Here is a 57,671-nt window from a genome sequence, read left to right as displayed (position 1 = left end):
TGGTTTTTCGATTATTATCAAAACTTCGTTTGGAAAAGGGAATATTGTCGCCACTTACCATTTTAGTCATTTTTCCGGAAGCTCCATCAATAGCATACAACTCAATTAAATCCGTTATAGGACGGGCTGTTTCCAAATAATAGTCCAAAACCAAATTTGTAGGGTTCTCCAGTTCCGTTTTTGACCAAAAATTATTCTGTGTAAAGCCTAAATCATCACTCTCGGTTTTAAGCTTTTTAGGATTCAATAAATCAAAATTTTCGCTTATAAATTTTATATCCAAATTTCTTTGACCAACATCTGCAATTGTGGTAAACTGATATAGGGAAATTTCGTTAGGAATCGCATCGCTTCTAAAAACATATTGCGAATAGGTATTTGTAAAAAACAACAGGAGAAACAATAATTTCAAAGTACTAGAAAGTTGAACGTATTTTTTCTGACCCATGTTTAATAAATTACAATTAGACAAAAACACTTACGTAAAAAAGAGCACTTTAGTTTTTCTAATTACTCTTTTTAAATTCTGCTTTTCTATTTCGTGAAATAAAACAATTCATTTCAAATAATAGCATTTAAAGCACAAAATCTTTAATATTCTTAGTAAATTAGTCGCTGAAATAACTTTCACTATGAGACAAAAATTTTTCGTTTTAGGAATCACTGCACTTATTATTACTTTCATTATCTATTTCTATTTTAATACAGGCCTGTTCTTTATAATCCTTATAACAATACTTTTAATTATAGGTTTAGCCAATAGCATGCAACATAAACATACTATTTTAAGAAATTTCCCTGTTTTAGGTTATTTTAGATATTTATTTGAAATGATAGCGCCCGAAATTCAGCAATATTTTATCGAGCGTTCCACAGACGGGAAACCATTTTCAAGAAACCAGAGAACTCTTGCTTACCAAAGAGCGAAAAACATTGATTCTACAACGCCTTTTGGAACACAATTAAATTTAAATCAATCGAGTTATGAGGGGATTAAACATTCTATTTTCCCCGCAACTGTCAATGAGGAGCTTCCTCGCGTTTTAGTTGGCGGATCGGATTGTACGCAACCCTATTCGGCTTCTTTATTAAACATTTCAGCAATGAGCTTTGGTTCTCTGAGCGAAAATGCCATCATGGCTCTAAACAAAGGAGCGCTAAAAGGGAAATTTTATCACAATACAGGAGAAGGTGGTTTAACCGAATTTCATCAACAAGGTGGCGATATTACTTGGCAAATAGGAACAGGATATTTTGGCTGTCGCGATGACAGAGGTGGTTTTGACGGAGGGAGATTTGCAGAAAAAGCAAATTTACCAGAAGTAAAAATGATCGAAATTAAATTATCGCAAGGAGCAAAACCTGGACATGGTGGCGTTTTACCTGCTGCAAAAAACACGGAACAAATTGCCAAAATTAGGGGCGTTCAACCACATACTACCATTCTTTCCCCACCAAGTCATTCTGCATTTTCAGATGCGAAAGGTTTAGTAGAATTTATTGCAAAATTACGGTTGCTGTCCAATGGGAAACCAATTGGTTTTAAATTGTGCATTGGCGAAACCAGCGAATTCGAAATGATTTGCCAAGAAATGATTACTCAAAATTGTTTTCCTGATTTTATCACCGTTGATGGAGCCGAAGGTGGGACTGGTGCTGCACCACTTGAATTTGCGGATGGCGTAGGAATGCCATTTGAACCCTCACTTATTTTTGTAAATAAAACATTAGTGCGTTTTGGCATCCGAGACAAAATACGAGTTATTTGTAGTGGTAAAATCATATCAGGCTATTCCATTCTTAAAGCTGTAGCGCTTGGTGCTGATATGTGCAATAGTGCACGTGGATTCATGTTTTCGTTGGGGTGCATTCAAGCCTTGCGATGCAACAATAACACATGTCCTACCGGAGTTGCTACACAAGACAAAATGTTAATCAAAGGATTGGTTGTGACTGATAAATCGGAACGGGTTTTTTATTTTCATAAAAACACCTTACACGCCGCTAATGAACTTCTGGCTGCAGCTGGTAAAAAAAGTTTTGTTGATGTTGATATCAACATTTTTATGCGTGGAGATGAATTTGCTCATTTATCGGATTTGTATTTCCCCGATAATTTAAAAAGTGTTACGAAACACTAAAAGTTTACAACAAAAAAAGGAGGACCTTTAGAGTCCTCCAGTTATTGATTCTGATTTACCATTATCTAACTTATACTTTAACTTGTATAGCTGACTATTGAATTATCATATCTTATTGCAAGATTGATACATTCAAGTAATTAATCAAAACCACACTCAAAGATACAATTTACTCTCACCATAATAGATGCAAATCAGCACTTTAACTAATCGTTAACGTGTCATTTTATAAAGCTAAAACCACAGTTATTAAAAAATTACTATTCCTTAAAATTAGTTTAGGAAATTTTAAGGAATAAAAGTTGTTTCTAATAAAATACATTAGAAAAACAGATAAACTAAAAAACTACTATTTTTGGCATATAGCCATAAAAAAGAGGCCTTTTTACAGGCCTCCAATTTAGACCTTGGTTTGTTATTATCAGCTCATACCTTTCGGTACAACTAACTATCAAATACACTACTCTTTGCAGATGGCCATACTCAAGAACAAAGCAAAATCATACTCAAAGATAAGGCAAATTTAGTTTCAATCCATTCTACTAAAACATTTTAACTCTTAATTAACTCCGTCATTTAAGAATTTTAAAAACCATTATTTAAACTAGAATTTCCACCCGTCAAAAACCGATCTTGGTAAATAACCACAAAAAAAGAGGCCTTTTTAAAGGGCCTCTAATTCAGACTTTGATTTGTTATTATCAACTTATATCTTTCGGTACAACTAACTATCAAATACGCTACTCTTTGCAGATGGCCATATTCAAGAACAAATCAAAACCATACTCAAAGATAAGGCAAATTTAGTTTCAAACCATTCTAATAAAACATTTTAACTCTTAATTAACGCCGTCATTTTAGAATATTAAAAACCATTATTTAAAATAGAATTTCCACCCGTCAAAAACCGATCTTGGTAAATAACCACAAAAAAAAGAGGCCTTTTAAAGGGCCTCTAATTCAGACTTTGATTTGTTATTATCAACTTATATCTTTCGGTACAACTAACTATCAAATACGCTACTCTTTGCAGATGGCCATATTCAAGAACAAATCAAAACCATACCCAAAGATAAGACAAATTTCGATTCAAAATATTCTAATAACCCATTTTAACTAATCATTAACTGTCTAAATTTTAACACATTATACAAAATAAAACTCCTATAAAAACCGATCGATCCTTTATAAATTTAATCACAATACTTTACAAAAAAAGGAGGCCTTTTAAAGGGCCTCCGATTGTAGATTTTGATTTATCATTTATCAGGTCATACCGTTAGGCATGAAATGACTATTTGAATAAGCTTCTCTTTTCAGATGGTTTTACACAAGTGATTAATCAAAATCACACTCAAAGATACAACTTATGTCAATTCAAATAATTAAAAAACAACACTTTAACCATTAATTAACGTGTTGTTTTTAGCCGTTTAATCCATAATTCCAAATAAACTAGAGGTTCCTATGACCAATAAACATTTCGAACTGCTTTGACGGCATTCCAATCAAATAGTTAAAAAATGTATCTTTGAAGAATTAAATTAAAACCTAAAAAATGCAACTCGTTTTCGCTTCCAATAACAAAAACAAAATTCTGGAAATACAAAGTATGCTTCCTGGTACAATCAAAATTCTGAGCTTAGAAAGCATCGGCTGTCATGAAGAAATTCCTGAAACAGCAGAAACTATTGAAGGTAATGCTATTTTAAAAGCAAATTATGTTACCCGCAACTATGGTTATGATTGCTTTGCTGATGACACCGGACTTGAAGTGGATTCTTTACATGGAGAACCCGGAGTTTTTTCTGCGCGATATGCTGGCGAACAGCGCAATGCTGATGATAATATGAATAAGTTGTTAGATGCCTTATCAGGTAAAAATAATAGAAAAGCACAATTCAAAACAGTGATTGTATTAAATTTAAATGGCAAACAGCATCTTTTCACAGGAATCGCCAGGGGTGAAATTACTTTAGAGAAGACTGGCAGTCAAGGATTTGGCTACGATCCCATTTTTAAACCTGAAGATTATCAAGAAACTTTTGCTCAATTATCATTGGACATAAAAAATAAAATCAGCCACAGAGGAAAAGCGACACTAGAACTAATTGACTTCTTGAAAGCAAATAAATAAATTTTTGCATTACGACATTTTTATAACAATATATCCAATTTTGAGTCGTAATTTCACATTGAATTACCAAAGCAAAAACTATCAATTGTAAATAAAAAACATAACTTTCTGATAATCAAATTATAATAAATCATTAAATCTTAAAATAGCATTAGTTTATATGAATTATAAACAGTAATTTTGCACCCTATTTTAAAAATACATATGAATAAATTTGAACAATTAGGATTGAGTGAATCGTTACTGAAGGCGATTTTAGATCTAGGATTTGAAAATCCGACCGAAGTACAGGAGAAAGCGATTCCCCTATTATTGGAAAAAGACACAGATATGGTTGCGTTGGCTCAGACAGGGACAGGGAAAACGGCAGCTTTTGGTTTTCCAGTTATTCAGAAAATTGATGCCAACAACAGAAACACACAAGCATTAATTTTATCTCCAACACGCGAACTTTGTTTGCAGATTACCAACGAAATTAAAAACTACTCTAAATACGAAAAAGGTATTAATGTGGTAGCAGTTTACGGTGGAGCTAGCATAACAGACCAAGCGAGAGACATAAAGAGAGGCGCACAAATTATTGTGGCAACTCCAGGAAGAATGCAAGACATGATTAATAGAGGTTTGGTAAACATCTCTCAAATCAACTATTGTATTCTTGACGAAGCTGACGAAATGTTGAACATGGGTTTCTACGAAGATATCGTAAACATCCTTTCTACTACGCCAGACGAAAAAAGCACATGGTTATTCTCGGCTACAATGCCTGCAGAAGTAGCTAGAATTGGAAAACAATTCATGAAAGATCCTATTGAAATTACAGTTGGAGCTAAAAATTCAGGTTCGGCTACAGTTTCTCACGAATTTTACCTTGTAAATGCACGTGACCGTTACGAAGCGTTGAAACGTTTAGCGGATGCTAATCCAGACATTTTCTCAGTAGTTTTTTGTCGTACCAAAAGAGATACGCAAGCTGTTGCTGAAAAATTAGTTGAAGATGGATACAGCGCTGCTGCATTGCACGGAGATTTATCTCAAGCGCAACGTGATGGTGTAATGAAATCTTTTAGAGGGAGACAAATCCAAATGCTTGTAGCTACTGATGTTGCTGCACGTGGAATTGACGTTGATAGCATTACTCACGTAGTGAATTATCAATTACCTGACGAAATCGAAACGTACAATCACCGTTCTGGTCGTACAGGTCGTGCTGGTAAATTAGGAACTTCTATTGTAATCGTAACTAAAAGCGAATTGCGTAAGATTTCTTCAATTGAAAGAATAATCAAACAAAAATTCGAAGAAAAAACGATTCCTTCTGGAATTGAAATCTGTGAAATCCAATTATTACACTTAGCTAATAAAATTAAAGATACAGAAGTTGATCACGAAATTGACAACTATCTTCCTGCAATTAACAGTGTACTTGAAGGTTTATCGAAAGAAGAACTAATCAAGAAAATGGTATCGGTTGAATTTAACCGTTTTATCAACTATTACAAAAAAACCAGAGATATTTCTAATCAAGCTTCAGGTTCTGAAAGACGTGAGCGTGATGATAGAGATGGTGCTCCAAGAGAAAATAACAATGGTGGTGCAACAAGATATTTTGTGAACATCGGTTCTAGAGATAACTTTGATTGGATGTCATTGAAAGATTACTTGAAAGAAACATTAGACTTAGGTCGTGATGACGTTTTCAAAGTAGATGTAAAAGAAGGTTTCTCTTTCTTTAACACGGACCCTGAACATACTGATAAAGTAATGGAAGTATTGAACAACGTACAATTAGAAGGACGTAGAATCAATGTTGAAATTTCTAAAAATGATGGTGGCGGAAGACGTGATCATAATGGAAGAAGTTCTGGTGGAAGTTTTGGTGGTGCGAGAAGTTCAGCTCCAAGAAGAGAAGGTAGTTTTGCTCCAAGAAGAGAAGGTTCTTCTGGCGGTGGCGGATTTAGAAGCGACAGAAATGCAGCTCCTAGAGAAGGTGGATTTGGCGGAAGAAGCGAATCAAGAAGTGCTGCTCCAAGAAGAGAAGGTGGTTTCTCATCTGACAGACCTAGAACTGAAGGTACATCTGATAGAGCGCCTAGACGTTCTGAAAGCTTTGGTGATTCACCAAGACCAAGAAGACCAAGAAGAGACTAACATTTAGTTAATTTTCTTATAATTATATAGAGAAACTACAAAATATTTAATCCTCTTTTATTACTTTTAAAGTTTTAAATGAGTTTATGAAATATTTTGTAGTTTTCTTTTTTTTAGTACTATCTGCAACCGCTTTTGCGCAAGTTATAGAACATTCCCAAAGAGTTAATGGTATTATTATCAACAACAATTCTAAGCTGCCTTTGTCTAATGTAAATATCATCAACATCAACAAAGTAAGAGGCGCAACTACCGATTCGAGAGGATATTTCGAAATTGATGTGCAACCAAACGATACTTTACACTTTACTATCTTAGGCTTCCAATCTTTAAGAGTTCGGGTTACAAATGACTGGATAAAAAATAAAAGCACGAAAATTCAACTTACCGAAAAAGCAATTGCGTTAGAGGAAGTAGTCATCAGACCTTTCAATTTAACGGGTTATCTGGAAGTTGATTCAAAATTAATTCCAACAAAAGAAAACTATCGCTATAGCATTTCAGGATTAACACAAGGGTACGAAGCAGGTGAATATTCTCCAAATGCCTTTGGAAGAGTACTTGGTTCTATCTTTAACCCAACGGATATGCTTTATAATTTCTTTGGCAAAAACCCAAAGGAACTCAAAAAGCTAAAAGAAATGAAAAAGGATGATACGGTTCGAAATCTACTCGAATCTAAATTCGACAGAGAAACGATATCTGTACTTCTTGGTGTTGATAAAAATGAATTAGCCGAAATTTTACAACGTTGCAATTACTCCGACGCTTTTATACAAACAGCAAATGATTTACAAATTATGGATGCCATAAGTGGCTGCTATGAAGAATATAAGATTCTGAAGAAAAAATAATATAAAGTCACAGGTTTTAATCTAAAGATAATTTCAATCCTCAATTACAAAAGTAGTTGGGGATTTTTATTTTAAAATACTTAAATTTGGGTTTTAGCCAAAATTTAAGTAATCCATTAAACATAATCCATGTCTAACATACCTTTTCAAGCCATCAATTGGGACAAAATAGTAAGAACAGAACATAAAGGAGAAACAGGAACAGCCTATTGGCAAACCATACAATTAGGTGGTCTCCGAATTCGGAAAGTTATTTATTCCGACGGTTATTTAGCTGATCATTGGTGCCACAAAGGACATATAGTACATTGTTTGGAAGGGAATTTCATAAGCGAAATGGAGAACGGAGAACAAACAAATCTGTCTAAAGGAATGACTTACACTGTTTCGGATGATTTAAGTTCTCATCGTTCTATTGCAACTAATGGAGTGGAATTACTAATCATCGACGGGGATTTTTTGAAATAATATTTAAAACAAATCAAAATATTATATACATTTACTTACATCAAAATTAAAAACAAAATTTAAATACCTACATCATGGCAAAAAGTCAAGACGCTAAGAAAACCTTAAAAAAGGAACCTCTAAAAACGGCAAAAGAAAAGAAAGAAGAAAAAAGAGATAAGAAAAACACTCCTAAAAGAGACTAAAAATTAGTGGTCAGTACTCAGTTATTTAGTGGTCAGTATTTATAACTGAACACTTCTTTTTAAACTGAACACTGACCACTTTTTCAATAACTGAATACTATTTAACCGGAATATTGGCTAAAATTTCCAATACGAATTTCCAAAATTTCTGAGAAGAAGAAATACTTGCTCTTTCATCTGGTGAATGTGCTCCCTGAATTGTTGGTCCAAAAGAAATCATATCCATCTCAGGATAATTAGTTCCCAGAATTCCACATTCTAATCCTGCGTGACAAGCCACAACTTTTGGTTTTTCGTAATTTTGTTTTTCGTAAATAGCAACAAGCACATCTAGAATCTCCGAATTTACATTTGGAGTCCAGCCAGGATATGAACCAGAAAGTTCCACCTCACAACCTACTAATTCAAAAGCAGAACGCAATGCATTCGCCAAATCATATTTAGACGTTTCTACAGAAGAACGAGTCAAACATCCTATTGAAATTTCACCGTCTTTGATGATTACTCTGGCAATATTATTAGAAGTTTCCACTAAATCTTTCATATCGGCGCTCATTCGATAAACTCCGTTGTGCGCTGCATAAATTGCTCTAATTATTCCTTCCTGAACACCTAAATCCATTACTTTTTTCGGCAAATCGCATTTCACGATTTCGATAGTTAAGTTTGGTTCTGTAGTTTTATATTCGTTTTTAATGTCGTTGATGATTTCCTGCATATCAAAAATATAAGCTTCATCAAACATTTCGGAAATAATCACTTTAGCAACACTTTCTCTCGGAATAGCGTTACGCAAACTTCCTCCGTTGATTTCTACCACTTGCAAACCGAAGTTTTCAAAAGCATCAAATAACAAACGGTTCATTATTTTATTGGCATTACCCAACCCTTTATGGATATCCATACCTGAATGCCCGCCCTTCAATCCTTTTACAGTGATAATATGTCCAACAGACCCTTCCGGAACTTCTTCTTCGTGATAACTTCTTGTAGCTGTTACATCAATTCCTCCAGCACAACCAATGTCAACTTCATCATCCTCTTCTGTATCCATATTCAAAAGTATTTGACCTTGAAGAATACCTCCCTTTAGATTTAAAGCGCCAGTCATTCCAGTTTCTTCATCAATGGTAAACAAGGCTTCAATAGCAGGATGCGCAATGTCTTTGCTTTCCAGAATTGCCATAATTGCGGCAACACCCAGACCGTTATCAGCACCAAGAGTTGTTCCTCTCGCGCGAACCCAGTCTCCATCCACATACATGTCAATCCCTTGTGTATCAAAATCAAAAACAGTATCGGCATTTTTTTGATGCACCATATCCAAATGACCTTGAAGAACAATCGCTTTACGATTTTCCATTCCTGGTGTAGCCGGTTTGCGAATAATTACATTCCTGATATCATCTTCAAAAGTTTCCAATCCCAGACTGTTTCCGAAATTTTTCATAAACTCAATCACACGCTCTTCTTTTTTAGAAGGACGAGGTACTGCGTTCAAATCGGCAAACTTGTTCCAAAGTACTTTAGGTTCCAGATTTCTTATTTCTTGGCTCATTTATTTTTGTTTGAGGTTTAACATTTACAAGCCCCAAAGTTACAAAGTTTAAATTCTTTTCGATACTAATTGATATTGTAATTATCTTTACATCTTCAAAATTTATCCTGTGAAACCAAAATATTTTCTTTCCTTCTTTCTTTTAGTCCAAATACTGTTTTTGCAGATTATTCCTTTTTTTCCAGAATATGTCGAGCAATTTTACAGCAATGGCTTGTACCCAATTATTGCTAAATTTTCGAGAATTGTTTTTGGCACAATTCCTTTTTCAGTAGGTGATTTTATTTATTTTATTGTGATTTTCTTTATTTTAATTTGGTTTTGGAATAAAAGAAAATCCTGGAAACAAGCATGGAAAAACAACATTCTATCTATTTTAAGTTTTTTTTCCGTTTTTTATTTTTTGTTTCATATCCTTTGGGCTTTCAATTATCACCGCCAGCCACTTTTTGAGAAAATGGCAATCCAAAAAGAATATTCAGATGCAGATTTATTGGCTTTCACCAAAAAATTAATCACCAAAACTAACGCTGTTCAAGGTCAGATTACAAAAAACGACAATTTAAAAGTGGTCTTCCCTTATTCGCAAGAACAGGTTTTTGAAATGAACTTGAATGGTTATAAAAACTTATCCAATCAATACTCTTATTTTACTTACAATTATTTAAGCACAAAGAAATCGATTCTCAGTTTGCCTCTGGCTTATATGGGTTTTGGCGGCTATTTGAATCCATTTACTAATGAAGCACAAGTAAATTATCTTGGACCGATGTATAGTTTCCCAATGACAACCAATCATGAAATGGCACACCAAATGGGCTATGCCAGCGAAAGCGAATGTAATTTTATTGGATTTTTAGCCTCAGTAAAAAATAACAATTTATACTTTCAATATTCTGGATACACCATGGCTTTGCGCTATTGTTTAAGCAATTGGCAAGTTCGAGACGAAAACATATTTAAACAATTGCTAAAAACTGTTCATCCGGGAATTTTGAAAAACTATAAAGAAAGTGATACTTTCTGGAAGCAATATGAAACCCCAATTGAAACAGGTTTTCATACTTTTTATGACAATTTCCTAAAATTAAATCAGCAAAAAGATGGTATGGAAGGATATAGTAAATTTGTGAACTTGATGGTGAATTATTATAAAAACGACAATAGGCTATAAATGCAAACCGCTTATAGCCTATTATTCCTTTTCTTTTTTAATTTTTACCAGAATTATATTTTTTCAAGCAATAATCCTGTAGCTGTAAGTCCTGGTCCAAATGCCATTGCAACAACTTTTGTTCCTGATTTTATGTTTGGATCATTTACAATTTCATTAAAAATATGTGGAATCGTTGCCGAAGACATATTCCCCAGACGACGTAATATTTCATAAGACCAAATAGCCTGGTCTTTAGACAATCCAACGGCATCTATGACATAATCTATAATTTTTGGTCCGCCAGGATGTATTGCAAAATGCATATTGGCTTTCTGTTCTTCAAGATCTACACCTCCCTTTTTGCAAAGTGTAGTCAAAAATGGCTTGATGTTTTTACGAATAAAAACGGGAACCCGTTTGGAGAGCGTCATTAAAAAATTATATTCCCCTAAATCCCAAGACATATCCTCTAATGAATCTGGAATAATTACCTCATGAGCTGCTACAATTCGTAATCCTTTTTTCTCAGGAAAGGAATCATCTTGCATAAACGACTCTTCATCAAATAAGGAATACCCAATGAAACCATCTGCAAAAAGAGAGCAAATCATGGTATTTGAATTGGAAAATTCAACTAGATTTAAATGGGCTGATAATAATTCCGTGTGAACTATATCTACTCTTCCCTTAGTTTCGCTGGAGCATAGCAAACTTCTGCCCGTACGAATTGCCGGAAAAGCACCGTAACATCCCATATGATAGGAATGGGTAACTTGAACCGTCTCCCAATCTCTTTCTATTACTGCCTCCTGGGCAACACTGGGAGAAGAATAACCGGAACAGGTAACATGAATTAGATTTTCTGGGCTCGAAATTGTATTTGAATAAAATTCGTCAAAAACATATCCCATTTTTCTTTTAAACCATTCCATCCGAACCTCTATTTTAGGTCCAGAAACATTTCCGGGGTTAACTTCAAAACCGACAGGTAAATGGTATTCAGAAGGCAAAGTAATATCCATTTCATTTTCAATAAAATTCTCTACGTCTTCAAAAATCAAAATTTGTCTGCTATTTATACTTTCTGAAGATACCGAATACTTATCTACATGCTCAGATATAGACTCAAAACTTACTGGCTCTACACCATTATTTCCTGAAATGCCCGATTGTGGGTGATTTTGAAAATAGTAATAGAGAAATTTTGTGTACTGATTGAGCTTTGTTTGATCTATTAATTTTCCCACCAAAATGGGATGAAAATTGGAAAGGATTACATTTTTCATTAATTATAACTTTGTTTATTTTTATAAAATTAATTTAAATTTTATTCGAAAAACAATGTCAATAATTTGTTAAAATTTAAAAAACACAAATACTTGATTATCAATTACTTATAAAAGCTATATTTTTGTTAAAATACTAAAAATCAGCACATTGTAAGAATGGTTTTACATTGAAAAAAAGCACTGATTATCATGTCTGTAAGAATGCTAGCACAACTTTTTATTGTTTAATTTTAAAGTTTTAATCGCTAATTGCGATAGTGTTTAATTTGCACACAAGAAGCATTTTCTACGTTTATTTCAGTTCCCGATTTTTTCAACAGACCCGTAACTAAATTTCGTTTAAAAACCACCACATTACCACTTGTTTGGTTCGCTACTATCAAGAACTTTCCTGCAGAATCAATAGTAAATATCCGTGGAGTTTTACCAAAAGTAGATTGATACCCTACTGTTTTTAAAGTACCATTGCTTTCTATAGAAAATATTGCAATATTATTTTCTTCCCCACGATTAGAAGCATATAGAAAACGTCCATCAGGTGAAATGTGAATATCTGCACTACTAAACCCTTCTTTTAATGCATCAGTATGGGTATTAATTCTTTGAATTGGATCTAATTTTCCATTCCCATAGGCATAAACACTTATTGTCCCACTGATTTCTTCAACGCAATAAGCAAATTTTCCGTCAGGATGGAATGTAAAATGTCTTGGTCCGCTTCCTAATGTGGCTTGCGTAAAAGGATATTGATTTTCTAAAAGCGGTAGTTTTTTAGTGTAATCAAATCGATAACTCCTAATTTTATCGGCACCTAAATCAGGTAAAAACACAAAATCATAATTCGGAGAAAATACCGCCGAATGAACATGAGAACGCTCTTGCCTTTCTTTGTTAATACTGCCTTCTGAATAGGAAAATTTTTGAACAATTGGATTTATTTTACCATCTGCAGTTATTGGGTAAACAGAAACACTTCCTTGAGTATAATTCGCATTTACAAGCCATTTTCCATTTTTATGAACCGATAGGTATACCGGGTTTTCACCACCGCTTTTTTGACTGTTAATAAATGTTAGCGCCTTATTTTGGGGTTTGAATTCAAAACTACTGACACTTCCTGCATTGGGCGTTCTTGTTTCTGTACAGGCAAAAACATATTTACCATTTGGAGATACTGTTAAATAGGAAGGATTTAGTATGTTTTTGACTGTTGTAATATTCTTTAAATTACCCGTTAACGTATCCAATTGAAATACATATATTCCCTCTTTATTTTTATCCGAATTATAAGAACCTACAAATACATAACTATTTTGCGAATAGCAATTAAAGCTAACAAATAATATAAAGAAGAAAGTTGCAATAATTTTAACCATTTTTAATTTGATATATAAGAATTTAGAATTACCTCCAAAATCGATTTTTTTACACTTCATCACTCGTAAAAGTCGTGAAACTTTTCTTTTTGTATGGTCGAATAATCAATCGTCCTTCTCGGTCAAAACGAATGTAGTTGTACACCCAATTTAAGAAAACTACCGCTTTGTTTTTGAATCCAATTAAGGAGAATAAATGCACAAACATCCAGACAAACCAGGCAAAAACGCCACTGAAATGGTATTTTGGCAAATCGACTACCGCTTTATTTCTTCCTATGGTTGCCATAGCGCCTTTGTCATTGTATTCAAAAGCTTCCATGGGTTGTTTTCGAATTAATTTAATTATGTTTTCTCCTAACAGTTTCCCTTGTTGCATGGCGGGTTGCGCCATCATGGGATGTCCTTGCGGATATGCTTCGGTTTCCATAGATGCAATATCGCCCACGGCAAAAATATTGTGGTAACCTACTACTTGATTGAATTCGTTTACTCGAATGCGCTCTACTTTTTCGACCAAAGATTCAGCATCCAATCCGGCAATTGTAGCACCCTGAACGCCCGCAGTCCAGATTACCGTGGCGGTTTCAAATGTCAAATCAGAATTGGTAAGAATCGTTCGTCCGTCATAATTAGTAACGCGAACGTTTTTCCATATTTTTACGCCCAAACTGAGCAGAAATTTTTCGGCGGCTTGTGAGGAATCCTCGCTCATGGTATTGAGAATTCGATCGCCACTTTGAATGAGATTAATTTCCATTTTAGCGATATCAAGATCAGGATAATCTTTTTGTAAGATGGCTTTTTTCATTTCGGCCAAAGCGCCAGCCAGCTCTACTCCTGTTGGTCCACCACCTACGAGTACAAAATTAATCAGGCTATTTTGTTCGGCTATATCAGTGGTTAAAACGGCTTGTTCGAAATTTTCAAGAATAAGACTACGAATGTTAAGCGATTGCGGTATGGTTTTCATGGACATACTGTTGCGCTCTATTTCTTTATTGCCAAAATAATTGGTTTTGGAACCCGTCGCTATAACTAGATAATCATAACTGAGTTCCCCAATTTCAGCAATTACTTTTTGGTTTTTAGTATCAATTTCTGCTACTGTAGTCAATCTGAAATAGACATCATCGTATTCCTGAATTACTTTCCGGATAGGATATGCGATGGAACCCGCTTCGAGTCCGCCAGTGGCCACTTGATACAATAAGGGTTGAAAAGTATGGTAGTTGTGTTTGTCTAAAAGAACAACTTGGACGTCTTTATTTTTTAGTTTTCTGGCCAATGCAAGTCCTGCAAAGCCTCCACCTATGATGACTATTCTGGGTAAGGCTGAATTAGGGATGTTCATATTTAAAAAGTCTGAATTGTTGATACTCAAAGATACAATGTTTTACAAGCTTGAATTCCATCAATTATTATCAAAATTTTTGTTTTTGGAAAAAGTTCTTAAGAAATCTAAACGCGTAAATTAGCCCCGATGGCAGTGGAAATCCTTTCTAGTCCTGATTTTTTTTCAGGACTAGAAAGATTGTAATGTACAAGCGGGACGAGTCATTATCATGGATTCTAAAATTTGTGCTTCCAGAAAAAAAGGGCTACTTTGTAACAAAATCTATCTTTGGATTACTAACGTATATATGAGTGATAATTTAGAACATTCTTTTGTAAAGCAGTTGCAGGAAAATCAGAATATAATCCACAAAATTTGTAGGTTGTATACTAATGGCGATGATGCACACAAGGATTTGTTTCAGGAAATCACGATTCAGCTATGGAAAGCGTTTCCAAAATTTAGGGGTGACAGCAAATTTTCGACGTGGGCGTATCGCGTGGCTTTGAACACTGCAATTACTTTATACCGAAAAACCAAGCGATCCATAAACACCATTGAGTTTGAAGGGCGGCAACATTTTTTGAAAGATGTGGAGTATAATTATGAGGAAGAAGAACAGATAAAACTCCTGTATAAGGCGGTTTATCAGCTGAATGATATTGAAAAAGCACTTGTTTTTATGTATCTTGAAGATAAAGATTATACCGAAATAGCCGATACATTAGGAATTAGTGAAGTGAATGCCAGAGTGAAAATGAATAGAATAAAGGGGAAATTAAAAAAAATATTAAATCCATTAGGAGTATGAAAGAGCTGGATTTATTAAAAAAAGATTGGCAAAAGAATGATAATTCTTTTGAACAAGTTTCGGAAATCGAGATTTACAAAATGATTCATAAAAAATCATCTTCGATAGTGCGGTGGATTTTGATTATCAGTATTTTGGAAGTTTTATTGTGGACATCAATTAGTGTTGTTTTTAATTCGGATGATTATTTAAAAAAGATCAAGCACGATGAATTAATCCAATATTTTGAGGTGCTAACCATTTTTAATTATGGCGTGATATTGGTTTTTATCTATTTATTTTATAAAAACTACATTTTGATTTCGACAACTGTATCCACAAAACAGTTGATGAAAGACATTCTAAAAACCCGCAAAACAGTCCAATATTATGTTTGGTATAATCTTGGAATGATTGTTTTTAGCTTAATTATTGGTTTTGTAATTGCCTTTTCTTATAATCCTGATGTAATCATATTAAAGGAAAAGATTGCCAATGACGGAAAAATTATGGCTATTACACTAGGCATTCTAATTTTGACTATCGTTGTGCTTTTTGGAATATTCTGGTTGTTTTATAGGTTATTGTATGGAATCTTATTGAGACGATTATATGCCAATTATAAAGAATTGAAAAAGATAGATTTGTAGCCTCGTCCTAGATTGATACTGATGAGAATTATTAAAATTGTCGCTAATTCCTTAAATAATCAAATAGAAATTCATTTCTAATATTCCCATTGTCTTAAACGGTTCAATTCTTCCTGCGCTTTTAATTCTTCGGCTGGAATGACTTTTAAAAACGACGGATGTTGTTCAATAGCATATTCTACTTTTTCAACAATTTCATCAATTGTATCATTATCGTAATCAATATCTAATGGTTCTTTGATTATAAAGGACTGGAGGATTCCTTTCTTTTTCATTCGCAATCCTTTTTTATCAAACGAACGACGGAAACCATCAATAACAATAGGAACAACAATGGGCCTGTGTTGTTTGATAATATGAGCCGTCCCTTTACGAACGGGTTTGAATGATTTTGTAGTTCCTTGCGGAAAAGTGATTACCCAGCCGTCTTTTAGCGCTATTTTGATATTTTGAGTATCATCTGGATTTATATCTTTCTTTTCTTGAACATCAACACCTTTAGCCCGCCAGGTTCGTTCTACCGAAATTGCTCCTGCATAAGCCATAATTCTTGGCAATAAACCGGCCTGCATCGTTTCTTTGGCGGCAACATAATAAATATTCATTTTGGGTTGCCAGAGGTAACATACATTTTTAATTGTATCGTCTCGCCCACTTAAACTAGCATTAAAGACATGAAACATAGCTACAACATCGGCAAAGTAGGTTTGGTGATTGGAAATAAATAATACGTTGGTATCCGGTAAATTTCTGATAATTTCAGAACCTTCAATTTGTAATTCATTAAATCCTCTGTAACGTCTGTGCGTAATGGCTCCGAAGATGCGGATCAACCATTTTTTTATAAATAATATGTGCCCAAAAGGATTTCTCTTAAACAATACCATAAAACTGTGTCTTTTTTGTTAATTTGAATTACAAACGTACGAAAATTATATTTGTTGTTCCTTACTGATTTTTAGCAAATCTTTTAAAAATCACGCTTAATAATTGATTTTTTCCATCCTGAAAAGACGAATATTTCAATCTAATACTTCTTTCAAAACTTCTTTCAATTCACTCAACATCATAGCCGTAGCACCCCAAACAATGTGTTCCTCTATTTTGAAAGCCGGGACAGTAATTTTACCGGCATAAGAAGTTACCATTTCCGCACTACTAATTATTTCATCACTCAAAAAAACCGACAAGGGCAATTCAATTATATTTGCCACTTCATTAGAATCAGGAATAAAACTGATTTCGGCTCTGCTAATCCCTAAAAAAGGATGCACCATAAAATTACTTGGCGGAATATACAAGGCTGTAAAAGGCTTGATAATTTCTATGTCTCTGGGAAGAATCCCTATTTCCTCATGGGTTTCCCGCAAAGCCGTATTTGCAAAGACTTCATCTTCCGGCTCAAATTTACCTCCAGGAAATGCGATTTGGGAAGAATGGGTCCCGTCATAGGAACTTCTTACAATTAACACCAAATGCGTTCTTCCTTTTTTAGGATAGAACAACATCATGACTGCAGCTTTTCTTGATTTTGTATTATCTAACATTCCATTTTTCAGGGCATCTATTCGTTCTAGAGGCGCCATTTTAATATGTGCTTCAAATGCAGGAAGTTTTGCTTGAGCAAAATTGGGAACATATTTTAAAAAATCTTGAAAATCCATAATCAAAGTCTATTTTTGCATACCAAAAGATCTTATAAATATAGTTTAGAAAATAACGTTTAACAAATTTTCTAAAATCAAATTCAAATAAATAAAAATGTACAGCAAAGAAGAAACTCAAAAATTAAAACGAGAATTCTGGGTCACATTCGCAGAAAAACATCCGCGAAAATGGGTATTATACGACACCAAAATCAAGGATTTCTCTTTCAAGTTCTATGTAGATAATAAAAAAGCCCAAGTTTTAATAGATATTGAACATCGCAACGATGAAAAACGAATTGCCTATTTTGAAAAAATAGAAGCATTAAAAAACATTCTGGAAGACGAATTCATTAAAGATTTGGTTTTCGAAAAAGACTATACTTTAGAAAGTGGTAAAACCATCAGTCGCATTTGGGTTGAAAAAGTAGGTGTTGGTGTTAGCAATCGTAACTATTGGGATGAAATTTTTGACTTCTATAACGAGAAGATGAATGCTCTGGAATTATTCTATAGGGAGTATGATGAATTTATCAAAGATATTGAGAAAATTTAGGGCGTGACCCGATGAAAAAACGGGTCGTGCTATACGTTTCAAGTCCTCGCTCTTCCTTCGTCAGGCTATGGGCTTTTCACTACCATCCCTCACGCAACATAACAAAATCACTATTCAATTTTACCGAATTCAAATTGACATAAAAAAATCCGCTTAAAGCGGATTTTTCATCTACATATTGAAAATATTATAAACTAAAATTCTATCATCATAATTGATGTACAATTGTTTCCTATTGTCTTGTTTTTTACGGGTAATGATTGAAAGTGTACAGTCATCTCCATTATTATCTTTACAGGTAAACGAATAAACAATATCAGTCTCATTTTCTTCAGTGGCTTGGTAATCTATAATTTCAAACAATTGGATAACTTGGGAATAAATTACAATTCTGTTTTTATTAGTGTCCAATGTGACTAAAATATTGACCAAATCCAAATCAGACCATTTTCCCCATTTCCCATTTTCCTTTTTTTCTAAAACACTTAAACCTGAAGTTTTAAACTTATAGTTTTGGCTATAGGAATATTGCAGGCCTAAGACCATAAAAAGCAACATTATAAATATTTTTTTCTTTGTCATTATTTAAAAATCAAAATTCATTACTTCTCTTATAGCCTTTTCAAAATCAGCTATCATTTCTTCAACGATAGCTCCCGCCGGTTTTATCTCGTGTATTAATCCCGCCACTTGACCTATTTCTAATTCCCCTTCGATTAAATCTCCCTCAAACATACCCCGTTTTGCTCTAGCTCTTCCTAACAAACTGATTAAATCTTCTTTTGTTGCGCACTTTCCATACAAATCCTGAACATCCTGATAAAATTTATTTTTAATCAATCGAACAGGAGCGAGTTCTTTCAAAGTCAATTGCGTATCGCCTTCTTTTACATTTACAATTGTTTCCTTAAAATTTTCATGTGCAGATGATTCTACCGAAGCAGCAAATCTACTTCCTACCTGAACTCCGTCTGCTCCTAATACCATAGCGGCAAGCATACCACGACCGGTAGCAATACCTCCGGCAGCGATCAACGGAATGGTAATTTTTTCTTTCACCATTGGAATTAAAGTAAACGTAGTGGTTTCTTCTCTTCCGTTGTGTCCTCCGGCTTCAAATCCTTCGGCAACTATTGCGTCAACACCTGCATCCTGAGCTTTCAATGCAAAAACAGAACTACTGACCACATGCACTACCGTTATACCATTTTCTTTTAAATGAGAAGTCCATGTTTTTGGATTTCCAGCCGATGTAAAAACAATTTTCACTTCTTCATCAACAATAATTTTCATGATTTCTTCAATGTTGGGATACAACATCGGAATATTTACACCAAAAGGTTTTGAAGTGGCTTTTTTACATTTTTGAATGTGTTCCCGCAAGACTTCAGGATACATGGAACCAGCACCTATCAATCCTAAACCTCCGGCATTACTAACTGCACTTGCTAATTTATAGCCGCTATTCCAAATCATTCCTCCCTGAATAATTGGATATTTAATATTGAAAAGTTCCGTGATTTTATTCATGTACGATTTGATGCTGCTATTGTTTTATTATTTTTCCGCTTTTATAAAAAGAATTTGATGCTACTTTATATATGTAAATTCCTTTACTCAATGCTTTCAATGAAATACTAGCCGATTCAATTGTGATTTCTTTATCCAGTACTTTTTGACCTGAAAGAGAATAGATATTAACCATCGCTCTATCTAATCCTATTGGTAATGAAATTGTAATAAAATCAATTGCCGGATTTGGATAGATTATGAAATCATCTTTCGAAAAAGTGTTAAATGATAACCCGTTACTCACCGCTAAATTAAAATCTGGAATACCATAACCATATTGATTATCAGGTACCGTAAACCTATCAGCCGATTTTATAATTAATTGGCGAATTTCAGCATTGGTTTTACTAGGATTTGCCTGCCATAAACAAGCAATCATTCCTGCCATAATAGGACTGGAAAAAGAAGTGCCATTTGCAGCTATAATGTTACCAAATGCATCAGACAAAACATCGGATTGTCCCTGGGCCATAACGTCCGGTTTTATCCTCCCATCAGACGAAGGCCCAATGGAACTAAATGAAGCCAATACCTCGGAAGATTTCACCGCTCCAACAGCGATTACAGAAACAGCATCGGCGGGTACAGCAATATAGGGATCAGCTGTTCCTCCTGAATTTCCGGCTGAAGCCACCACAATCATGCCTCTACTAAACGCAATTTCAGCACCACGCGAAATAAAAGCTGTCGTTCCGTTCATTTCACTGTAGGTATGACTATAACTACTCTTGTCATATTCAAAATATCCTAGAGAAGTGTTTATAATATCCACTCCCAAACTATCTGCTTTTTCAGCTGCTTCAACCCAAAGGGATTCTTCAACAGGGTTTTCTGAAGTATCATCTTCGGTGATAAATAAATAATAGGAAGCATCTGGCGCTGTTCCCACTAATGAATTTTCTTTGTAACCACCCATTGCCGAAAGTACTGATGTTCCGTGCGAAACTCCAGTGTAAAAATCTGGATTTCTTAAAACAAAATTATAACCCCCTAAAATTCGGTTATTATCTCTTAATCTTTGAAAAGGCTGCGCTGTATTAACACCTGGAAAACCAGCGTCTAGAACTGCTATTATTTTTCCGGAGCCAGTATAATTCTTTTGATGCAATAATTGTCCATTAAGCATCTGGATTTGATTTGCAGACGTTCCGTAAGCGTAATCAATTTTGGTTTTCTTACTTTTAGTTACCCTTTTTATTTTAGTCGACTGCGCTATTTTACCCGTTTGATTGAGTAATTTATCCGCAAAATCAATTTTAGTTACAAAAGGAAATGTTTTTAATGAATTTATAATTGCCTGTGTTCCTCGAACATGGATCGCATTCAACCATTTGGATTTTGCCATAACAGTAATTCCTGCAACTACTTTTACTTGACTCACGTATGATGATTCAACAGGAACATCTTTAAAATCTAAAACTATATTTTGATTCGTTCTTCTGTCCAAAGATCTTTGGGAAAGCATTAGCAAAGGGGTACTTAAATACGATTGAGAATTGGGTTTGGCATTGAAATATACCCAAGCATCTTCTTGAGAAAAGCCAACGGAAGTAATGAATAAAAAAAGAAGTAAATATATTTTTATCATAATAATATTATTTCTTTAAGTCATAAAAACCCCAATAAAATCTATGACTTAAGTTCAAAAGAATTATTTCACGGCATTTAAAGTTCCGATAAAGCACGATTTTTCAGTCTTTTTATAAATTAAAGTACTAAACTAAGAAATTACTCCCGAACCAACTAATTCATCTTCTAAATACCAAGCAACAAACTGTCCTTCGGTAATTGCGGATTGTGGTTCTTGAAATGCAACAAACATGCCGTTTTCAAATTGATGTAAGGTGGCTTTTTGCAAAGGCTGTCTATAACGGATTCTTGCCATAACGTCCATGGTTTCGCCATTGGCCAAAGCCAAATCTTTACGAATCCAATGCACTTCAGATTTTTCTATCTGCAATGCTTTCTTGAACAATCCAGGATGTTGACTGGATAATCCAGTATAAATCGTATTGGTTGTCACATTAGTAGCGATGATAAATAATGGATCTGTTGTCCCACCTACATTCAGCCCTTTTCTTTGTCCAATGGTAAAATAATGAGCACCTTGATGTTTCCCCACTTTTTTACCCATTTCTGGAGTATAGGGAAGTTTTCTTGCATCAAATGCCAAATTCTCTTCAAGAGTCAAACCTTCTTGTTTTTGAGAATTATAAACAGCATCATTTTTATCAATTTGAATAATAAGGCCGTCTTTAGGCTGCAATTTTTGTTGCAAAAACTCCGGTAAACGTACTTTGCCTATGAAACACAAACCTTGGGAATCTTTCTTTTCGGCAGTAATCAAATCCATTTGGGCAGCAATTTCCCGAACTTCCGGTTTGGTCAATTCTCCAATTGGGAATAATGATTTTGCGAGTTGCTCTTGTGATAACTGACACAGAAAATAGGATTGGTCTTTATTGGTATCGGCACCAGCTTTCAATCGATAAACGGTTTCGTCATTGACTTTAATTTCGCTTTTTTGACAGTAATGTCCTGTCGCTACATAATCGGCTCCAAGACTCAAAGCAATTTTCATGAAAACATCAAATTTTATTTCGCGGTTACAAAGTACATCAGGATTTGGAGTTCGCCCTTTTTCATATTCGTTGAACATATAATCAACGATTTTCTCTTTGTATTCTTCGCTTAAATCTACGGTTTGAAAAGGAATTCCTAATTTTTCAGCCACAAGCAATGCATCGTTACTGTCTTCCAGCCATGGACACTCATTAGAAATTGTAACAGAATCATCATGCCAATTTTTCATAAAAAGGCCTATGACTTCATAGCCTTGTTGTTGCAATAAATAAGCAGCAACACTTGAATCTACACCTCCGGAAAGTCCTACAACAACACGTTTCATCTTCAAAAATTATAATTTTATAAGGATGCAAAGTTACAAAGATTTACAATAGGAAAAGGAATAGAATAATGTGTTTAAGTACTAAAAATTAACCAAACTATAATAATTACAAAATAAAGATACGTATAACAGATAAATAATAAGAATTAATTAAAAAACAAAATCGACAGAAAGAAGAGAGCAATTACAATTCAGAAAAGTTAATCCAAAAAAAATCTGGATTTTGAAAGAAGATATATAATGATAATTGATGCTTGCAATAACTTTAATAGTAAATTTCTAAAAGGATTTTACTTCTTGAATCATCAATTAGTTTTTCAATTCTTGCATAAAATTCCTCACTTACCATTGGACAGCCAAAACTTTTACATATTGGTTTATCCTGTTCTTCACAAGGAACTTTAAAATATTTATGAATAACAATATTTCTAGAAAGAGCGTTATTATTAGTTTGGTCTAATCCGTATAATTTGTAGGATTTGCCAAATTTCCCATTATAACTGGACCCAATATAATATTTACCCAATGAGGTACAAAGGGAATTCGGTTCATTACTAAACAATAGTTGCCCTTCCGTTTGTGTTTCGGAACCAATTCCGTGAGCAACCAACCCTTGATCAATTATGGTATCATTTTTTAAATCATAAACAAAGAATCTGTTTTTTCCAGACCCGATTTTCATATCAATCAGAAAAACTATTTCTTTATTAAAGTTCGGATTATTAGCAATGAATTTCTTAATGATAGCAGCTCGACTCAAGAGTTTTTCTTCTGTTGAATCTCCTGATACAGCAATTATGGAAAGGTTCTTTTTAGTATTTTTTGGTGAAATTTTGACACTAAAAAATAATATTCCAATCAATGTTAAAACGAAAATTCCTCTTCTCATTTTTATTGTTCTTAGCTATTGGTTTTATTTTTATTCTTTAAGAGTGTTGCGAAACAATTTATAACACAACACAGTTTCATAAAACTACCAAAAAAGGGTAGATTTTTCCCATAAGTGATGTTTTTCATTTTGCAAAATTAGGAATTTATTTTTCTCCCTAATTAATTCTTAATAACGATTTAACAAGCTCTTTTATTTTATTCTTTTGATTTATTTTTTTGATTTAATGTTCTTTTCAGGATAATTCATATTCACGTCTTTTACTTTTTTCCCTTTTTCGAAAAATTGCCAAATCCCTGTTTTTTTACCATTTACAAACGCTCCTTTTGAAACTATATTCCCGTCAGTATCTTTGAAAATTGCCAAACCATTGTATTCGTTATTCTTGAAAATGGATTCTTCAAGCACAATTCCTTTTTCGGTATATTTTTTATAAATACCGTTTTTTAGGTTATTTTTATAACTGATTTCTTCAGCGATTTTGCCACTCGGATAAAAAACAGTTCGCAAACCTTCCAGCTTTCCATTTATATAATTTTCAATAGTCATTACAATTTTTGAAGCTTGATGATAATATTTCCATTGCCCTTCAAATAATTTATTGACTACTTTACCCTCGCTAACTTTATTCTTATTCTGATCGTAAAATATAGTGTAAGCGGAATTGTCAGCAGGATTGAATTCTCTTGTAGCTATTATTGATTTTACTTTTGTATCGTCATAAAAATTAAAAACTCCTGTTTCTTTCCCATGCACAAAAGTTCCTTCGTATCGAGGTCGTTTGGATTCCTCATACAGCCCTCTCCATAAACCATGCTTTTTGCCGTTTTGGTCTAATTTGTTGAAATCATTTTGCGCTTGAAGATAAAACACATTCAAAAAAAACAAAACAAATATTCCTTTTTTATAAATTGCTTTCATAATAAATACCCTTTCTATAGTAACGACTTCTAATCGCTTAAATTACCTGTAAATAAAAAAATCTCGAAATATATCGAGATTTTTTAAATTTTTATTTTTTTTTGTCTTTCGCCTTTTGAGCTTCGGCTTGTTCCATAACTTCTTGAAGTTTTTTCTGGAATTTACCTTGTTTCTTCGGCTCTTTCAATTTGTTCTCTTGTATTTGAGCGTGAATTTTATCACTGTCTACAATGTAATTTTTAATTACAAACATGATTCCTATAGTAATCAAGTTAGAAATAAAGTTATACAAACTCAATCCGGCACCATAACTATTGAAGAAAATCAACATCATAATTGGCGAAATATAAATCATATACTTCATCATTTTTGCCATATCAGGCATTCCTTCTTGTTGTGGAGCAGCCATTTGCTGATCTCCAGAAGTCATTTTCATGTAGAAGAAAATCGCTATTGCCGCCAATATTGGAAACAAACTAATATGATCTCCATACATAGGAACATGAAAAGGCAATTTTGCAACTTGGTCAAAAGAAGATAAATCGTCTGCCCAAAGGAAACTTTTCTGTCTTAACTCGAAAGCCGACGGGAAAAACTGAAACGAAGCATACATAAAAGGAAGCTGAATCAAGGCCGGAATACATCCTGCCATTGGGTTCACCCCAGCTTTATTGTACAACTTCATCGTTTCCTGTTGCTTCTTCATTGGGTCTTTTTTGAATTTTTCTCCCAATTCAGTAATCTCAGGTCGCAACACTTTCATTTTGGCTTGTGACAAAAATGATTTATAAGTAATAGGCGACATTGCAATTTTAACAATAATGGTAAAGATGATTATCGCAATTCCATAAGCGATATACGAACTTAAAAATCCGAATAATGGAATAAAAACAAATTTGTTAATCCATCCAAAAATCCCCCAACCTAAAGGAATAATTTTTTCTAAATTTTTATCGTATCCTTTTAATGTCTTATAATCCGATGGTCCAAAGTACCAACTCATTTTATAATCCACTTCACCATTTGTAAATGCTAAAGGCACATTCGCTTTAAATTGCTTAATGTAGGTAGTGTCAACTTTTTCATCTACAACTAATTTATTAGATTTCAAGGAAGATTTAGCAAACGGAGTATCAGTCAATAATATAGTACTGAAAAAATGCTGTTTGAAAGCAATAAATTTGACATTTTCAGGTGTTTCTTCTTTGTCTTTTCCGTCTCCTACATAGTCGAATTTCTCATCTCCATACTCGAAGTTAAGTAATGTATATCGATCTTCGTAAGCAATGCTTTTTTCTGTTCTGTAGGTTTTTAAATTCCACTCTAAATCCAACGGTTTAGTAGTATTCAAAACTTTATTCAATCCTTGTGAACGAATATCAAAACCAACCATATAGTCGTTTGGTTTCAATATGTACTTGTATTCTAAAAACTCATTTACACCAGCTTTCAATTTCATAGACAGTATTTGATCTGCTCCAACTTTTGTTACTGTTGGTTCAAAAAATAAGTCTTTCGTATTTAAAGTACGGTTATCACTGGTTAGTAATTGCAAATTCAAATTAGCGTTATTGTCTTTAATCAATTCCACTAATTGCCCGGAACCTTTTTTAAATTTTTCGAAATTTTTTAAAGTAGCTTCAACAATATACCCTCCTTTATTGGCAACTCTCAATTTTACAAATTCGTTTTCGATTGTTGTAAAACCTTCTTTTGCTGAAGGAAGTGTAGCAGAATAAGCAAAATTTCCTAATGTTTTTTCCAATTGTGCCAATTGTGTAGAATCTCCCGCCACAACACCACCAACAGTTGCCGTTGTAATCATTTTGGCACCTGCTTCTTTAGCTTTAGCTTCTTTGATGACCAATTCTTTCTTAGCTTTTTCAGCAGCAAGTTCTTTATCAGAAGGCTGATTTTGATACATTATCCAAATCAAAATACCAAAAATCAATACAAAACCTATAATCGAATTGAGGTCAAATTTTTTTTCTTCCATTATTTTATTTAAAAAAGTTTAATGTTTAAAGTATACCGTTTTTCGAATACAGTGATTGAACACTAATTCTAAAAACTAAATACTATTTTTTCTTAGCCTGAACAGCCGCTGCAACAAAATTCACAAAAATAGGATGTGGGTTTGCTACCGTACTTTTATATTCAGGATGGTATTGAACGCCAATAAAAAATGGATGATCCTCTATTTCTATAACCTCAACTAAACCAGTATCCGGGTTAATCCCCGAAGCTACTAATCCTGCTTTTTCCAATTGGTCTACATATTCACTATTGTATTCATAACGGTGACGATGACGCTCAGAAATAGTTGATTTACCGTATATTTTATACGCCAATGTATCTGGTTTCAAATCGCATTTCCAAGCACCAAGACGCATAGTTCCCCCTTTGTCAGTGATTGTTTTTTGCTCTTCCATCAAATTTACTACCGGATGAAGCGTTTTGTCATTCATTTCAGTAGAATTAGCTTCTGAAAGTCCAAGAATGTTTCTTGAATATTCAATAATAGCCATTTGCATACCCAAACAAATTCCGAAAAATGGAACTTTATTTTCACGGGCATAACGAACGGTTTCTATTTTTCCTTCAATTCCTCTTTCACCAAAACCTGGCGCAACAAGAATCCCGTCTAATCCAGCTAATTTCACGTCTACATTATCTGCATCGATATATTCTGAATGGATTGAAATAACATTTACTTTGGTTTCATTAGTAGCACCTGCGTGAATGAAAGCTTCCAAAATAGATTTGTAACAATCCTGCATTTCTACATATTTTCCAATCAAACCAATGTTTATGGTATGCTTGGGATTTTTTAATCTGCGTAAAAAAGTATTCCAGTTTTTTAAATCCGGAGCAGCCTTTTTAGGCAAATCCAATTTCTTTAAAGCCACAACATCAAGTCCTTCTTCAAGCATCAAATTAGGCACTTCATAAATAGTGGAAGCATCTATTGACTGGATAACGGCCTCTCTTTTTACATTACAAAACAAAGCCAGTTTATTTCTTAATTCTTCCGAAATTTCATGCTCTGTTCTACAAACTAAAATATCTGCTTTGATACCGCTTTCCATCAAAGTTTTAACAGAATGCTGTGTTGGTTTTGTTTTCAATTCTCCGGCAGCGGCCAAATAAGGAACTAATGTCAAATGAATCACTAATCCATTATGTTCTCCTAATTCCCATACTAATTGACGAACCGATTCGATATATGGTAAAGATTCGATATCTCCTACTGTACCACCAATTTCGGTAATAACAATATCGTAATCACCCGATTTACCAAGCAATTGCATTCTATCCTTAATTTCATTGGTTATATGAGGAACAACCTGAACCGTTTTACCCAGAAATTCTCCTCTTCTTTCTTTTTCAATAACCGAAAGATAAATTCTTCCTGTAGTAACATTATTCGCCTGAGAAGTAGGAACATTCAAAAAACGCTCGTAATGACCTAAATCCAAATCTGTTTCTGCACCATCATCGGTAACATAACATTCCCCATGTTCATATGGATTCAAAGTACCAGGATCAACATTGATATACGGGTCGAATTTTTGGATAGTAGTTCTATATCCCCTTGCTTGTAATAATTTTGCCAAAGATGCCGCTATAATTCCTTTTCCTAAAGAAGAAGTCACACCGCCTGTAACAAAAATATATTTCGTTTGATTCATTCTGTTGTTGTTTGTAATGTAGTTGTGTAAAAAACGTGGCAAAAATACAATTATAAATCGAGAAAAAGCTAATTTGAAAATGAGATAATTTGAAAATTTGACAATTCAATACTACTCCTATTTTCAAATCAGCTTTTTCTTAATTCACAAATTAAAGCGGTTTTGGATATCGCTTTTTAATATTCCGAATCAACTCTTCCAATCCATTGAGTTTTAATTCATAAATCAATTGCAATTGTTGTCCTAATTCTCCTTTTGGAAACCCTTTATTGCTATACCAAACCACATAATATTCTGGTAAATCAATAAGATATCTGCCTTCATATTTGCCAAAAGGCATTTTGGTATGAGCGAGTTTGACAAGTTGTTTTTGGTTTTGTTCCAAAGTAAGTTCCTAGTTTAAAGTTTATGTTTAAAGTTCAATCTATAAACTAAAAACTATTGCCTGAATCTGCTACCAGATTACTTCCAGTTGAAAGTAATTTGTTTCTCAATTTCAGTATTTAAACTTAAAAAAACAGGACATGTCATCGCGGTTCTTTCAAGAATCGTTTTATTCTTTTGATCCGTTGTTCCTACCATATCAAAAGTGATTACTATCGTTCCTATGCGTCTTGGCTCAGCATTCATTACTTTAGTAACTTCAGCGGTAGATCCTTTTAAATCTACTTCAATATCACGGGCTTTTATCCCCATAACCGTCATCATACAACTTGCCAAAGCATTAGCAACGGTATCAGTTGGAGAAAAAGCCTCGCCTTTTCCGTTGTTATCTACCGGAGCATCCGATACGATTTCAGTTCCGGATTGTAAATGTATTGACGATGTTCTTAAATCGCCTAAGTAAGTTACTTTTGATGTCATAATTTTATTATTATTTTATTCTTCTGCCACTGAACACTAATTACTGACTACTTTTTAATTAGCTTCTTTTATTGTTAAATCGGTGTCATAATATAAGATGTAAACACCTTTATTCGTATATCCGCCTTCTTCTTTTTTATAGTATTCAAATTTATTATCTACTTGCTCAGTTGCCATAGCATCTGCAGTTTCCTGAAACTTTTTATCTTGTGACAATCGCATCATGGTATCAAATGTAATGTCAAAACCACGGGTTGCAAAGGCACTAGGGGAAATTTTATTTTTCTTTTTAAACTCTTTTTCGAAAATTAAGGCTTCGGGAGATTCATTTTCACGGGTAACAGAAGGATACATCAATTTCAATTTTGTCAGATTTACAAAATTGATTTCATCAGTATCTAATGTTTCGTTAGGTTCTAAAATAACCAACTGCACTTTATACGTTGCCATAGCACCCATCATAGTTGCCATTGTTGATTTTATCATCCCTGTATTCCCCGTTTCCATTACCACATAGTTCATTTTATCTTTTACAAATAAACTTTTTAAATTTTCAGGAGACAAACCTCCATTTTCAGTAAGAACAGAAAATTTTACATCTTTATGATTTTCCTTAATAAACTGAATCATTGTTTCTTTTTTCTTATCTACTACAGCAATCATATTTCCACCTTTTGCTCTCATGTAATCAAACATGGCATTTTTAACTACGGTAGCTGTTGGAATTGTTTGGTACAGATTGCTGAATGAATTTCCAATATCTTTAGATAAAGGAGAAATCACAGGAACTTGATTCACATTCAACAATTCAGCGGTTTTCTCTACGTTAGTAAGATAAAAGGGGCCAACGACAGCATCTGAATTTTCCAGATTATTTTCTTTAATTATAGAAGCAACATTCGAAGTGTTTTTAGTTTCCTGCGAATCATAAATTTTCACATCCAAAGAAAGTCCTATTTGTTTTGCCGAATCTATAGCCATTAAAGCTCCAGCATAAAAATCTAAAGTCATATTCAGAAACTTGTCTTTTTTCAAACGCATTGCAGTTGAATTAACGGTATCTCCTTCAATTTTTGGCATATTAAAAGGTAAAAGCAACACTAGTTTCTTTCTATCGTTACCACCCATTTTCTTTGACAAAACAGCGTATTCTTTTTTGGATTCAACAACCGGAATAGTTATTGTTGCGGGAACCTTCAAAATCATTCCTTCCACAACACCTTGGGACAAAGCAGGGTTAAGCGCGATTAACTCTTCCTGAGTCATCCCAAACATTTTGGATAAACTATAAAGTGTCTCTTTCGGTTTCACTTCATAATTTAAATAACTGACAGCTTTTACAGCCTTTACAGGATTCGGTTTTGCAATTTCTTTTTTGGCTTCAACAACTGGGATTGTTTTCTCTACTTTTGGTCCCGAAGTTTCGGGATTCCCCTTAATGATTAATTTGTAGCCAACAGGCAAATTAGAAACAATTTCAGGATTTTTTTTCTCTAATTCTTGAATAGTAATTCCATATTTTTTGGAGATAGAATATTTAGTTTCCTTTGGGAGTACCTCGTGATACACCACTTTTTCTTGAATTACAGCAGCGGTAGCTTTCTTCGGGCTATTTTTAGAAGGAATAACAAGGATTTGTCCCGTTTTCAATCCTTCTTTTTCAAGACTTGGATTGGCTTTCTTCAAATCTTCATCTGAAACACCATATTTTTTTTCAATCCCGTACAGCGTTTCTTTTGGAGCTACTTCGTGGGTTGTGGCAGTTTTCACAATGGCTTTGGCTTGAACCGCAACCTTTTGTTTGCTAACTTTTTTCGGAATCAACAAAACACTATTTGGCTTTAATCCGTTTTGTGCATCTGGGTTTAATTGGTATATATCAAATGGAGTAACATTATACTTTATTGCAATTTGACTTATCGTTTCTCCTTTTTCTACTTTATGTGTTATGTTTTTTTCTTGTGAAAAAACATTCAAATTAAACAACAAAGCAGTAATACAAATCGCAAAAAAATATTTCATCATTTTATTTATAAAATTATTCAAATCATTAATAACGGAACGGTATCAAATTTTATTGCAAAATCTGATACCGTTTATATAAAGAACATTAAAAATAATGATATTCCGAGAAGGCATTAACAAAAATTTAATTTTATTCCCACTCAATAGTTGCTGGCGGTTTTGAACTAATATCATAAACCACTCTATTCACTCCTTTTACTTTATTGATAATATCATTAGATATTTTCATCAGGAATTCATACGGTAAATGTACCCAGTCAGCCGTCATACCATCAGTAGATTCAACAGCACGAAGTGCTATTACTTTTTCATACGTACGCTCATCACCCATTACACCTACACTATTTACAGGAAGTAAAATAGCTCCGGCTTGCCAAACTTTGTCGTATAATCCCCAAGATTTCAATCCTTCGATAAAAACAAAATCTACTTCTTGCAAAATTCTAACTTTCTCTGGCGTGATATCTCCTAAAATTCTGATTGACAATCCAGGTCCAGGGAAAGGATGCCTTCCTAATAATTCTGGATCAATTCCTAATGAAGCTCCTACTCTACGCACTTCATCTTTGAAAAGCATGCGAAGTGGTTCTACAATTTTTAATTTCATGTAATCAGGTAAACCTCCTACATTATGATGTGATTTAATAGTAGCTGAAGGTCCTTTTACTGAAACTGATTCAATAACATCAGGATAAATGGTTCCTTGCGCCAACCATTTTACATCTTCTATAAGGTGTGATTCATCATCAAAAACTTCGATAAATACACGTCCAATAATTTTACGTTTAGTTTCCGGGTCACTTACACCTGCTAATTCAGATAAGAAACGATCTCCTGAATCCACTCCTTTTACGTTCAAGCCCATTCCTTTGTATTGATCTAATACGTTTTGGAATTCGTTTTTACGAAGTAAACCGTTATTTACAAAAATACAGTATAGATTTTTCCCAATAGCCTGATGCAATAAAACTGCCGCTACAGTAGAATCTACTCCACCCGAAAGACCAAGAACTACTTTATCGTCTTGCAATTTCTCTTTTAATTCTGCCACCATTTCGCTAACAAAAGCATTTGGTGTAAAGTTTTGAGGAACTTCTGCTATTTTTACTAAAAAATTTTCCAGCATTTTTGATCCATCCGTAGAGTGAAAAACCTCTGGATGGTATTGAATAGCGTATGTTGTTTCGCCTTCAATTTTATAAGCCGCAAATTCGACATCATGTGTACTTGCCAATTTCACTCCGTTTGTTGGCAAAGCTTTAATACTATCGCTATGACTCATCCAAACCTGGCTATTTTCAGAAACACCTTCAAAGAAAACTTCATTCTCTTTTATAAAAGACAAATTAGCTCTACCATATTCTCTAGTGTTAGAAGCCGCAACTTCACCACCACTAAAATGGGATAAATATTGTGCTCCGTAACAAACGGCTAGCATAGGAAGTTTTCCTCTAATTTGAGATAAATCAGGATGTGGCGCATCTTCTCCTCTAACAGAAAAAGGGCTACCTCCAAGAATTACTGCTTTATAAGATGATAAATCACTCGGAAAATGATTGTAAGGGAAGATTTCGCAGAATATATTTAATTCGCGAACTCTACGCGCAATAAGTTGAGTATATTGCGATCCGAAATCTAAAATAAGTACGTTGTGTTGCATGCGCAAAAATACTTTTTATATTTTGAATTGAAAAATTGAATTTTGAAAAATATTTGTTTTTTTTTCAATAGGCTATTTATCCTATTTATTTACACTTCAGAAACTGTCTTTTTTTGAAAAAAAGAATGGTTTTTAAAACAAAAACGAAGAATAATTTAAGCAGACATGAAATATATGTCACTATTTTGAGTTAACCTTAATATAAATGAATACTTAAAAACATAATAACAATGAGAATTAAAACATACGCAGCAATTACTTTTTTAGCTCTTTTTATCGTTTCCTGTAGTGTTGTCGATAACTTATTCACTTTTAATGTAGCTACCCAAACAACTTTTAAAATAGCCAGTGGATTTCCTCTCAACCTAGCCACTGAAATAATCACTCCAGATGTTACTACAAATTCAAGTGCTGAATTTCAAAATAACAATACAAAAGCTGATTTAGTAAAAGATGTAAAATTGAGTGAATTAAAATTGACGATAACTGATCCTGCTGACAAAACATTCAGTTTTTTAAAATCAATTCATTTATACATTTCAACAGATGCAAATGACGAAATAGAATTAGCGTATTTAGATGATATTAATTCCACTGCAAACACTTTAAATCTAACTTGTACGGCTCAAAAATTAGATAAATACATCAAAGCTTCCTCCTATAAAATAAGAGCTAAAGCAGTCATTAAAGAATCTATAACAAAAGATATTACTGTAAAATCTGAAATGAAATTTAAAGTTACTGCTGATCCATTTTAACAATCAGCAGTTTTCAATTATGCTTTATTCCCTAATAATTACAAACTTCCCTTTTACTCCCGTATCCCAATTTTCCCAATAATCAGACTTAACAAGTTGTCCTTTATCATCATAAATTTGAAATTCAGCTGTATTTCCACCTAAAGTACCTCTATTTAAAGCTTCTATCTCGAATGTATTTATTCCTTCTTTTAGAAATATTTTAAATTCTTGATAATTTCCTTTCATTAATAATCGTTCTTGGACGACATCTGCATTCATAGTAGCTTTGGCTAAATCCCCATCAATCTGCCCAAAATCACGATATTTAATTAAAAAGAATTTCGATTTTGTTCTAATCTCACCAAAATTGACATCAATCTTAACCAAAAGTCTTGTATCTTCTTTCAAACCCTCTCTAACCAATGTTTTACCTAAATCCTTTTCCATTTTATCCCTATAAACATCTCCTGGATTAGCAAAATCATTTTTTGGAGTCATATTAATAGTGCTTGTTTCTCCAATTTTTAATACGGAACTAGGGGTTTTTATTTCAGGGCTTTTAAAAACATTTGGAGTATACGTTGGTGGTATATCCGTTTCAGGGGGAACTACTTTTTTAAACTTCGGACTTTTATTTATAGGGGGAATTGCCTTAAACTTTTTACTAAATTCAATCTGGCTATAGCTTTTTGAAGAAATCCCAATAATAATAATTATAAAAAAAAGAATCTGTTTCATATAAGGTGAATATTGATAAATCAATATTTATTAAAAATTTAAAACTAAAAACACAGTATAAACAACAAAAATAATATAAATTACTTTTATTTATTTATCGAATTGAAAAAAGAACATTCCTATTCTTTCATTAAAATTAAGGTTGCTTTATAATCTATTCCAAGATTCCATTGACTGGCAGAAATAATTTTTCCTTTATCATCATACACTTCAAATTCTGCTGTATTAGGGGGTGCAAAACCTTCGTTCAACGCCTCAAAATCAATCTTATTAATCCCTTTTTCTAATTTTATCTCGAAACCTTTAAAATCGCCATCCAAAACGACCTCGTAAGCTATTACCTTATCATTTAAATATACTCTGATTTTATCCCCATCAACATAAGCGGCATCACGATATCTTACTTTAGCAGTAAGAGAACCCGTTTTGAAATTTCCTAAATTTTGATTTTTCTTATAAGTAACAATCTCTAAATTTTCTGCTTTTTTAGTAACTTTTTCAGGATTTATAAAATTGATTTTTGGCACATCAAGTGGGATATCTAGTTTTTTTACAACCTTTGGAGCAGTAATTTTTGGTAAATCTGCCTTTGGCGGAATTACTTTTTTTATTTTCGGTTTTATATTTTTAGGTGGAATTGCTTTAAATTTAGAGTCAAATTCATTCTGTGCATATCCGTTTAGGGACATACATATGACGATAATTAAAAATAGAATTCTTTTCATAACTTTTTAGATTAACTGATCAGTGCTTGTAAAATTTTAAAAATAAAAAAACCAAAAGTGTAAAATCATAAAAACGATATAATTTAACTTTCATTTATAACATTCAATTTCCAATTTTATTACATTTTAGAGCATAAGATTTTCTAAAATTGATTTCCGAAATTGAACTTTTTAATTAAAAATTAGTGTTTTTTATTTCTCATTTTTTTCTAAATTGCAAAAAATATACCAAAAATTAAATTAGGTTGTAATATTTTAAAAATCAGTTAAAAAACAATTAAAATGAAAAGAGAAAACATATTGACAGGCTCACCATGGGAAGATAAAATGGGATATTGTCGCGCAGTACGTATTGGAAATATCATTGAAGTATCAGGAACAGTAGCTATAATTGATGGTGAAAAAGTAAAAGCTGACGATGCACATGCACAAACGCTTAATATTTTAGAGCGCGTGGAAAAAGTGTTGGAAGACCTGAATGTAGGTATGAAAGACGTGATTCGCACCCGAATTTTTACTACTGACGTTGCTACATTTGAAGCAGTTGCTACGGCTCACGCCAAATTTTTTAAAGACATAAAACCTACAACTGGCTTTTACGGAATCAATCAATTAGTTGCACCAGAATATTTGGTTGAAATCGAATTTACAGCCATTGCTCCTGAAAAATCATAAATTCAGAAAGGATTGTAATACTTTAGCAAAAAAACTCCGACAGTTCTATAATGAATTTAGAAAACGCTAAAAAAATAATGCTTGTCACACTCAAATGGATTTTCATTTGTGCTTTGACAGGCATTTTTTCTGGATCAGCATCTGCGTTTTTTTTAGTGGCACTGGAATGGGTTACACACTATAGAGAACACAACAACTGGATTATTTGGCTCTTGCCAATAGGCGGCGGCCTCATAGGATTGGGTTACCATTATTGGGGAAAGGATATTATAAAAGGCAATAATTTATTACTGGAAGAATACGAAAATCCAAAAAAAACAATCCCTTTAAAAATGGCGCCGTTGGTACTTATTGGCACCTTAATAACACATCTTCTTGGAGGTTCTGCGGGTCGTGAAGGTACAGCTGTACAAATGGGAGGCGCCATTGCCGATCAATTTACAAAACTGTCATCCCGAGCGCAGTCGAGGGACAAACTTGATAATCCGGAGAGAAAGACACTAATCATTCTGGGAATCAGTGCCGGTTTTGCATCGGTTTTTGGAACACCTTTAGCTGGAGCACTTTTTGCTTTGGAAGTTTTATATTTCAGCAAAATCAGTTTCAAAAGCATTCCATTGTCTTTTATAACCGCTTACATTGCTTATTTCACGGTTGAATTTTGGCAAGTAAAACATACTCATTATACTATTCCAATCATTCCCGAAATGAATTTAACCAACGTGTTTTGGGTAATTCTTGCGAGTATATTATTTGGTTTTGCCGCGATGTTATTCTCTCGAAGCACACACTTTTGGGGCGCTTTATTTTCGAAAATAATATCCTTTCCTCCGCTTCGTCCTTTTATAGGAGGAATAATTCTTGCTTTAGCGATATACTTTATTGGAACCACAAAATACATCGGTTTAGGAGTTCCCATGATTGTTGATGCCTTTTCGATCCCAAATGCTCCCTACGATTTTCTTCTAAAAATACTATTCACAGGATTTACGCTGGGCGCAGGATTCAAAGGTGGCGAAGTAACGCCGTTATTTTTTATGGGCGCCACATTAGGAAGTGCTTTATCACTAGTGGTTCCTTTGCCAATTGCACTTTTGGCAGGAATGGGATTCGTTGCCGTTTTCTCGGGAGCAACCCACACTCCTATTGCGTGTACGGTTATGGGAATGGAACTTTTTGGGATGGAAAGTGGCTTTTTCATTGGTATTGCTTGCACAATCGCTTACTTTAGTTCCGGTTCTGTTGGGATTTACAAAGCGCAAATTGTAAAAGGCGCAAAATACCGCTTGTACCAAAAAGTAAAAAGCAAAGACATCGAGCTTTTATAACATTGTAAAAGTTTGTTAATTCTACAAATGATTTCAACATTACATTAAAAAAATGTAATTTCGCAATCTATGAAAATACAAGACATTCAAGCGATACAGTTGTTATTATCAACTCCAAAAAAAATTGTAATTATTCCACACCGTGGCCCTGATGGCGATGCTATGGGTTCTACATTAGGATTATACCATTTTTTATTAAAAAACAACCATCATCCTGTTGTGGTTTCTCCAAATGAATTTCCTGATTTTTTAGCTTGGATGCCCGGATCAGAAACGGTCAAAATTTACGAAAAAGACAAAGCCAACTGCACCAAAATCCTTGAAGAAGCAGAACTAATTTTCACATTAGATTTTAATGCTTTGCATCGCACAGGCGAAATGGAAACTGTTTTAGCTACGCTGAAAGCTCCATTTATAATGATTGATCACCATCAAAAACCGGATGATTACGCTACATTTACCTATTCAGATACTTCGTTTGGGTCTACTTGCGAAATGCTATACAACTTCATTTGTTTACTTGGAAAAAAAGAGGACATCAACAAAACTATCGGGACATGTATTTACACTGGAATTCTGACGGATTCCGGTTCTTTTCGTTTTCCAAAAACAACTGGAGATACCCATAGAATTGTTGCTGAATTAATTGATTTAGGTGTCGAAAACACGGAGATTCCAACCTTGTTATTTGACAACAGCTCTTTTGGTCGTTTGCAATTATTGGGAAGAGCACTTCAAAACATGAAAGTGTTAACGGAGTATAAAACAGCGTATACCACACTTACACAAGATGAGTTAAACTCTTTTGATTATGTAAAAGGGGATACGGAAGGCATCGTAAATTACGGATTAAGCATTAAAGGAATTCTTTTTACGGCAATTTTCATCGAAAATAAAGAAGAGAAAATCATCAAGATTTCATTACGTTCCCAAGGCGATTTTGATGTCAATCAGTTTGCAAGAGATTATTTTAACGGTGGCGGACATCGCAATGCCGCTGGTGGAAAATCAGAAGTATCGATGCAGGAAACCATAAATAAATTTGAGGATTTAGTAAAAAAAATAACCATATAGTACATGAAAAACAGCAAATTAATCGCAGTTGTATTCTTTTTGTTCGCATTAGTTTCCAGTTGTAAACAACATCAAGAAGCTCGCAGACCTATATCTCAAGCTTCCGGAACATTCATGAAGAAATCGATAGTGCGGAATAAAAAATTAATTGCCGGTGAGGAAGGACAAATTAATGCTGTAATCAAAAGAAATCCTAAAGCTAAATTTATCGCTTCAACCAAAGGATATTGGTATTCGTATTCGATAAAAAACACACTGGATACGCTAACACCTAAAAAGGGAGATGTTGCATTTTTTGATTATGAACTCAAAGATTTGAAAGGCAATATTATTTATTCCGAATTAGAATTGAGACCCCAAATTTATTATGTTGATAAACAAAATATTATGATGGGATTGAGAGACGGTATCAAATTAATGCATAAAAAAGAGAAAGTTAATTTTCTTTTCACCTCACATATGGGTTATGGTTATCATGGCGACAATAAAAAAATTGGTACGAACCAACCTTTACTTTGCACGGTGACTTTACGCAATTTCATGTCGGAAGCTGCGTATAGAAAGCAAAATGAAGTAAAACCAGCTGCTGCTCCTGCACCCGTTGTTAAACCGGAAGTTACCACTGAAATCAAATCACAAGATACTATAACACAATAAAAAAATAATTTAGAAATGAAAAAAAGTTTCCTACTCGTATTCCTTGTAATTGCCTCATTTTATTCTTGTAAAGAAGAGCATAACAATCTTCCTGATGGTTTATATGCCAAAATTGAAACCAATAAAGGAGAAATTATTGTACAATTAGATTTCGAAAAAGCACCTATCACAGTGGCCAACTATGTGACTTTGGCGGAAGGAAAAAACGAATTTGTTACCAATGAAAACCTTAAAAACAGACCTTTTTTTGACGGTTTGAAATTTCATAGAGTAATTAAAGAATTCATGATACAAACGGGAGATCCATTAGGAACAGGATCTGGAGATACCGGTTATAAATTTAAAGACGAGTTTACTGATTTGAGATTTGACAAAGGCGGTGTTTTGGCTATGGCCAATAACGGTCCGGCAACGAACAGCAGCCAGTTTTTCATTACGCATCTTGCGACACCTTGGCTGGATGGCAAACATACCATTTTTGGTCATGTGGTCGAAAAAGGAATGGATGTAGTGAACAAGATTGAGCAAAACGATTTCATCAACAAAGTGACTATTATCAGAAATGGTGAAGCGGCAAAAAAGTTTGATGCAGTAAAAACATTTAGCGATTACTTCTCAGTAGAATCTCAAAACCAAAAGAAAAAATTGGCAATTGAAGCCGAAAATAAAAAAATTTACGACCAAAAATATAAAGCTGTTCGGGACCAAAAAATAGCTTATTTTGCTGCGTTAAAAACCAAAGCAATAAAAACACCAACAGGATTAGAATACGTAATAACCAAGAAAAACGGCGGTAAAAAACCAGCTAATGGCGCTAATCTTTTCATTCATTACGCCGGTTTTCTGGAAGACGGTGAACTTTTTGACGCAAGTATAGAAAGCGTTGCTAAAACTTTTGGAAAATACGATGAAAACAGAGCAGCCCAAAACGGCTACCAACCGATTCCTTTTCAAGCCGGAAAAAAAGATGGCATGATTCCTGGATTCATTGAAGGACTGGAAAAATTAAATTTCGGAGACAAAGCCATACTCTTCATACCGTCGAAATTGGCTTATGGAGAAGCTGGAGCAGGTGGAGTTATTCCGCCAAATGCTAATATTATTTTTGAAATTGAATTAATGCAACAATAACTAAAAAAGTCAGACCTTAAATTATTACCAAATGAAATTTAAAATTCTAATTTTATTATTCTTAGGAATGTTAACCGTACATTCTCAAACTAAGAAACCAGTTCCTGCCAAAAAACCGGTAACAGCAGTAAAAGCTGCTGTAAAAAAAGCTCCCGTAGCAGTCGAAGGGATTTTCGCCACTATTGCCACTACTAAAGGAGATATTACCGTTCAGCTGGAATACAAAAAAACGCCGGTTACCGTAGCTAACTTTATAGCCCTTTCCGAAGGAAAAAATGCTTTTGTAGCTGACGAAAAACTAAAAGGAAAACCATTTTTTGATGGTTTAAAATTCCACCGTGTTATTAAAGATTTCATGATTCAAGGTGGTGATCCATCCGGAAATGGTTCTGGTGGCCCAGGTTTTGCGTTCAAAGATGAGTTTACCGATTTGAAATTTGACAAAGGAGGAATTTTGGCTATGGCCAATTCAGGTCCAACTACCAATGGAAGCCAATTCTTTATCACACACAAAGACACGCCTTGGTTAAATGGAAAACACACTATTTTTGGCCATGTAACGCAAGGAATGAACGTTGTCAACTTGATTGCCCAAGACGATGTCATTAAAAAAATTACCATTGTAAGAAAAGGAGCTTTAGCAAAACAGTTTAATGCCCCTAAAGTATTCTCAGACTATTATGGCAATAAAGCCGAAGACGCTAAGAAACAAGCTTTAATTGATGCTGAAAACCACAAAAAGCAAGCCGCAATTCAAACGGAAGAGAAAAAAGCATATTTTGAAAAATACGGTAGCGTTATCACTGCTAAACTAGCTGATTTAAAAACGAATAAAGCTACTGCAACTACTACAGCTTCAGGCTTAGCCTATAAAATAATCCAAAAAGGAAGCGGTGTAAAACCTGCTGACGGAACGACTTTCTATTTTCATTATGCCGGTTATTTTGAGGATGGAACCTTATTTGACAGCAGTTATGAAGACGTAAGCAAAGCGTACGGCAAATACGATGCGAACAGAGCCGCCCAAAACGGATACCAAGCCTTCCCTTTTCAAGCAGGTAAAAAAGACGGAATGATTCCTGGATTTTTAGAAGGATTGAACCTATTATCTTTTGGAGACAAAGCGGTGGTATTCATCCCGTCAAATTTGGCCTATGGCGAAAGAGGTGCTGGAGGCGTGATTCCGCCAAATGCAAATCTTGTTTTCGAATTGGAAATGTTTGAAAAACAACCGGCTCCAAAACAGTAAATTTCAAAAGCATATAATAAACAAACCCGACACGTTTTAATAACCTGTCGGGTTTTTTATGCAATACCATTTTAAAATTTTAAGTCTTAGATGGACTTATATTCCTTCTATGTTTAAAATCTAACCACATAAGAAATATATGTTCATTTAAGTTTTTAATCGCAGAAACAGCTGCTGTAGGTTCTAAATCTTAGAAAATTATTTCTTTCCAAATTTCCAGTCGAATTCGTCTTTTTGATTGATAATTGCACCAATCTCAAATTTCACGACCTCATCAAATTCCGTTTGAAAGATAATCCAGTTTTCCTCATTGAAATAGTTTTCGAACGTGTCGAATTCTTCCTGAGTGAATTTAGTGATTCCTTTGGCAGCCAAATCTTTTTTGACCTCACTGATTTTTCTATCGATCACTTTATTCCCAAACAACTCCAGTTCTGGACTCGAAGCCACGATATAACCTAATTTGAAATCTTCCTCCACATAGAAAGTCAAACGCATTTTAAGTTTGTTGTAGGCAAAAATCACATTATCATCTTCGTCCTTGTAATTCCTGTCTGGTTTACCGTAAATAGCAGTTACATCATTTTGTTTCATTCCGAAAATGAGCTTGTCAATTCCGTTTTTTGGATTTATTTTCATACGTAGTTTATATTTGTTTTTAAAGGAATCTGTAATTTGCATAGCGCTATCGGTATTTATTTCAAACTTGCACTAGGCTCATTTCATATTCATTTATTTGACCGCAAAGTTCGCAAAGTTTTTCGCAAAGTCCACTACCTTTTTTATTTAAAAATTAGTGGTACAAAAACTCAAATCAGCCTTCCAAAATTAAGAATTTGGGCGTGACCCGCTGAAAAAACGGGTCGGGCTATCCGTTGCAATCTTTTATTCCGCTGTGCTTCATAAAAGGATTTTCACTGCTATCCCTCACGCAAAACAGCGGTAAAAACAACTAAAATAGTTCTAGGTAAATTCAAAAAAGCATTTAGCAAATAAAAAGTGCTTTCGATAATTTGCAATGTTTTTTTTATAAATTTACAAAACAACAAAAAGCCATTTTATGGCACAAAGCCAACCTAATTTGTGTGGATTGTAGCCACTTTGTGGCTGGTATATACAAGTTACAGGCAATGTTAGACGGCAGCAAAATAACGACAGTTTGTAAATTCATCGGAGAACTGTCCTCTGACGGACTTTTATTAAACTTTGACATAAATTGCAACGGAAGTGCTTCTATCAACATTTGGCGGGCGGAAAGTCCTTCGCAGACTTTTAGAAAAAATCATCAGAGACGGGCAATCATCTAACACGACTATAACTACTAACAAACGCTAGCAAATGAGAAAACTGAAACTACAAATGCAAGTTACGCTTGACGGGTTTAACTCGACAGGACCGAACGACGAACAGCAATGGGTGACTTGGGACTTGGACGGGATTAAGCAATATGTTGTTGACTTGCTTGACACGTCAGACACAATCCTTATTGGCAGAAAATTGGCGGTTGACTATATTCCGTTTTGGCAAGACACTTTTACAAAACCAGACGACCCAATGTATGATTTCGCAACACGAATTGTAAATACAAAAAAGGTTGTGTTTACAAAAACGCTTGACAAATCCATTTGGGACAAAACCGAACTTGCAAAAGGCAACCTAAAAGATGAAATCAACAGATTGAAAAACCAAGAAGGCAAAGACATTATTGTTTATGGCGGTAGTTCCTTTGTTTCATCGTTGATTAAAGACGGACTTATTGATGAGTTTCATTTTTTTGTAAACCCAATCGCAATCGGGAAAGGTGTTTCGGCATTTGAACAGTTAGAAAATTGGCAACCGTTGAAACTTAAAAACTCAATTACTTGCGACAGTGGTATTTTAATTCTTTACTACGAAAAAAACTGACGATATACAATAAACACTGCTTGTAACAAGGGTTTGACATAATGGCGGGTGAAGAGCTTCGTATCAAAGGTAGTGCTATAATACCGCTAGTACGCCAAGCCCTAAAACGTTAGTAGCAATAAATGAATTTATTATGGATTATACTTCAACCATAGACGATTGCAAAGACTTGAGAATTATAACAGTCGAGAATATTTCCCAGCTAGCGAGAACGCAATGTCATTAAGTTAAAAGCATATGAAAATATTTAATAAACTAGTTCATTTAAATCAAACCAAACGCAAATGGGTTTCAATAATAATTACAGTCCTAATTTCTGGAATTTTATCGCTTTGGGGAATTTATGGAATTGGTGAATATGGAATTGCACTTTTTATACTAACACCGTTTTTAATTGGATTTTGTTCGACATTACTTTATGGTTACAAAAACAAAATAACAAGAAGTGAAGCGATTTGGATTGGATATACAGCACTTGCAATTTGTACGCTTGCTTTGATTGTATTTGCAATTGAAGGATTAATTTGTATTGCAATGGCAGCTCCATTAGGTATTTTATTAACTTGGATTGGAAGTTTGACAGGATATAGTTTATTGCAAAAATCATCAGCTTCTACTCCATCAATTTTATTCATTCTAATTGGAATTATTCCGCTAACTTCATTTGTAGAAAATAAAATCAAACCAGAATTGACTTCGGTAACAACATCGATCATAATACATGCTAAACCTATGGAAGTTTGGAAAAACGTAATTGAATTTCCACAGTTAGACGAACCAACCGAATTTATATTTAAAACTGGAATTGCCTATCCAATCAACGCTAAAATTGTTGGAAGCGGGATCGGTTCATTAAGACATTGCAATTTTACGACTGGAAGTTTCGTTGAACCAGTGACCGTTTGGGACGAAGGAAAATTATTAAAATTTGATGTTCTTGAACAACCTGCACCAATGAAAGAATTGAGTTTTTGGAATATCGACGCACCACATTTGCACGATTATTTTGTATCTAAAAAAGGTCAATTTAAATTAACCGAATTAAAGAACGGAAAGACTTTACTTGAAGGAACAACTTGGTATTATCACAATATAAAACCTGCCTTTTATTGGCAAGAATGGAGCGATTTAATAATTCATAAAATTCACGATAGAGTATTAATCCATATAAAAAAGAATTCCGAAAAATCGTAAAAAGATAAACAAAGCAGTTGACAAAGTACTACACTCCTAAAATAAATTCATGCTCCCAATACCTAATATCCTTTTAAAAACCAAAATCTTTGTGTTTAATCCCTGTGGTTTTCAACTTACCAACACGGTGCCGGAAAAAGAAAGTGAGGATTATGGTGCGTATCAATTTGAACTGAATGCACTAAAAATACTATTTCGCGTGGCCAAAACTACTCCGACAAAAGTGGGTCAATTTGTTACGTTATGGAAAAGACTGGCAAAAGGACCTATACGGCCTTTTGACGTTTCAGATAACATCGATTTATTTATTGTCAATACTCAAAGCGGGGATCATTTTGGTCAATTCGTATTTCCTAAATCAGTGCTTAGTCAACAAGGAATCCTTACAATTGATTTGAAAGAGGGGAAACGCGCCATTCGAGTGTATCCTCCTTGGGCCATCACAACGAACAAACAGGCACAGAAAACCCAAAAATGGCAATTGGATTATTTCTTGGAAATCCCTTTGGGCAAAACCATAGATTTAGAACGTGCAAAATTCCTTTATTTACAGGAAATTAAATAACATTTAAATCTAGCTCGTTTAAGTAATTTTAAATGAGGTTTATTAAAAAACGTACTTTATAAATTTTATTTTTATAATATACTGATTTTCAGTTGCTAGAATCAAAATTTATTTTTAATTTAGCTCTTATGAAGGAATTCCTATTTTAGAATCCTACTATCCCCAAAATCTTATTATTTTTTACAAGTTAGACAGGAATATCAATTCAACTAACTTACAGGTTAAATCAATTGTTTAAAAAATGATGGGTGTAACTCCTCATTGCATTTTAGGAATCATTTTAAGCATTTCCATTTTCAATACCCCTGTTTCATTTTAATCCGTTTACAGTAATGACATAAAGACAATAAGCGTATAGGATTCGTTTTCTATGTTTCTAACCAAAACCACTACGTTATGGAAACCTTTCAAGACAGTGTAAGTAATAAACCAAAACCGATTAGCTGGATATCCATTGTACTCGTGGCATTACTATTTGCGATATTGTTTTGGGTTACGTATCAATTTAAAGGAGAGCAACGTTTTACTTTCGTAAATTTTTTTGGCAAAGGCCACGTCATAAACTTTTCAGAAAATTACAGTTATGTTCAATTTCCTTCCAATGAAAAAAATCATGAAGTTCTAATTGCTGAAAAAGGTGCGTGTATGGGGTCAGGGTGGTTGCTTTTGCTAGTACCCGCAGTATTTTTATTCAGTTTAGTTTTTCCAAGGAAATTATTAAAAAAATCATTTAAAAAGGTAAAAAAATGAACCACTCTGAACAAATAAAAGCGATACCGAGACGAACCAAAAAAGGAGTCCTAGATGCAGTAATCAGCAGTGCTGAAATTATGGTGTTTGCCTATTTAATCACCTACCCTTTTCCATTTAAAGCAGTAGCTTTTATTCCTTTGGTAATGGTCGCTTTTATCATAAGCCGTGATATCAATTCTCCTTCAGTAACATTTAGGCTTTTATTTAAGAATCTTTTCTCTCTAAAAATGCTTATACAAATTGTTATTGGTCTTGAACTTGGTATTATAGCAGCAATTTATTACAGAGACCATTTAGGAATGCCTATTCTACCTGTAGAAATCAGACCATTCGTGTTAGTGGCAGTAAGTGTTGCTGCCATCGAAGAATTAGTTTTTCGTGGTTTCATACAAGGTCAAATAAGCAAGTTAAATACGGATTTTGCCGTAGTATTTGCCGCATTTGCGCATGCATCTTACAAAGCTTGTCTATTCCTTTCGCCTGTGGCAATACATCAACAAAATATTGTAGTTTTTTTTATATGGTCTTTTGCGGCTTATATCGTACTGGGGTTTTTAAAGCATTATTCAAAAAGCATCGTGCCTGTTATTATAACGCATGCCATTTTCGATTTGGTTGTTTATGCCGAAGTCCTGCAAGCGCCATGGTGGGTATGGTAATTAATAAAATGAACTTAAAATTAACAATACAAATCAAGGGTTGAAAGTCTGTTTTTTGTGCCGTTAGATACTGAATATTGGTAGTATTAATTGGGTTCAAAATTTGTCAACGTACTATAATCATAGGTACGCGAAATACATATTGGTTATTGTTTTCTACCAATATTCCGTGCCTAATGGCACATCCAAAGTCATAATTCATTATAAAGTAAAGCCTATGTATTTTTCAGCTACTACCAGTTTTACAGCGGGTATTGTTCTTGCAGCGATAAGTGTTGCGGTACTAAAAAAAGTAAAAAAACCTTCCCAAATTTATTTTGCCTGTATCCCGATTATTTTTTGTGTGCAACAGATTTCTGAGGGCTTTTTATGGTTAGCATTGACCAAACCTTATTTCGCCCCATTGCAACAAGTCTCAACCTATACCTTTTTGTTTTTTGCTCAAGTGGTTTGGCCTTTATGGATTCCTTTTGCCTCGTTGAAACTCAAAAAAGAAGAGGAGAACGTTCTTTTTCAGTGGGTACTGGTAGTAATAGGCTTATCAGTAGCTTTATATCTTGGGTATTGTTTGATCAATTATCCTGTTGAAGCCAAAATTATTGGACGACATATCTCCTACCTACAAGGTTATCCAATAGTATTTAGCTCTTATGGAGACCTACTTTATATCATTGCAACTGTTGCTCCACCACTATTCTCAGAAATCAAAAAAATGTGGATTTTAAGCATTACCATCATAATTTCCTATATCATCACAACCATTTTGTATGTAGATTATATCGTTTCGGTTTGGTGTTTCTTTTCTTCAATTATTAGTATATCTGTACTAATCGTTATGAATGAAATTAAAAACCCCAGTAAAAAACATTCCAAATACTATTCCAGATACTATTGCGATGATCATAATAAAAGTCCCAGTATTTAAAACCTGAAATTTAGATTTTATTATAATTTATTCTTCAAGTTTTCTTTAACGCTATCAAACCACTCATTTCTAAGAATACTCAAAATAATACTGTCTCTGCGTACGTCACTCCCAAAAGTGGGCATGTGGTTTCGCATGACGCCTTCTACTGTGCATCCAATGCTTTTCATGGCTGCAATGCTTCGCTGGTTATTATTGTCCGCACGGAATTCTACGCGTTCCATTCCTAGGGTTTCAAAAGCAAATTGCAACAGTAAAAATTTACAGCGTTTGTTAAGTCTGGTTCCTCGGAAGTCTTTACCGTACCAAGTGTAGCCCAATTGCAAGGTTTTGAACTCCAAATTAATATCGTAAAAACGAGTACTTCCAGCATATTTTCCAGACTTTTTATCGAAAACTATAAAGGGGAATTCGGTTTTATTTTCTTTGGCTTTTAAGGCAATTTGAATATAATTTTCCAGATTTTCTTTGCCGTTTGCACGCACTAAGGAATATTCCCAGGTTTCGGGTTCGTTGAGGGATATTTCCAATAAATTTTCGACATCCGTTTCCCGTAAAGGACGCAGTAAAATTGATTCGTCTTCGAGAATTGTATTTTGGGGGAATTGAGAAACAGACATGATTCTTTTTTGGGCTAATTTATAAAAAAAAGACAATACCAATTATGAGTATAGATAAAACTAAAACATTTAGCACAATTTTTTAAACATATAAGGAGTATAAGTTCATTTAAGTTGGCCCCTTTCGAATTCAATAAATAATCGTGGATGTCTTAGCCCAGATAAAAGTGAAAAGCCCACAGTATAAAACACTAATTTTTCTTGTTATAAAAGAGCGACCAACGGAAGCTCCTTTTTATGACTTAGAAAAATAGTGTTTTATGCGCGGACTTGAAACGGTTAGCTGTCCCGAGCCTTCGGGATAGCTCCTAAAAATGCTACTCACTCATTTCGTCGTAACGCTCTGGAACTTGGGGATCGTACAGTGGACAATTGAACTCTGCCAAGGCATCTACCAATTGATTCATGATTTTCCCTTCGGTGCCGTAGCAATCGATTTGAATGCTTTGAGGAGTGGTTTTTATTTGAAAAGCGCCTTTCCCTTTGTTGTTTTTCCAACTGTTGTCATCTACTTTTTCCCATTGGGAAAACAGCGTATTAATCCTATTGAGGATGACAGTCACAGGAATTTCTTCGAGACCTGCTACTTCTTGTTCCTCAATAATGGCTTCGTAAACCAAGTGATGGTTTAGATAGATGCCGTCCTGATATCTCCAAAAAAGTAATTCGTACATTTAAAAAAATTGAAAGATTGAAAAATTAAAAGATTGAAAAATTAGCAATCAATTAAAGTTTTTTAATATTCGAAAGTTCCGTATTCACTGGTGATGGTCAGTTTTTTAGAATCTGCGGCTTCTACTCTACCCACAATTTGTGCATCGACATTGAACGATTTTGAAATTGCAATAATGTCTTGGGCAATAGCTTCGGGAACATATACTTCCATGCGGTGTCCACAATTGAATACTTGGTACATTTCTTTCCAATCGGTTTTGGATTGTTCTTGTATCAGCTGAAATAATGGGGGAACCGGAAATAAATTATCTTTTATAATGTGTAGATTTTGTACAAAATGTAAAATTTTGGTTTGCGCTCCTCCACTGCAATGCACCATTCCATGAATTTCATTGGACGAATATTTATCCAAGATTTTCTTGATAATAGGCGCATAAGTTCTGGTTGGCGAAAGCACTAATTGACCTGCATCGATTGGCGAATTTTCAACAGCATCAGTAAGATTCACTTGTCCGGAATAGATTAATTCTTCAGGAACTGCAGCATCAAAACTCTCAGGATATTTGGTTGCCAAATATTTCCCGAAAACATCATGACGCGCCGATGTTAATCCGTTGCTTCCCATTCCGCCATTATAGCTTTTTTCGTAAGTAGCCTGACCAAAAGAAGCCATACCTACAATGACATCACCCGCTTTAATATTGGCATTGTCAATTACTTTAGAACGTTTCATACGAGCCGTTACGGTAGAATCTACAATAATAGTTCGAACGATATCCCCTACGTCAGCCGTTTCACCTCCTGTGGAATGAATGGTCACGCCAAAAGAATCCAGTTCTTTGATTAACTCTTCGGTTCCATTGATGATTGCTGAAATTACTTCGGCAGGAATAAGATTTTTATTTCTTCCAATGGTGGAAGAAAGCAGAATATTATCCGTTGCTCCTACACACAATAAATCATCGATATTCATAATCAATGCATCTTGGGCAATGCCTTTCCAAACAGAAATATCTCCAGTTTCTTTCCAATACATATACGCCAGAGAAGATTTAGTTCCCGCTCCGTCCGCATGCATAATCAGGCAATAGTCTTCGTCTTGGGTTAAATAATCAGGGACAATTTTACAAAATGCTTGAGGAAACAATCCTTTATCGATGTTTTTTATGGCGTTATGCACGTCTTCTTTGGATGCCGAAACACCGCGAAGCGCATATCTTTTTGAAGTATCTGAACTCATGTAGTCTAGTTGTGTAACCTGCTTTTAGGCAGATGTGTTTTGCGGCAAAGATAATTATTTTTTTTGGGTTTTGCCTATTGGGTTTTCAAGTGTTTCGTTAAATCTATAATCTATAAATTGAATATGGATTTATTTTATTAAATTTGTCTTAGCATTTTGTCTACTAGCACTTTATAAAACAAATACAAAAAATAATCTGTAAACAAATACTGTTTATCACAATGGGCATCCTACTAGATTTGGATTGATTTTAATTAAAAATTTATAGCCAAACCCATTTAAAAGTTTAAGAAACTTTAAACCAAAAATTATACTCAAAAAAGTGGAAACCAGCCACCACATAAAAAAACGGGGCCTTACCGAAAAGCCATAAGAGTAGGAAACTAAAAAACACAACATTATGCCTAAATATGTAATTGAAAGAGAAATCCCCGGTGCAGGTAAACTTAATTCCGATCAGTTAAGAGCCATTTCACAAACTTCTTGTGGAGTACTGGGTAAAATGGGACCCCAAATTCAATGGGTCAACAGCCAAGTCACCGCTGACAAAATCTATTGTACTTATATCGCTCCCAACGAGGATATGATTCGGGAACATGCAAAGGCAGGTGGATTTCCAGCAAATTCCATAAGTCAAGTATTCGCTACCATTGACCCAACAACTGCAGAACAAACAGTTTAGTAAAATTCAACTTTTTTAAAAAAAAAATGCCTATCCAAAACGGATAGGCATTTTTATGAAATAGTGTTTGTTATTATTTTGTAAACAACAATTCTCTATATTTAGTCAATGTCCAAAGTTCATTGTCTACCAACAACTCCAGTTTATCACAATGTTCACGTATCACTTCAAAATAAGGCTTTACGTTATTACAATAGGCCTCAGCCATTTCTTGAGCATCAGTCATTACATTTGCTTTCTTTCTTTCGTTAGTCATTTCAACTACTTTAGAATTGATTCCTTCAATATGTCTTGAAATATCTTTGATTAAAATAATTTGCTCTTTGGCAATTGTTTCAAACTCAGCTCCAAAAATATCTTTCAACCCTTTAACATTTTCAATCAAAGTATTTTGGTAACGGATTGCAGTTGGAATAACGTGATTTGTAGAAATATCACCTAAAACTCTTCCTTCAATTTGAATTTTCTTCGTGTATTCTTCCAATTCAATTTCGTAACGCGCTTCCACTTCAATGTGGTTCATGATACCCATTTCAGAAAACAAATCTAAAGCTTGTTTAGAAGCTCTCGCTTTCAATGCTTCAGGAGTAGTTTTAAAGTTACTCAAACCTCTTTTCCCTGCTTCGATTTCCCATTCATCACTGTAACCATCTCCTTCAAAAAGAATTTTTTTGGAAACTTTAATATACTCTCTCAAAACATTGAAGATGGCATCGTCTTTCTTCATGTCTTTAGATTCAATCAAAGAATCAACTTCAATTTTAAAATCTTTCAATTGTTTAGCAACAATAGTATTCAAAGTCGTCATTGCATTAGCACAGTTTGCAGAAGATCCTACTGCTCTGAACTCAAATTTATTTCCTGTGAATGCAAATGGTGAGGTTCTATTTCTATCTGTATTATCTAAAAGCACATCTGGAATTTTACCTACTACATTTAATTTTAAATCTGTTTTCTCTTCTGGAGATAATTTCCCGGTAGTTACCCCTTCTAATTCAGCTAAAACTTTGGTTAATTGCTCTCCAATAAATACAGAAATAATTGCCGGTGGTGCTTCATTTGCACCTAATCTATGGTCATTACTTGCCGTTGCAATTGCACCTCTTAATAATGATTCATAATCATTTACCGCTTTTATAGTATTAATAAAGAAAGTCAAAAATTGTAAATTGCTCATAGGCGTTTTACTTGGACTCAACAAGTTTACTCCAGTATCAGTTGCTAATGACCAGTTGTTGTGTTTTCCGGAACCATTAACTCCTTTGAACGGTTTTTCATGGAATAATACTTTCAAATCATGACGTTCAGCCACTTTTTGCATTACATCCATTAATAAACAGTTGTGGTCAACTGCTAAGTTAGTCTCTTCAAAAATAGGTGCCAACTCGAATTGATTTGGAGCCACTTCATTATGACGTGTTTTAACCGGAATTCCTAACAACATACATTCTTGCTCTAAATCCCTCATGTATGTTAACGCACGTGTTGGAATAGAACCAAAATAATGATCGTCTAATTGTTGTCCTTTTGCAGAGGTATGTCCAAGCAAAGTTCTTCCTGTCATCAAAAGATCAGGACGAGAATCTGCTAACGATTTATCAATCAAGAAATATTCTTGTTCCCATCCCAGGGTTGCAGTAACTTTCTTTACATTTTTGTCAAAATACTTACATACTTCTGTAGCCGCCTCATCCATTGCAGATAAAGCTCTCAATAATGGAATTTTATTATCTAATGCTTCTCCTGTGTAAGAAATGAAAACCGTAGGAATACATAAAGTAGTTCCATAAATAAATGCTGGAGAAGTTGGATCCCAAGCCGTATATCCTCTTGCTTCAAATGTGTTTCTAATTCCACCATTTGGGAAACTAGAAGCGTCTGGTTCTTGTTGTACTAATTGTGCTCCACCAAATTTTTCTACCGGATCGCTACCGTCATAAGATGTTTCAAAAAAAGCATCATGTTTTTCAGCAGTTGTTCCTGTAAGAGGTTGAAACCAATGAGTATAATGAGTAACCCCTTTTGACAAGGCCCACTCTTTCATTCCCATTGCGATATAATCTGCTAATTTCCTGTCTATTTTAGTTCCGTGTTGAACGGCACCTTGCACTCCTTTGAAAGCATCCGAAGTCAAATATTGCTTCATTGCCCTTTCATTAAACACATTTGCACCAAAAATAGTTGATTTTCTATCAGTCTCTTCAAATTGAACTGGCTTTCTGGTTGAAGCTTCTCTCAAAGCTTGAAAACGTAGTGTTGACATAATTTATAAATTTAAATATTAATCGTGATTTAGAATACATACAAATATAATTCATTCCTGTAATATTTTAATCCTCTCATTAACATATCTTAACTTTCTTTTTTAACATAGAATTAAAATTAAAAAAATTGACCATTTCACTTTTGAAGTAATAAAAATCTTAACTATTTATTAATGACTAAAAAACCAGCATTGTGAATTTAATTTTTATAACTAATTAAAATTGCATTTTTTTAAATATACCCCTAAAAAAATGAAGTAATGCTAAAAATTATACCTCATTAAATAAAAATTACCCCCTGATTTTACGACATCGACAAATTAATTTATATTTGCAAAAGAAAATTATCAAAAAGAAAATAAATTTATATTATTATGGCTAAAATAAAGTTAGAATACATTTGGTTAGATGGATACGAACCAACTCAAAACTTAAGAAGTAAAACCAAAGTTGAAGAACACGAAAATTTCAAAGGAACATTAGAAGAAATAGGAAACTGGTCTTTTGATGGCTCATCTACAAAACAAGCAGAAGGTGGTTCATCTGATTGTTTATTAGTACCTGTTGCTATTTACCCAGATCCTACACGTATCAATGGATATTTAGTAATGACAGAAGTTATGAATGCTGATGGTACTGCTCACTCTTCTAACGGCAGAGCTACTATTGATGATGATGGTGATTTCTGGTTTGGTTTCGAACAAGAATATTTCATTATGGATACTAAAACTTTATTGCCTTTAGGATTTCCAATTGGAGGATACCCTGCACCACAAGGGATGTACTACTGTTCAGTAGGTGGTAAAAACACACATGGAAGAGGATTAGTAGAAGAGCACGCTGATTTATGTATCGCTGCCGGAATTAACTTTGAAGGTATCAATCAAGAAGTTGCTTGTGGTCAATGGGAATTTCAATTATTCGCTCAAGGCGCTAAAAAAGCAGGTGACGAAATATGGATTGCCAGATATTTACTAGATCGTTTAACTGAGAAATACGGTTACTATATTGATTACCACCCAAAACCATTAGGCGATACTGATTGGAATGGATCTGGAATGCATGCTAACTTCTCTAATGAAATATTAAGAACATGTGGTTCTCAAGAAGTTTACGAAAAAATATGTGAGGCATTCAGACCTGTAACTGCAGAACACATTGCTGTTTACGGAGCTTACAATGACCAACGTTTAACAGGTAAGCACGAAACTGCTTCTATCCATGATTTCTCTTATGGAGTTTCTGATAGAGGAGCTTCAATCAGAATCCCATTAATTACTGTTCAAAAAGGATGGAAAGGATGGTTGGAAGACAGAAGACCAGCATCTAACGGTGATCCATACAAAATTGCTGCCAGAATTGTAAAAACTGTAAAATCTGTATTAATTGAAGAATTAGTATAAGAATCTATATAAACTTGATTTGTTTATAAATTAAAAGTGCCTTCATTTGTGAAGGCACTTTTTTTTTAGGATTAGCCCGGAATATATTTCCCAACCACAACTTTATTTTAAATAAGGTTCAAATTTAAAAAATCAAAAAGTATCTTTACCAAACGTATAATTAACAACTTTATATATGATTGTCTGGATTTTATTTTTAGCTGCCATCTTACTATTTCTTGCACTCGATTTAGGTGTTTTTAATAAAACGCCACATATTATTAGTTCCAAAGAAGCTGGTAAATGGACTGCTATATGGGTAACTTTATCTTTTTTATTTTCCGGAGTTATCTATTGGTTATATGGCAATAATTATATTTCTAATCCGGATGGATTGAAACCCGCCGCAGCGTCAATAAAATTCATTACCGGATATTTAATAGAATTATCTTTAAGCGTAGACAATATATTTGTAATTGCTATTATTTTTTCTTCTTTTAAAATACCGCGAAAATACCAACATCGAGTTTTGTTTTGGGGAATTCTAGGTGCTATTGTTTTTAGAGGCCTAATGATCTATTTTGGAGTTTTGCTTATCAATAAATTTTCGTGGACAACCTATATTTTCGGTATATTTCTGATTTATACTGCAATGCGAATGCTGTTTACCAGTGAAGATGAGAAATTTGAACCCAAAAAATCTTTTGTATACAAAACGTTACGAAAAATTATGCCGATCACTAGTCACATCGATGAAGAACATTTCTTTGTAAAAAGACGACATATTACTGCCGCAACACCACTTTTTGTTGCATTGGTAATTATTGAAGTTATGGATGTTATCTTTGCACTTGATAGCGTTCCTGCAATTTTGGCTATTACTAACGATCCTTTCTTAGTTTTTAGCTCGAATATTTTTGCCATATTAGGCTTGCGTTCCATGTATTTCTTTTTGGCCAATATGTTAGAAAAATTTGCCCATTTAGAATACAGCCTTATTGCCATTTTAACTTTTGTGGGACTCAAAATGTTGCTCCACGATTTTATCGAAATCCCAGAATGGGTATCATTAGCTTTTATAGCCATTTCGCTATTGGCCGGAATTATTGTATCTATAAAATTGGGAAAAGAAGAAGTTGCTGAAGAAAATAGTTAATCTATATAATGTTCTAAAAATAAAAGCATAAAAAAAGGAAATCTTACGATTTCCTTTTTTACTTTATAACCTAAAGTTACATTTGGATTTTTTGAATTTGACTTTCATTTAATTTTAAAGTCGACATAACCGCTTCAAAACTATTTTTATTGATTGAAGTAGCAAAACCTGCAGGCACAATCACAATTCTTAATACTTGATTCAATCTAAAGTCCGTAGAAACTGTTTGCAAATTATTACCAATCATAAAGACATTTACATTTCTTGTAGTATAATCTTGATCATACCCAAAATCTAATGTTCCGTCACTAAAATAATGAGTTTCAGGCAATAATTTCCATACGTCATTACCTTGTGAACTACCGGATAATCGGTATACTAATACTACATCCGAAGAATAAATCGGATAATCAAACGTGATTAATTTACTGTAATCATTCGTTGAAGTAAACGAAGCGTTAACTTCAAATACTTCACTAGTCGTGTTATCTACAATAGGTCCATCGTTTACGGTACAACTTTGTAAACTAAATAATCCTACAATGGCTAAAAGGGTAAATATCTTTTTCATGTTTTTAAAATTTAAATGGTTAATTTTATTTTCTATATTCATGAATTGTGCCAAACTTTATTTTCGAAAAAAAAATTAACCATTTAAAATGGAAAAACAACTAAAACTTTACATGCTAATGCTGGGCTGTAAGCCGATAGGAAGGTTTACAGAACAACACGATATTTTTTTCGGAATTGGAAGTTCCTTGAAAAATTTGATTCCACAGATGAATTTTTTTTGGCCTGAAGCCAAAGGAAAACTTCATATTGATGCCTGGAGAGAAGTTGCTGTAGTCAATAATTATTCGATTGAAATCATTCCGAAAGATGTAGTCGAAAATACCGCTTCTGAAAAATTATTTTTCATTAATCTGGGGGGTTACAAAGAAAATGAATTTGAAGAATACCATTATAAAATGCTTTCTGTTGCCGAAAGTTTAAGATTAGTATCCAAAAATGCCAAAAAAACCACTTTCTATAAACATTGTGGTTTCAAAGGGGCAACTTCCCATATTGATGATAAATACGGAATCGATGTGGATGATATTTATAATGTATCGGATATATTAGACAAGCAATTTAAAGAACAATATGCATTGAAAATCACAAAATCTGAAGATGATTTAAAAGAAGATGAATTGCATATTGGCTATTTAAAATTAAATAAAAACACTTTTTAATATTTTCAGATTAAAATCAAGTAAACAAAAAAAGCATCCGATTAAGGATGCTTTTCATTTAAAATTAATTTTTAAAATTATCTGGAAGACATTACTTTTTTCACACTGCTTCCACGATCAGTAGTCACTTTCACAATATATACTTGTTCTTTTCCTTTATTTAATTTTAGGTCTAGCGCAATTTCTTTGTTCAGATAACTATTGGTATCCGTTTTAGAAAGCACTGAAATACCTTGAGCATTAAACACATCAATTTTCACATCAGACACATAATCAAATTTGTATTTGATTGTAAGCCTATCTTTGAAAGGAACAGGATACGCGTCAAAACCTACGTTACTGGTTTTAGCGGTTAGAGTTGTTTCTATAGGAACAATTGTTTCTGTTGTTTTGGTGTCTGAATTGGTAATTTTACCAGAAGCTGGTGGACAATTTGCCGCATCACAACTAGAAGCAGGAAAAGAAATACAACCAGCGGCATTTTTAACTATAATGCTAGGATTAGAGCCAGCAGCTAAAGCAGAAAATAAAGTCTCTGGTTGCCAATGAGCTCCATTATCAATACTGTATTGATACCCTGTTCCAGTTGGGCTTTGAACAGTAATACTTCCTGTACTTGAGCATAGAGAAGGCTGAATAACACAAAGAGTTGGCGCATCTGGTGTTGTTTTCGGAGCTGATGTTCCAGAACCTGCAAGACTGGTACAACCATTTGTTGCAGTTTGAGTAACCGTATAAGTTGCAGCATTCGTTACATGAATACTCGCCGTTGTTGCAGCATTACTCCACAACAGAGTTCCGGTATAATCACTGGCAGTTAAATCCGAACTTCCATCGCAGTTGTTCACTACCGTTACAGTTGGTGCACTTGGTGTTGTTTTCGGAGCTGATGTGCCAGAGCCTGTAAGACTGGTACAACCATTTGTTGCAGTTTGAGTAACCGTATAAGTAGCAGCATTCGTTACATGAATACTCGCCGTTGTTGCAGCATTGCTCCACAACAAACTTCCTGTGTAATTACTGGCGGTTAAATCTGAACTTCCATCACAGTTATTAACTACAGTTACTGTTGGTGCACTTGGTGTTGTTTTCGGAGCTGATGTTCCAGAGCCTGCAAGACTGGTACAACCATTTGTTGCAGTTTGAGTAACCGTATAAGTTGCAGCATTCGTTACATGAATACTCGCCGTTGTTGCAGCATTGCTCCACAACAAACTTCCTGTGTAATTACTGGCGGTTAAATCTGAACTTCCATCACAGTTATTAACTACAGTTACT

General features: G+C 34.0%; 54 protein-coding genes (1 of these 54 running past the window's edge). 26 read left to right on the top strand and 28 right to left on the bottom strand.

The window, feature by feature from the left end; genetic code table 11:
* On the bottom strand, nucleotides 1-448 hold the start of the coding sequence (locus ACM55K_RS11365) for a hybrid sensor histidine kinase/response regulator (RefSeq protein WP_416850343.1). 1,937 nt of this gene lie to the left of the window's left edge; the window shows 448 of its 2,385 coding nt (coding positions 1-448); the start codon lies at nucleotides 446-448; its stop codon lies off the left edge, out of view.
* 184 nt (nucleotides 449-632) lie between these two features.
* On the opposite strand from ACM55K_RS11365, the gene ACM55K_RS11360 reads away from it, so the two are divergent.
* From ACM55K_RS11360 to ACM55K_RS11340, 5 genes are all read left to right on the top strand, one after another.
* A complete protein-coding gene (locus ACM55K_RS11360) occupies nucleotides 633-2,141 on the top strand; it encodes an FMN-binding glutamate synthase family protein (protein WP_416850342.1) in 1,509 nt (502 codons plus the stop codon).
* Nucleotides 2,142-3,699: 1,558 nt separating this feature from the next.
* Nucleotides 3,700-4,278, top strand: coding sequence for a non-canonical purine NTP diphosphatase (locus ACM55K_RS11355; protein ID WP_416850340.1), 579 nt, complete (start codon nucleotides 3,700-3,702; stop codon nucleotides 4,276-4,278).
* Between the two features lie 204 nt (nucleotides 4,279-4,482).
* Nucleotides 4,483-6,429 (top strand): DEAD/DEAH box helicase, encoded by a 1,947-nt coding sequence (locus ACM55K_RS11350; RefSeq protein ID WP_416850339.1) that lies wholly within the window; start codon nucleotides 4,483-4,485, stop codon nucleotides 6,427-6,429.
* A gap of 86 nt (nucleotides 6,430-6,515) precedes the next feature.
* Entirely contained in the window at nucleotides 6,516-7,283 is a 768-nt protein-coding gene (locus ACM55K_RS11345) for a carboxypeptidase-like regulatory domain-containing protein (protein ID WP_416850337.1), read from the top strand.
* A 129-nt stretch (nucleotides 7,284-7,412) separates the two neighbouring features.
* Nucleotides 7,413-7,751, top strand: a complete 339-nt coding sequence (locus ACM55K_RS11340; RefSeq protein ID WP_416850336.1) for a DHCW motif cupin fold protein — start codon at nucleotides 7,413-7,415, stop codon at nucleotides 7,749-7,751.
* Nucleotides 7,752-8,033: 282 nt separating this feature from the next.
* Here ACM55K_RS11340 and ACM55K_RS11335 read toward each other — a convergent pair whose 3' ends face one another.
* A complete protein-coding gene (locus tag ACM55K_RS11335; protein ID WP_416850335.1) occupies nucleotides 8,034-9,494 on the bottom strand; it encodes an aminoacyl-histidine dipeptidase in 1,461 nt (486 codons plus the stop codon).
* A 109-nt stretch (nucleotides 9,495-9,603) separates the two neighbouring features.
* On the opposite strand from ACM55K_RS11335, the gene ACM55K_RS11330 reads away from it, so the two are divergent.
* Nucleotides 9,604-10,668 carry a DUF3810 domain-containing protein gene (locus ACM55K_RS11330; protein ID WP_416850334.1) on the top strand — a complete coding sequence of 355 codons (1,065 nt, stop codon included), beginning with the start codon at nucleotides 9,604-9,606 and terminating at the stop codon, nucleotides 10,666-10,668.
* A gap of 53 nt (nucleotides 10,669-10,721) precedes the next feature.
* Here the strand turns inward: ACM55K_RS11330 and ACM55K_RS11325 are convergent, their stop codons facing one another.
* The 3 genes from ACM55K_RS11325 to ACM55K_RS11315 form a co-directional block, all read right to left on the bottom strand.
* Nucleotides 10,722-11,936: a 3-oxoacyl-[acyl-carrier-protein] synthase III C-terminal domain-containing protein gene (locus ACM55K_RS11325; protein ID WP_416850333.1), complete on the bottom strand. Its 1,215-nt coding sequence runs from the start codon at nucleotides 11,934-11,936 to the stop codon at nucleotides 10,722-10,724.
* Nucleotides 11,937-12,184: 248 nt separating this feature from the next.
* Nucleotides 12,185-13,315: a lactonase family protein gene (locus tag ACM55K_RS11320; protein WP_416850332.1), complete on the bottom strand. Its 1,131-nt coding sequence runs from the start codon at nucleotides 13,313-13,315 to the stop codon at nucleotides 12,185-12,187.
* Nucleotides 13,316-13,364: 49 nt separating this feature from the next.
* Nucleotides 13,365-14,669 carry an NAD(P)/FAD-dependent oxidoreductase gene (locus ACM55K_RS11315; protein ID WP_416850331.1) on the bottom strand — a complete coding sequence of 435 codons (1,305 nt, stop codon included), beginning with the start codon at nucleotides 14,667-14,669 and terminating at the stop codon, nucleotides 13,365-13,367.
* Between the two features lie 289 nt (nucleotides 14,670-14,958).
* Here ACM55K_RS11315 and ACM55K_RS11310 point away from each other — a divergent pair, with 289 nt between their 5' ends.
* Nucleotides 14,959-15,462, top strand: a complete 504-nt coding sequence (locus ACM55K_RS11310) for an RNA polymerase sigma factor (RefSeq protein ID WP_416850614.1) — start codon at nucleotides 14,959-14,961, stop codon at nucleotides 15,460-15,462.
* On the top strand, nucleotides 15,459-16,091 hold the full coding sequence (locus tag ACM55K_RS11305; RefSeq protein WP_416850330.1) for a hypothetical protein: 633 nt from the start codon (nucleotides 15,459-15,461) through the stop codon (nucleotides 16,089-16,091). The genes ACM55K_RS11310 and ACM55K_RS11305 overlap by 4 nt, the downstream gene beginning before the upstream one ends.
* A gap of 77 nt (nucleotides 16,092-16,168) precedes the next feature.
* On the opposite strand, the gene ACM55K_RS11300 is transcribed toward ACM55K_RS11305, so the two are convergent.
* Entirely contained in the window at nucleotides 16,169-16,978 is an 810-nt protein-coding gene (locus ACM55K_RS11300) for a lysophospholipid acyltransferase family protein (RefSeq protein ID WP_416850328.1), read from the bottom strand.
* A 135-nt stretch (nucleotides 16,979-17,113) separates the two neighbouring features.
* Nucleotides 17,114-17,755, bottom strand: coding sequence for an NUDIX hydrolase (locus tag ACM55K_RS11295; protein WP_416850327.1), 642 nt, complete (start codon nucleotides 17,753-17,755; stop codon nucleotides 17,114-17,116).
* A gap of 97 nt (nucleotides 17,756-17,852) precedes the next feature.
* Between ACM55K_RS11295 and ACM55K_RS11290 the strand changes: the two genes are divergently transcribed.
* Nucleotides 17,853-18,293, top strand: coding sequence for a DUF4268 domain-containing protein (locus ACM55K_RS11290; protein ID WP_416850326.1), 441 nt, complete (start codon nucleotides 17,853-17,855; stop codon nucleotides 18,291-18,293).
* A gap of 171 nt (nucleotides 18,294-18,464) precedes the next feature.
* On the opposite strand, the gene ACM55K_RS11285 is transcribed toward ACM55K_RS11290, so the two are convergent.
* The 12 genes from ACM55K_RS11285 to guaA all read right to left on the bottom strand — a co-directional run bounded on the left by ACM55K_RS11285 (nucleotide 18,465) and on the right by guaA (nucleotide 32,824).
* Nucleotides 18,465-18,875, bottom strand: coding sequence for a hypothetical protein (locus ACM55K_RS11285; RefSeq protein ID WP_416850324.1), 411 nt, complete (start codon nucleotides 18,873-18,875; stop codon nucleotides 18,465-18,467).
* Between the two features lie 3 nt (nucleotides 18,876-18,878).
* Complete coding sequence (locus tag ACM55K_RS11280) at nucleotides 18,879-19,823, bottom strand: NAD(P)H-dependent flavin oxidoreductase (protein ID WP_416850323.1); 945 nt, start codon at nucleotides 19,821-19,823, stop codon at nucleotides 18,879-18,881.
* A 16-nt stretch (nucleotides 19,824-19,839) separates the two neighbouring features.
* Nucleotides 19,840-21,453 carry a S8 family serine peptidase gene (locus ACM55K_RS11275; protein WP_416850322.1) on the bottom strand — a complete coding sequence of 538 codons (1,614 nt, stop codon included), beginning with the start codon at nucleotides 21,451-21,453 and terminating at the stop codon, nucleotides 19,840-19,842.
* 132 nt (nucleotides 21,454-21,585) lie between these two features.
* Nucleotides 21,586-22,773 carry a tRNA 2-thiouridine(34) synthase MnmA gene (mnmA, locus tag ACM55K_RS11270; RefSeq protein ID WP_416850321.1) on the bottom strand — a complete coding sequence of 396 codons (1,188 nt, stop codon included), beginning with the start codon at nucleotides 22,771-22,773 and terminating at the stop codon, nucleotides 21,586-21,588.
* Between the two features lie 265 nt (nucleotides 22,774-23,038).
* On the bottom strand, nucleotides 23,039-23,662 hold the full coding sequence (locus ACM55K_RS11265) for a murein L,D-transpeptidase catalytic domain-containing protein (RefSeq protein WP_416850320.1): 624 nt from the start codon (nucleotides 23,660-23,662) through the stop codon (nucleotides 23,039-23,041).
* 210 nt (nucleotides 23,663-23,872) lie between these two features.
* Entirely contained in the window at nucleotides 23,873-24,583 is a 711-nt protein-coding gene (locus ACM55K_RS11260; RefSeq protein ID WP_416850318.1) for a toxin-antitoxin system YwqK family antitoxin, read from the bottom strand.
* A gap of 91 nt (nucleotides 24,584-24,674) precedes the next feature.
* Nucleotides 24,675-26,579 carry a membrane protein insertase YidC gene (yidC, locus tag ACM55K_RS11255; protein WP_416850316.1) on the bottom strand — a complete coding sequence of 635 codons (1,905 nt, stop codon included), beginning with the start codon at nucleotides 26,577-26,579 and terminating at the stop codon, nucleotides 24,675-24,677.
* 82 nt (nucleotides 26,580-26,661) lie between these two features.
* Complete coding sequence (locus ACM55K_RS11250; protein ID WP_416850315.1) at nucleotides 26,662-28,275, bottom strand: CTP synthase; 1,614 nt, start codon at nucleotides 28,273-28,275, stop codon at nucleotides 26,662-26,664.
* Nucleotides 28,276-28,426: 151 nt separating this feature from the next.
* The gene (locus ACM55K_RS11245; RefSeq protein WP_416850314.1) at nucleotides 28,427-28,660 is read right to left on the bottom strand and encodes a DUF3820 family protein; all 234 of its coding nucleotides are present in this window, start codon (nucleotides 28,658-28,660) and stop codon (nucleotides 28,427-28,429) included.
* A 77-nt stretch (nucleotides 28,661-28,737) separates the two neighbouring features.
* Nucleotides 28,738-29,139, bottom strand: a complete 402-nt coding sequence (locus ACM55K_RS11240; RefSeq protein ID WP_416850313.1) for an OsmC family protein — start codon at nucleotides 29,137-29,139, stop codon at nucleotides 28,738-28,740.
* 54 nt (nucleotides 29,140-29,193) lie between these two features.
* On the bottom strand, nucleotides 29,194-31,164 hold the full coding sequence (locus ACM55K_RS11235; RefSeq protein WP_416850312.1) for a LysM peptidoglycan-binding domain-containing protein: 1,971 nt from the start codon (nucleotides 31,162-31,164) through the stop codon (nucleotides 29,194-29,196).
* A gap of 130 nt (nucleotides 31,165-31,294) precedes the next feature.
* Nucleotides 31,295-32,824, bottom strand: a complete 1,530-nt coding sequence (guaA, locus tag ACM55K_RS11230; protein WP_416850311.1) for a glutamine-hydrolyzing GMP synthase — start codon at nucleotides 32,822-32,824, stop codon at nucleotides 31,295-31,297.
* Between the two features lie 230 nt (nucleotides 32,825-33,054).
* Between guaA and ACM55K_RS11225 the strand changes: the two genes are divergently transcribed.
* Nucleotides 33,055-33,582: a hypothetical protein gene (locus ACM55K_RS11225; RefSeq protein WP_416850310.1), complete on the top strand. Its 528-nt coding sequence runs from the start codon at nucleotides 33,055-33,057 to the stop codon at nucleotides 33,580-33,582.
* 24 nt (nucleotides 33,583-33,606) lie between these two features.
* On the opposite strand, the gene ACM55K_RS11220 is transcribed toward ACM55K_RS11225, so the two are convergent.
* Both ACM55K_RS11220 and ACM55K_RS11215 read right to left on the bottom strand, forming a co-directional pair.
* On the bottom strand, nucleotides 33,607-34,302 hold the full coding sequence (locus ACM55K_RS11220; protein WP_416850309.1) for a hypothetical protein: 696 nt from the start codon (nucleotides 34,300-34,302) through the stop codon (nucleotides 33,607-33,609).
* Nucleotides 34,303-34,421: 119 nt separating this feature from the next.
* Entirely contained in the window at nucleotides 34,422-35,027 is a 606-nt protein-coding gene (locus tag ACM55K_RS11215; protein ID WP_416850308.1) for a hypothetical protein, read from the bottom strand.
* Nucleotides 35,028-35,309: 282 nt separating this feature from the next.
* Between ACM55K_RS11215 and ACM55K_RS11210 the strand changes: the two genes are divergently transcribed.
* The 6 genes from ACM55K_RS11210 to ACM55K_RS11185 all read left to right on the top strand — a co-directional run bounded on the left by ACM55K_RS11210 (nucleotide 35,310) and on the right by ACM55K_RS11185 (nucleotide 41,141).
* A complete protein-coding gene (locus ACM55K_RS11210) occupies nucleotides 35,310-35,702 on the top strand; it encodes a RidA family protein (protein ID WP_416850307.1) in 393 nt (130 codons plus the stop codon).
* A 50-nt stretch (nucleotides 35,703-35,752) separates the two neighbouring features.
* Nucleotides 35,753-37,030, top strand: a complete 1,278-nt coding sequence (locus ACM55K_RS11205; RefSeq protein WP_416850306.1) for a voltage-gated chloride channel family protein — start codon at nucleotides 35,753-35,755, stop codon at nucleotides 37,028-37,030.
* 69 nt (nucleotides 37,031-37,099) lie between these two features.
* Nucleotides 37,100-38,104: a DHH family phosphoesterase gene (locus ACM55K_RS11200; protein WP_416850305.1), complete on the top strand. Its 1,005-nt coding sequence runs from the start codon at nucleotides 37,100-37,102 to the stop codon at nucleotides 38,102-38,104.
* 3 nt (nucleotides 38,105-38,107) lie between these two features.
* Entirely contained in the window at nucleotides 38,108-38,761 is a 654-nt protein-coding gene (gene gldI / locus ACM55K_RS11195) for a gliding motility-associated peptidyl-prolyl isomerase GldI (RefSeq protein ID WP_416850304.1), read from the top strand.
* 15 nt (nucleotides 38,762-38,776) lie between these two features.
* The gene (locus ACM55K_RS11190; RefSeq protein ID WP_416850302.1) at nucleotides 38,777-39,892 is read left to right on the top strand and encodes a peptidylprolyl isomerase; all 1,116 of its coding nucleotides are present in this window, start codon (nucleotides 38,777-38,779) and stop codon (nucleotides 39,890-39,892) included.
* 31 nt (nucleotides 39,893-39,923) lie between these two features.
* Entirely contained in the window at nucleotides 39,924-41,141 is a 1,218-nt protein-coding gene (locus ACM55K_RS11185) for a peptidylprolyl isomerase (protein ID WP_416850301.1), read from the top strand.
* A 198-nt stretch (nucleotides 41,142-41,339) separates the two neighbouring features.
* On the opposite strand, the gene ACM55K_RS11180 is transcribed toward ACM55K_RS11185, so the two are convergent.
* Nucleotides 41,340-41,780 carry a hypothetical protein gene (locus ACM55K_RS11180; protein WP_416850299.1) on the bottom strand — a complete coding sequence of 147 codons (441 nt, stop codon included), beginning with the start codon at nucleotides 41,778-41,780 and terminating at the stop codon, nucleotides 41,340-41,342.
* 699 nt (nucleotides 41,781-42,479) lie between these two features.
* Between ACM55K_RS11180 and ACM55K_RS11175 the strand changes: the two genes are divergently transcribed.
* The 6 genes from ACM55K_RS11175 to ACM55K_RS11150 all read left to right on the top strand — a co-directional run bounded on the left by ACM55K_RS11175 (nucleotide 42,480) and on the right by ACM55K_RS11150 (nucleotide 47,142).
* Nucleotides 42,480-43,046, top strand: a complete 567-nt coding sequence (locus ACM55K_RS11175) for a dihydrofolate reductase family protein (RefSeq protein ID WP_416850298.1) — start codon at nucleotides 42,480-42,482, stop codon at nucleotides 43,044-43,046.
* Nucleotides 43,047-43,283: 237 nt separating this feature from the next.
* Nucleotides 43,284-44,240, top strand: a complete 957-nt coding sequence (locus ACM55K_RS11170; protein WP_416850297.1) for an SRPBCC family protein — start codon at nucleotides 43,284-43,286, stop codon at nucleotides 44,238-44,240.
* A 49-nt stretch (nucleotides 44,241-44,289) separates the two neighbouring features.
* A complete protein-coding gene (locus ACM55K_RS11165; RefSeq protein WP_416850296.1) occupies nucleotides 44,290-44,805 on the top strand; it encodes a MepB family protein in 516 nt (171 codons plus the stop codon).
* 396 nt (nucleotides 44,806-45,201) lie between these two features.
* Nucleotides 45,202-45,555: a hypothetical protein gene (locus tag ACM55K_RS11160; protein WP_416850295.1), complete on the top strand. Its 354-nt coding sequence runs from the start codon at nucleotides 45,202-45,204 to the stop codon at nucleotides 45,553-45,555.
* Nucleotides 45,552-46,217 (top strand): CPBP family intramembrane glutamic endopeptidase, encoded by a 666-nt coding sequence (locus ACM55K_RS11155; protein WP_416850294.1) that lies wholly within the window; start codon nucleotides 45,552-45,554, stop codon nucleotides 46,215-46,217. The genes ACM55K_RS11160 and ACM55K_RS11155 overlap by 4 nt, the downstream gene beginning before the upstream one ends.
* A 217-nt stretch (nucleotides 46,218-46,434) precedes the next feature.
* Nucleotides 46,435-47,142 carry a DUF6629 family protein gene (locus ACM55K_RS11150; protein ID WP_416850292.1) on the top strand — a complete coding sequence of 236 codons (708 nt, stop codon included), beginning with the start codon at nucleotides 46,435-46,437 and terminating at the stop codon, nucleotides 47,140-47,142.
* Nucleotides 47,143-47,162: 20 nt separating this feature from the next.
* Here the strand turns inward: ACM55K_RS11150 and ACM55K_RS11145 are convergent, their stop codons facing one another.
* The 3 genes from ACM55K_RS11145 to ACM55K_RS11135 form a co-directional block, all read right to left on the bottom strand.
* Nucleotides 47,163-47,762 carry a GNAT family N-acetyltransferase gene (locus ACM55K_RS11145; RefSeq protein WP_416850291.1) on the bottom strand — a complete coding sequence of 200 codons (600 nt, stop codon included), beginning with the start codon at nucleotides 47,760-47,762 and terminating at the stop codon, nucleotides 47,163-47,165.
* Between the two features lie 317 nt (nucleotides 47,763-48,079).
* On the bottom strand, nucleotides 48,080-48,436 hold the full coding sequence (locus tag ACM55K_RS11140; RefSeq protein ID WP_416850290.1) for a hypothetical protein: 357 nt from the start codon (nucleotides 48,434-48,436) through the stop codon (nucleotides 48,080-48,082).
* Between the two features lie 62 nt (nucleotides 48,437-48,498).
* Nucleotides 48,499-49,677 (bottom strand): AIR synthase related protein, encoded by a 1,179-nt coding sequence (locus ACM55K_RS11135; RefSeq protein ID WP_416850289.1) that lies wholly within the window; start codon nucleotides 49,675-49,677, stop codon nucleotides 48,499-48,501.
* A 400-nt stretch (nucleotides 49,678-50,077) separates the two neighbouring features.
* On the opposite strand from ACM55K_RS11135, the gene ACM55K_RS11130 reads away from it, so the two are divergent.
* Nucleotides 50,078-50,359, top strand: a complete 282-nt coding sequence (locus tag ACM55K_RS11130) for a DUF4242 domain-containing protein (RefSeq protein WP_416850288.1) — start codon at nucleotides 50,078-50,080, stop codon at nucleotides 50,357-50,359.
* Nucleotides 50,360-50,432: 73 nt separating this feature from the next.
* Here ACM55K_RS11130 and ACM55K_RS11125 read toward each other — a convergent pair whose 3' ends face one another.
* Nucleotides 50,433-52,622: a glutamine synthetase III family protein gene (locus ACM55K_RS11125; protein ID WP_416850286.1), complete on the bottom strand. Its 2,190-nt coding sequence runs from the start codon at nucleotides 52,620-52,622 to the stop codon at nucleotides 50,433-50,435.
* Between the two features lie 375 nt (nucleotides 52,623-52,997).
* On the opposite strand from ACM55K_RS11125, the gene ACM55K_RS11120 reads away from it, so the two are divergent.
* A complete protein-coding gene (locus ACM55K_RS11120; protein WP_416850285.1) occupies nucleotides 52,998-54,026 on the top strand; it encodes a glutamine synthetase beta-grasp domain-containing protein in 1,029 nt (342 codons plus the stop codon).
* A gap of 175 nt (nucleotides 54,027-54,201) precedes the next feature.
* Nucleotides 54,202-55,161 (top strand): TerC family protein, encoded by a 960-nt coding sequence (locus tag ACM55K_RS11115; protein ID WP_416850284.1) that lies wholly within the window; start codon nucleotides 54,202-54,204, stop codon nucleotides 55,159-55,161.
* Between the two features lie 76 nt (nucleotides 55,162-55,237).
* Here ACM55K_RS11115 and ACM55K_RS11110 read toward each other — a convergent pair whose 3' ends face one another.
* A complete protein-coding gene (locus tag ACM55K_RS11110) occupies nucleotides 55,238-55,732 on the bottom strand; it encodes a hypothetical protein (protein ID WP_416850283.1) in 495 nt (164 codons plus the stop codon).
* Nucleotides 55,733-55,820: 88 nt separating this feature from the next.
* Between ACM55K_RS11110 and ACM55K_RS11105 the strand changes: the two genes are divergently transcribed.
* Nucleotides 55,821-56,393, top strand: coding sequence for a DUF1543 domain-containing protein (locus ACM55K_RS11105; RefSeq protein ID WP_416850282.1), 573 nt, complete (start codon nucleotides 55,821-55,823; stop codon nucleotides 56,391-56,393).
* A gap of 77 nt (nucleotides 56,394-56,470) precedes the next feature.
* On the opposite strand, the gene ACM55K_RS11100 is transcribed toward ACM55K_RS11105, so the two are convergent.
* Nucleotides 56,471-57,671: T9SS type A sorting domain-containing protein (locus ACM55K_RS11100; protein WP_416850281.1), on the bottom strand; the 1,201-nt coding region annotated here is incomplete at its 5' end.

Origin of the sequence: Flavobacterium arabinosi (assembly GCF_048158725.1) — a bacterium.
Classification (GTDB): domain Bacteria; phylum Bacteroidota; class Bacteroidia; order Flavobacteriales; family Flavobacteriaceae; genus Flavobacterium; species Flavobacterium arabinosi.
The sequence above is the reverse complement of the archived record's forward strand: the minus strand, read 5'-3'. Positions and strand labels throughout refer to the sequence as shown.

What these genes read in the sequence shown, in the direction of transcription:
- mnmA (WP_416850321.1), bottom strand. Translation starts at nt 22,773, where the DNA reads ATGAAACGTGTTGTTGTAGGACTTTCCGGAGGTGTAGATTCAAGTGTT.
- ACM55K_RS11175 (WP_416850298.1), top strand. Translation starts at nt 42,480, where the DNA reads ATGAGAAAACTGAAACTACAAATGCAAGTTACGCTTGACGGGTTTAAC.
- ACM55K_RS11155 (WP_416850294.1), top strand. Translation starts at nt 45,552, where the DNA reads ATGAACCACTCTGAACAAATAAAAGCGATACCGAGACGAACCAAAAAA.
- ACM55K_RS11105 (WP_416850282.1), top strand. Translation starts at nt 55,821, where the DNA reads ATGGAAAAACAACTAAAACTTTACATGCTAATGCTGGGCTGTAAGCCG.
- ACM55K_RS11200 (WP_416850305.1), top strand. Translation starts at nt 37,100, where the DNA reads ATGAAAATACAAGACATTCAAGCGATACAGTTGTTATTATCAACTCCA.
- ACM55K_RS11290 (WP_416850326.1), top strand. Translation starts at nt 17,853, where the DNA reads ATGTACAGCAAAGAAGAAACTCAAAAATTAAAACGAGAATTCTGGGTC.
- ACM55K_RS11185 (WP_416850301.1), top strand. Translation starts at nt 39,924, where the DNA reads ATGAAATTTAAAATTCTAATTTTATTATTCTTAGGAATGTTAACCGTA.
- yidC (WP_416850316.1), bottom strand. Translation starts at nt 26,579, where the DNA reads ATGGAAGAAAAAAAATTTGACCTCAATTCGATTATAGGTTTTGTATTG.
- ACM55K_RS11165 (WP_416850296.1), top strand. Translation starts at nt 44,290, where the DNA reads ATGCTCCCAATACCTAATATCCTTTTAAAAACCAAAATCTTTGTGTTT.
- ACM55K_RS11300 (WP_416850328.1), bottom strand. Translation starts at nt 16,978, where the DNA reads ATGGTATTGTTTAAGAGAAATCCTTTTGGGCACATATTATTTATAAAA.
- ACM55K_RS11325 (WP_416850333.1), bottom strand. Translation starts at nt 11,936, where the DNA reads ATGAAAAATGTAATCCTTTCCAATTTTCATCCCATTTTGGTGGGAAAA.
- ACM55K_RS11110 (WP_416850283.1), bottom strand. Translation starts at nt 55,732, where the DNA reads ATGAAAAAGATATTTACCCTTTTAGCCATTGTAGGATTATTTAGTTTA.
- ACM55K_RS11265 (WP_416850320.1), bottom strand. Translation starts at nt 23,662, where the DNA reads ATGAGAAGAGGAATTTTCGTTTTAACATTGATTGGAATATTATTTTTT.
- ACM55K_RS11215 (WP_416850308.1), bottom strand. Translation starts at nt 35,027, where the DNA reads ATGAAAAGAATTCTATTTTTAATTATCGTCATATGTATGTCCCTAAAC.
- guaA (WP_416850311.1), bottom strand. Translation starts at nt 32,824, where the DNA reads ATGCAACACAACGTACTTATTTTAGATTTCGGATCGCAATATACTCAA.
- ACM55K_RS11285 (WP_416850324.1), bottom strand. Translation starts at nt 18,875, where the DNA reads ATGACAAAGAAAAAAATATTTATAATGTTGCTTTTTATGGTCTTAGGC.
- ACM55K_RS11350 (WP_416850339.1), top strand. Translation starts at nt 4,483, where the DNA reads ATGAATAAATTTGAACAATTAGGATTGAGTGAATCGTTACTGAAGGCG.
- ACM55K_RS11160 (WP_416850295.1), top strand. Translation starts at nt 45,202, where the DNA reads ATGGAAACCTTTCAAGACAGTGTAAGTAATAAACCAAAACCGATTAGC.
- ACM55K_RS11315 (WP_416850331.1), bottom strand. Translation starts at nt 14,669, where the DNA reads ATGAACATCCCTAATTCAGCCTTACCCAGAATAGTCATCATAGGTGGA.
- ACM55K_RS11140 (WP_416850290.1), bottom strand. Translation starts at nt 48,436, where the DNA reads ATGTACGAATTACTTTTTTGGAGATATCAGGACGGCATCTATCTAAAC.
- ACM55K_RS11235 (WP_416850312.1), bottom strand. Translation starts at nt 31,164, where the DNA reads ATGATGAAATATTTTTTTGCGATTTGTATTACTGCTTTGTTGTTTAAT.
- ACM55K_RS11180 (WP_416850299.1), bottom strand. Translation starts at nt 41,780, where the DNA reads ATGAAAATAAATCCAAAAAACGGAATTGACAAGCTCATTTTCGGAATG.
- ACM55K_RS11145 (WP_416850291.1), bottom strand. Translation starts at nt 47,762, where the DNA reads ATGTCTGTTTCTCAATTCCCCCAAAATACAATTCTCGAAGACGAATCA.
- ACM55K_RS11335 (WP_416850335.1), bottom strand. Translation starts at nt 9,494, where the DNA reads ATGAGCCAAGAAATAAGAAATCTGGAACCTAAAGTACTTTGGAACAAG.
- ACM55K_RS11250 (WP_416850315.1), bottom strand. Translation starts at nt 28,275, where the DNA reads ATGAATCAAACGAAATATATTTTTGTTACAGGCGGTGTGACTTCTTCT.
- ACM55K_RS11135 (WP_416850289.1), bottom strand. Translation starts at nt 49,677, where the DNA reads ATGAGTTCAGATACTTCAAAAAGATATGCGCTTCGCGGTGTTTCGGCA.
- ACM55K_RS11275 (WP_416850322.1), bottom strand. Translation starts at nt 21,453, where the DNA reads ATGATAAAAATATATTTACTTCTTTTTTTATTCATTACTTCCGTTGGC.
- ACM55K_RS11150 (WP_416850292.1), top strand. Translation starts at nt 46,435, where the DNA reads ATGTATTTTTCAGCTACTACCAGTTTTACAGCGGGTATTGTTCTTGCA.
- ACM55K_RS11210 (WP_416850307.1), top strand. Translation starts at nt 35,310, where the DNA reads ATGAAAAGAGAAAACATATTGACAGGCTCACCATGGGAAGATAAAATG.
- ACM55K_RS11360 (WP_416850342.1), top strand. Translation starts at nt 633, where the DNA reads ATGAGACAAAAATTTTTCGTTTTAGGAATCACTGCACTTATTATTACT.
- ACM55K_RS11190 (WP_416850302.1), top strand. Translation starts at nt 38,777, where the DNA reads ATGAAAAAAAGTTTCCTACTCGTATTCCTTGTAATTGCCTCATTTTAT.
- ACM55K_RS11220 (WP_416850309.1), bottom strand. Translation starts at nt 34,302, where the DNA reads ATGAAACAGATTCTTTTTTTTATAATTATTATTATTGGGATTTCTTCA.
- ACM55K_RS11240 (WP_416850313.1), bottom strand. Translation starts at nt 29,139, where the DNA reads ATGACATCAAAAGTAACTTACTTAGGCGATTTAAGAACATCGTCAATA.
- ACM55K_RS11130 (WP_416850288.1), top strand. Translation starts at nt 50,078, where the DNA reads ATGCCTAAATATGTAATTGAAAGAGAAATCCCCGGTGCAGGTAAACTT.
- ACM55K_RS11305 (WP_416850330.1), top strand. Translation starts at nt 15,459, where the DNA reads ATGAAAGAGCTGGATTTATTAAAAAAAGATTGGCAAAAGAATGATAAT.
- ACM55K_RS11120 (WP_416850285.1), top strand. Translation starts at nt 52,998, where the DNA reads ATGGCTAAAATAAAGTTAGAATACATTTGGTTAGATGGATACGAACCA.
- ACM55K_RS11355 (WP_416850340.1), top strand. Translation starts at nt 3,700, where the DNA reads ATGCAACTCGTTTTCGCTTCCAATAACAAAAACAAAATTCTGGAAATA.
- ACM55K_RS11125 (WP_416850286.1), bottom strand. Translation starts at nt 52,622, where the DNA reads ATGTCAACACTACGTTTTCAAGCTTTGAGAGAAGCTTCAACCAGAAAG.
- ACM55K_RS11295 (WP_416850327.1), bottom strand. Translation starts at nt 17,755, where the DNA reads ATGGATTTTCAAGATTTTTTAAAATATGTTCCCAATTTTGCTCAAGCA.
- ACM55K_RS11260 (WP_416850318.1), bottom strand. Translation starts at nt 24,583, where the DNA reads ATGAAAGCAATTTATAAAAAAGGAATATTTGTTTTGTTTTTTTTGAAT.
- ACM55K_RS11115 (WP_416850284.1), top strand. Translation starts at nt 54,202, where the DNA reads ATGATTGTCTGGATTTTATTTTTAGCTGCCATCTTACTATTTCTTGCA.
- ACM55K_RS11205 (WP_416850306.1), top strand. Translation starts at nt 35,753, where the DNA reads ATGAATTTAGAAAACGCTAAAAAAATAATGCTTGTCACACTCAAATGG.
- ACM55K_RS11280 (WP_416850323.1), bottom strand. Translation starts at nt 19,823, where the DNA reads ATGAATAAAATCACGGAACTTTTCAATATTAAATATCCAATTATTCAG.
- ACM55K_RS11170 (WP_416850297.1), top strand. Translation starts at nt 43,284, where the DNA reads ATGAAAATATTTAATAAACTAGTTCATTTAAATCAAACCAAACGCAAA.
- gldI (WP_416850304.1), top strand. Translation starts at nt 38,108, where the DNA reads ATGAAAAACAGCAAATTAATCGCAGTTGTATTCTTTTTGTTCGCATTA.
- ACM55K_RS11320 (WP_416850332.1), bottom strand. Translation starts at nt 13,315, where the DNA reads ATGGTTAAAATTATTGCAACTTTCTTCTTTATATTATTTGTTAGCTTT.
- ACM55K_RS11345 (WP_416850337.1), top strand. Translation starts at nt 6,516, where the DNA reads ATGAAATATTTTGTAGTTTTCTTTTTTTTAGTACTATCTGCAACCGCT.
- ACM55K_RS11310 (WP_416850614.1), top strand. Translation starts at nt 14,959, where the DNA reads ATGAGTGATAATTTAGAACATTCTTTTGTAAAGCAGTTGCAGGAAAAT.
- ACM55K_RS11225 (WP_416850310.1), top strand. Translation starts at nt 33,055, where the DNA reads ATGAGAATTAAAACATACGCAGCAATTACTTTTTTAGCTCTTTTTATC.
- ACM55K_RS11340 (WP_416850336.1), top strand. Translation starts at nt 7,413, where the DNA reads ATGTCTAACATACCTTTTCAAGCCATCAATTGGGACAAAATAGTAAGA.